Genomic DNA, 55,259 nt, shown 5'->3' with positions numbered 1-55,259 from the left:
AAGAAGACACCGGTCAAGCGTCGTTTGCCGCCGATGGCCTAAGTGCTTTTTCCGCATGTTCGGCGTAGATTGAGGTTTTTCCGGCGAAGGATTGGCGGTAATGAGAATTCAGGCAATGGTGCTGGCAGCGTTGACGCTTGCCGGTTGCGGGACCGTACAGACCGTGGTGCGCAGTGATCAGGCTGCGGTGGACAGCCTCAAGGAGCAGAAAAGTTATTGCGGGGCGGTGCCAAGGATTTACAGCGGCCTCGCCTACGACTTTTGCAGCCTGCATGCGCCTCTGGGCAAGGGCGTTGATGCCGACGATTACAAAAACGCCGCGATTCCCGTGGTGTTGATCGATGCCGTGGTGTCCGGGGCACTCGACACGCTGTTGCTGCCCTACACCGTCTACAAACAGCAGACTGACGGCAGCATCGTGATCAACTGAAAAAGCCTGCGCACGCCGCAACGTGCGCAGGCTTTTCGCTTCTTACTCCAGCAATTGCTGCAGGCTCGGGTCACGAATGACTTTCTGCAATGGCTTCGGCGTGGCGTTGTTGGTGGAATTGAGCATTTTCAGTTTCATGTCCGACGCTTTGCTGCACGCGTTCTTGCCGTCAGCGTAGATGCCGCTCATGTCGCATTTCCACTCGAAGTAATTCACCAGACCGCCGGACAACTGCAGGCTGTAGTCAGTGCTTTGAGTGCCCGGCGTGAAAGCATGGCCGGCCGGAATGTTCTGGAACCACTTCATCCATTCAGGCGACCCCGGCTTCGGCGCATTGGCCTGGAACGTTGGATTCATGATCGCCACTTGCGGCGTTTCGGCGGTTGCATGGCAGCTCAGGCAGGAACTGTTGGGGTTGTCCACCGGACCATTGAGGCGACCGTTCCAGCCCAGATGGGTGGGCGGCAACTCCTGGGTCTTGGCGTTGATCGCTGTCTGTTGCAACGCGGGGTTGATCTTGGTTTGCGTCGGTTGCGGGTTGGTGAAGTCGTTGCCGATTTCTTCCGGATCGTTGCCCCACATGATCCCTACCGGGACGAGGTTGTCCCAGCCAGGCTTGCCGGTTTTCGCGCCGTTGTACTGAAAGGTGCCGAAGATCCAGCCAGTGGCACTCATGCGCTGATCGCGCACGGCGATGTCCATCTGGATCAATGCGACATCTTTGATCTTGCGATTAGCCGACGTGAACGTTTCGGTGACGTAGCCCTTCCACAACACCGGGTTCACCAGGAACGGCACGGTGCTGCGATCGATATCGGCGAACAGGGCTTTGCAGACTACGGTGCCGTCGGGGAAGCTGTTGGGTGCCGATGTGTATTTCGGATCAGGGTTGTTCGGGTCTTTCCAGACCTCTCCGATGGTATAGGCGCCGATGTCGTTATAGATGCCCACCGCGTAAGTCTGGCCGGTGGCGGTCTGCGTGGCGGCGAGTTGCTTGACCTGGATCTGCGCCTCTTTGGTCAGGCCGTGAATCCCTTCGCGTCCCAGCGGGCCGTAGTGCTGCCACGGCATGTGATACCACTGACGTTTTTTATTGTTCTGCACGTACCAATCAGCCTCGACGTTGCCTTCGAGGCAATAGGTTTTGACTTCCTCCATGTACGCACGCCAAGTCTCAAAATTGTTATCTGGCTTGGTCGGTAGATTCTTGAAAAAACCGGGTAGCGGTACTTGCGGCGCTGTTGCCGGGTAATTCTGGCTCAACTCAAACAGTGGGCCAGAGTATTGGCTGGAAGGTGGTTGATAGCCGAAGTCAGGATAGACGCCGGCGAGGGTTGACGCGCTGAACAGCGCGGTGGTGACGGCCAGTACAGCCAGTTTTCCTTGGGGCTGGTTCATCGATGATCTCCTTGATTGGGACAACGCCTGCAATGGCAGGGCCTCCATTATTTTTCTGGTATCAGGGTCCCGGTCGTTCGCCGGGATACGGTCACGGTGCATAGAATTTGGCGTGGTTCACCTCCCGGTTTTCACTGGACGAACGAATACAGTCGCTCTCGGCCAAAAGGCCTGGCGATCAACAGCAAGGGAAGTGAATGCGAGGGACGCAGGGATTACACGAGGGGGGCTGGTTAACGACTCCTGTCGATCAGGCTACTGCTCTTCCTTGGTATTTAGGTGTAGGTGATTTCCAAAAAGACGCCACTATTTTCAGATCATTTTATAGGTAAAAGGCCACTACGCTTTTCAGCGAGCAACAAAAAACCCGCCGAAGCGGGTTTTTTGTTGAAACGACTAACGATCAGTCGTCGCGGCTCATGATGCCAAAGATCTGCAACAAGCTGATGAACAGGTTGTAGATCGATACATACAGGCTGATGGTCGCCATGATGTAGTTACGCTCACCGCCGTGGATGATGGCGCTGGTCTGGAACAGAATGCAGACCGATGAGAACAACACGAAACCTGCGCTGATCGCCAGTTGCAGACCGCTGACCTGAAAGAAGAAGCTCGCCAGCGTTGCACCCAGCAACACGAAGAAACCAGCGGTGATGAAACCACCGAGGAAGCTCATGTCCTTGCGGGTGATCAGCACGTAGGCCGACAGACCACCAAACACCAGCGCAGTCATCGCGAACGCGGAGCTGACCACTTCAGCGCCGCCCTGCATGCCCAGATAACGGTTGAGGATCGGGCCGAGCAGGAAACCCATGAAACCGGTCAACGCAAAAGCGGACACCAGGCCCCACGCGGAATCACGGAGTTTGTTGGTGAGGAAGAACAGCCCGTAGAAGCCGATCAGCACCACGAAAATGTTCGGGTAGCCAACGCGCATCTGCTGTGCGACAAAAGCCATGACGCCGCTGAATGCGAGGGTCAGAGCCAGTAGGCCGTAAGTGTTGCGCAGGACGCGGCTAACCTCTAGCTGCTCAGCCTGCACGCTGTTATTAACTGCGTAATCCTGTTCGCGCATGGCGACACTCCTGTTGGTTTGAAACGTTCAGTCGCAAAGATCATAACAGACGCTCTGTAACAAGCCATGCAGAGAGTTTGACAGTGTGTTTCATTCAGGTATTATGGCGCCCGCAACGCAACGGAGGTGTGGCCGAGTGGTTTAAGGCAACGGTCTTGAAAACCGTCGACTGTAACAGGTCCATGAGTTCGAATCCCATCGCCTCCGCCATATTTTGTACCGACAAAGCCCTGATTATTCAGGGCTTTGTCGTTTCTGGGATTCGGCAACTGAACCATCACCTTACTTCGGCTTGGCCCGATAAGTCGGCCGGTACTCGGTGTAATACACGGTGTTGTCTGGAATATCCTTGTTCACGAACGCCTGGGCGCCGATCGTCACGTTGTTGCCGATATTGATTTCACCGACGATGCAGACGTTTGCGCCGATTTCGACGTTGTCACCGAGGCGCACGTGACCTTGGGTATAGTCCTTGGAACCGATGGTGGTGTTCTGGCGAAGGCGAAGGTTTCGGCCGATGATGGCCCGATGGGTAATGACGATGCCGATGCGATGCGAGAAGCAGATACCCGGACCGATTTGTGCCGACAAACCAATGTCGATGTTGTGCTCGCGGATCAGTTTTCGATTTATCCGCTTTGCCCACTTCTTATAGTTCCAGAACCCGCGAGGCTTGTTGTGCAGGTACTGGGCAATCCTGAACCAGAAAACGTAGTGGTACCGTTCTTTGGCCAGAACCCTGTTGATCAGGGTGCTCAGTTTTACGCTGCCGTCTTCCTTGGTAGCAATTTCCTCCTTCAGGTAAGCGCACAGCTCCTTGAAATCCCTCATTTATCTTTCCGAAATATTGGCCGATTGTGACGGCGTTAATCATGAGGCGGATTATGTCAGGGCTGAAATGGTATCGATACAGATCGTTATGCTTGATCGCTATCTGGAGAAGTGGTGGGTTGGAAAGAGCATCGCCTTCAGTGCAAGCAAGTCAATTCAGGGAAGTGCACCGTTTAATCCATGAGCCGCGGCGGTAAACTCCTGGCTCAGACCGCCGGCCCATTCGTACCTCGTCAGATTGACTGCGTTCATAATTCTCGACCGGGCAGGCAACTGACTAATTCAAACTTTCTCCGGCGAATACTTTTTGCCTTGCAGGACAGCAACGAATGCCGAAAAAACCACCCGTCGCCCGAGAGGCCGCCACCGCTGCGGACATCGAGCGCGCCATCCAGGCCTTGAACAAAATGGCCGAACGTCTGTGGGGCGATGGTCGAGAAGCAGAAGCCAAAGCGCTTCTCGACGCGCTGGATGCCTTGAACCGGGCGCTCGACCGGATCCGCATCGGCGAGAGTCGCCGAGCGGTGACACTTCATTGAGTCTCACGGCTTGAGAATCAACACGGGCTCGCCCTTCTTCACAACATAAGTCGCCAACTCCGAGCCCTTGTCCGAGCCAATGTTTTTGGCGATATGCGCAACCCCTTCCGGAATGAACAGCGAGTCACCCGCCTTCAGCGTCACCGGTGCCCTGCCCTCCAGTTGATATTCGAAAGTGCCGCTGATCACGTATGCCACCTCGACGCCCGGATGCGCATGCCTTGGTGAGGCCACGCCGGACTCGAAATCGACCCGCGCCTGGATCACTTCGCGATCCGCAGCGCCGAGGTCCTGGCGAACCAGATCGGTGCGGCTAAGTCCTTGCTGCCAGCTCTTGGGTTGCGTGTCAGCGGCGTGTGCGATGCCGGTCAGGGAAGCGAGAATGGCGGTGGTTGCCAGAAAGAGTGGACGGCGCATGATGTAGCCCTCTTGTGCGTAGTGGTGGTGTGACCTCTACTGTGTGTGGGGCATGTAGCGTGGATGTGTCGTGAACCCGTTGTTTGTTATTGGCATGTGTATCCGGTGCGGATTGATACACGCTTAAACAAACCTTTCGCTGCTTTGGCACTGCGCCAACAGCCATGTCCTCAAGGCGACGATTTTCTTCGAGTTGGCGGTTTCATGGGGCGTCACCAGATAGAAGCCCAGATCATCCTTCAGGCGCAAAGCGAAAGGCGCCACCAATCGTCCGGCTCGCAGGTCATCGTCGACATAGGTCGAGCGCCCGATGCATACCCCCTGCCCGTCAACGGCTGCCTGCACCGCCATCATCGCCAGGTCGAAGGTCAGTCGCGACCCTTTGGCCAGTTTCGCTGGCTGATCCGCCGCGCTCAGCCAGGTGTTCCAGTCTGCGGCGGTCATGCCGCTGACTTGCAGCATCGTGTGGTTGGCCAGATCGGCCGGCGTCTGTAAGGCCTTCCCACCCTTGAGCAAGGCCGGACTGCACACCGGGAAGATTTCATCGGACATCAGCCAGTCCGCACGCAAGCCCTTCCAGTCACCGCGACCATAACGAATCGCCGCATCAATCCCGCCATGGCGAAAATCCACCAGATCGGTGGCGGCGCTGACCCGCACTTCGATATCAGGGAACGTCTGCTGAAAGGCCGGCAGGCGCGGCAACAACCATTTGGACGCGACCGACACTAATGTGCTGATGGTCAGCACTGTGTTGTCGCGTGTCGCGAACAACTGCTCCGTCGAATAGCGCAACTCATGAAACGCCGAGCGGATACCCGGCAAGTAAGCCTGCCCTGCCTCAGTCAGTGCCAGGCCGTCCTTGAGCCGCAAAAACAGCGACACATCAAGCTCCGCCTCCAGTCTGCGAATCTGATGGCTGATGGCGGTTTGCGTGACGTTCAGTTCTTGCGCAGCCTGAGTAAAGCTCATGTGCCGCGCGGCGGACTCGAAGGCTCTCAAGCCATTCAAGGAAGGTAATCTGGCGACCATATAGCGTTAAACACTCATGAGATTTTGTCATACGCTATCACTTGAAATGACCTTTGCGAAACGCTCAGTGACGATGGATTCTGGCGCCTTCTTTCAACAAGGATCTGCCATGAAACTGTATTTCGCGCTGATGACCTGCTCGCTGTCATCGCACATTGTGTTGCGGGAACTGGGCTTGCCGTTCGAGCTGATTCGCGTCAATAACCACAGCAAGCGCACTGCCGATGGACGCGACTTTCGCGAGATCAATCCCAAGGGATACGTGGCTGCCTTGTTGCTGGAAAACGGCGAGGTATTGACGGAGGGGCCGGCTATTCTTCAATACCTGGCCGATCAGGTTCCGCAGCATAAACTGGCGCCGGCCAATGGCACGTGGGAACGCTCGCGTTTGCAGGAGCATCTGAACTTCATCAGCAGCGAAATCCACGGCGCCAGCGCGCCGCTGTTCAACAATGAGATCCCGGAGTCGATCAAGGCGATCTTCAAACAAACACTGTTCAAGCGCCTGGACTTTCTCAGCCAGACACTCGCCCCCCAGGACTATCTGATGAGCACATTCAGCGTGGCCGACGCCTATTTGTTCACCGTCCTGCAGTGGCTGCCGACGTTCAATATCGACATTGAAAACTGGCCGGTACTGGCGACCTACGTAAAGCGCGTAGCCGAGCGCCCAAGCGTACGCTCGGCCATCGCGGCAGAACAAGCCACGCATCCGGTCTGATCCGTGCCGATACGCAAACGGGCGATGTCGCCAATGAATCTGTAAACTGGCGCGATTTACTCGCTCAGACAAGGGATCAACATGGCCAGCCAAGACATCACCTTCACCCCGGATCCGGACGCAGACTCGATTTCTTCCGACGTAGCGACCTTCGCTGGGATCATGGTGTCGACCCAGATCCCGACCCGTGCCGATGGCAGCCTGGAACTGGGTGGCATCACCGAGCAAAGTGAGTGCACATTGCAAGCGTTGAAAGTCGCCCTGGAACGCGCCGGCAGCTCGATGGATCGGGTCATGCACCTGACCATCTACCTGACCGACATGGCTGATCGCGCTGCGTTCAACGAGGTGTACAAACGCTTTTTCGCCAAGCCATGGCCGGTACGCGCCGCTGTGGGTGTGGCCTCGCTGGCAGTTGAAGGCATGCGTGTGGAAGTCACCGCAATGGCCGCCAAGGCCTGAGACTCACTGCACAACCCCTTGTGGGAGCGAGCTTGCTCGCGAAAGCGTCAGTTCAGTCTCCATTGATGTTGAATGTCCTGCCGCCTTCGCGAGCAAGCTCGCTCCCACAAGGGTCAAGGTGACAATGCCCTGTGCCATCGGGCAGCACAGGCGTGCCGGGCGCGCGTTTCACGGGTAGAATGCGCGCCTAACCGTGACAGCCTGACTAAAAAAACTATGTCCTTGCCCAAGCATCATCTGGAATTGCTCAGCCCTGCCCGCGATGTCGCCATCGCCCGTGAGGCGATCCTGCACGGCGCCGACGCCGTGTACATCGGCGGCCCGAGCTTCGGCGCGCGCCACAACGCCTGCAACGAAGTCGGCGAAATCGCCGAACTGGTGGAATTCGCCCGCAAGTATCACGCGCGCATCTTCACCACCATCAACACCATCCTGCACGACAACGAACTGGAACCGGCACGCAAGCTGATCCATCAGTTGTACGACGCCGGTGTCGACGCGCTGATCGTTCAGGATCTGGGCGTGATGGAGCTGGACATTCCGCCGATCGAGCTGCACGCCTCGACCCAGACCGACATTCGTACGCTGGAGCGGGCGAAGTTCCTCGATCAGGCCGGTTTCTCGCAGTTGGTCTTGGCCCGTGAGCTGAACCTGCAAGAGATTCGCGCCATCGCCGACGAAACCGACGCCGCCATCGAGTTCTTCATTCATGGCGCGTTGTGCGTGGCCTTCTCCGGCCAGTGCAACATCTCCCACGCGCAAACCGGGCGCAGCGCCAACCGTGGCGACTGCTCGCAGGCCTGCCGTTTGCCGTACACCCTCAAAGATGAAAAGGGTGGCGTGATCGCCTACGAAAAACACCTGCTGTCGATGAAAGACAACAACCAGAGCGCCAACATCCGCGCACTGGTTGAAGCCGGTGTGCGCTCGTTCAAGATCGAGGGTCGCTACAAGGACATGGGTTATGTGAAGAACATCACCGCCTATTACCGTCAGCGTCTCGACGACGTGCTCGAAGACCGCCCGGACCTGGCCCGCGCCTCCAGCGGCCGCACCGCGCACTTCTTCCTGCCTGACCCGGAAAAGACTTTCCACCGTGGCAGCACTGATTACTTCGTTACTGATCGCAAGATCGACATCGGCGCTTTCGACTCGCCGACCTTCACCGGTCTGCCAGTCGGCACCGTCGAGAAAGTCGGCAAACGCGACATGCAGGTTGTCACGCAAGAGCCGCTGTCCAACGGCGATGGCTTGAACGTGCTGGTCAAACGCGAAGTGGTCGGTTTCCGCGCCAACATCGCCGAAGCCAAAGGCGAGTTCGAAGAAGACGGCGAGAAGCGCTACCGCTATCGCGTCGAGCCGAACGAAATGCCCGAAGGCCTGTTCAAGCTGCGCCCGAATCATCCGTTGAATCGCAACCTCGATCACAACTGGCAGCAGGCGCTGCAAAAGACGTCTTCGGAGCGTCGCGTGGCCTTGAGCTGGGTCGCACGTCTGCGTGAAGAACAACTGGAAGTGACCGCCACCAGCGAAGAAGGCATCAGCGCCAGCGTCACCCTGCCCGGTCCGTTCGGTGTCGCCAACAAGCCTGAGCAGGCGCTGGAACAATTGCGCGATCTGCTCGGCCAGCTCGGCACCACGCAGTACCACGCCACCGACATCAAACTGGATGCGCCGCAGGCGTTCTTCATCCCCAACTCGCAGCTCAAAGCCCTGCGCCGCGAAGTGATCGAGAACCTGACCGCCGCCCGTGTCGCTGCGCACCCGCGTGGCGGCCGTAAAGCCGAAACCAGCCCGCCGCCGGTGTACCCGGATTCGCACCTGACCTTCCTCGCCAACGTCTACAACCAGAAGGCGCGCGACTTCTACCACCGTCACGGCGTGAAGCTGATCGACGCTGCGTACGAAGCACACGAAGAGCCGGGCGAAGTGCCGGTGATGATCACCAAGCACTGCCTGCGCTTCTCCTTCAACCTGTGCCCGAAACAGGCGAAAGGCGTGACCGGTGTGCGCACCAAAGTCGCGCCGATGCAGTTGATCCACGGCGATGAAGTGCTGACGCTGAAGTTCGATTGCAAGCCGTGCGAGATGCACATCATCGGCAAGATGAAAGGCCACATCCTCAACCTGCCGCAACCGGGCAGCGTGGTCGGCCACATCAGCCCCGAAGACCTGATGAAAACCATTCCGCGCGCACCGCACTGAGTGGACGGCGTGCGCGGTGCTTCGGCGCCGCGCACGTCTGCCCGCTTTGCCTGGCCAAATCGCAGGCATAAAAAAACGCCAACTTCTTGCGAAGTTGGCGTTTTTTCGAATATGGCAGGGGCGGCTGGATTCGAACCAACGCATGGCAGGATCAAAACCTGCTGCCTTACCGCTTGGCGACGCCCCTACTGCTCTTTCCAGCTACTTCGTTAGGTTCGCTGTGAGAACGGGGCGCAATTTACCAAGGTTTTTTCGCTTTGGGAAGCGCGAAGTGAAATATTTTTTGTTTTAAAACAGCGACTTATTATTTTGGCCTGAATCAGGCCCATGCTGAGTCGGTTTCGCGCCGTGTATCACACTGTGTACCAACCCCACCGCGACACATCGACTTTCAACAAAGCCGTTTTACGACACAGGCCAGATACGTCCCAACGCTCAAATGCACTCAAGGTTTCAAGGGCTCACCAAGACCCCTCGGCCAACGGTTCGCAAAGGAGACGTCATCATGAAAAAGGCACTGCACACCCGCAACACCGCGTTCGGTTTGTCGATTCTGGCTTTGTCGTTGTTCAGCGCTTTTGGCACTACTCAAGCGCAAACCAATGAGCCTGCGGCCGCCAGTTATTCCGCGCCCTCGCCTTTCGGTCCGCTCAAACATGTGAAGGCCGGCGTGCTCGACGTCGCCTACGCCGAAACCGGCCCTGCGAATGGCCCGGTGGTGATCCTGTTGCACGGCTGGCCCTACGACATTCACAGCTACGACGAAGTCGCGCCGCTGCTCGCAGCCAAGGGTTATCGGGTGTTGATGCCGTATGCACGCGGTTATGGCGATACGCAGTTCCTCTCCAAAGACACCTTGCGCAATGGCCAACCGGCGGCGCTGGCCAGTGATGTCATCGACTTCATGGATGCGCTGAAGATCAAGCAAGCGGTGCTCGGCGGTTATGACTGGGGCGCACGTTCGGCAGACATCGTTTCGGCGCTGTGGCCGGAACGTGTGAAAGCGCTGGTGTCGGTCAGTGGTTATCTGATCGGCAATCAGGCTGCCGGGCAGAACCCGCTGCCGCCCAAGGCTGAATTGCAGTGGTGGTATCAGTTCTACTTTGCGACTGACCGTGGCCGTGCCGGCTATGCGAAGAACACCCACGACTTCGCCAAACTGATCTGGCAAAACGCTTCGCCACAATGGAAGTTCGACGACGCCACGTTCGACCGCAGCGCCAAGGCGCTGGAGAACCCTGATCATGTCGACATCACCGTGTTCAACTACCGCTGGCGTCTGGGCCTGGTTCAGGGCGAAGCGAAATACGCAGCGCTGGAGCAGAAACTCGCTACCGCACCGTCGATCAGCGTGCCGACCATTACCCTTGAAGGCGATGCCAACGGTGCGCCGCACCCGGCGCCGGAAGATTACGCCAAGCGCTTTACCGGCAAGTATCAGTTCCGTTTGATCAACGGCGGGATTGGCCACAACTTGCCGCAGGAAGATCCGCAGGCGTTTGCCAAAGCCGTGATCGACGCCGATCACCTGTAGAAACAAAAAAGCAGTCAGCCGCAATGGCTGACTGCTTGATTATTAACGTGAGCGACTACTCGGTTGGCACAACCAGATCCAATGCCTTATTGACTGCCAATTCCCCCAACATGACCACTTGCGCAATACCCAACAGGGTATGGCGGTTCGATCCCTCCAGCACCCCGGCAAAATTGCCGAGCATGACCGTGGCGGACGCGAGGGAACCGCTGGCATTGCTCAGCAAGGACTCGGCGTCAGATTGCGGGTTAACCATGAACATCGTGCTGGGCGTATAGGGTGTGGCCATGATCGCGGCAGGCAACAGGTAATGGTCGAGCGCACGCTCTGCCGCTTCGTGAAGCTTTCTTGAATTGGGCGATGCGTACGGGGACACCAGGTCGGTGACCGGTGGTTCGGGTGGCTGAGACATCTGCTGAAACTCCAGACAAGAACCGCTTCAGGTCTTTTGATAGAAGGCGTGAAGCGCCGCGATTGCGGACGCTTCTGTGCAATGAGGGAGCGAGCCCCCTCACCCATCTGCATCGCGACTAGTGCGGCAAGCGCTGGTTATCCAGAACTCGGCCGACCACCAGTTCACTGAGCATGATCACCTGTTGCAGGATCAGCATCTTTTTGCGCTGTGAAGGGTCAATTGAATCGGCGAGATCGCGGGCCATGTCAGTGGCTGAGGACAAGGTTTCAGTGGCTTCGACGAGCAGGGTTTCGTTATCCACTGTGGGATCGATGAGGTAGATCTTGCCGGTCTTGCGGGTGGGGATTGAAGTCTTCAGCGCCGAGGGATTGAGGTAGAAGTTGATCGCGCGGTCGGCGGCCTCTTTGATGTTTAGAGGTTCGAGCGCGGCGTCGTAGGGGATTGGATCGGTTTCTGGCGGGTTTGGCGTAATTTTGAACATAGATGACACTCGCTTAGCAAAAAATAAGGAGCCATCACTCACGCTACCAAACGAGGTGGTGACCATTGCGCAGGTTGGTAGACCGGTCTAAGCGAGTAAACCCCGGCGCTCCCGAAGGAGCCCCACGCATGGCCACCATAAAAAACCGAGCCCCGAAAAGAGACTGCATATAGCGGCGCATAACGCTTAGAAAACGGGCTACCAAACCCGATCACTGTTTTGCAGTGACAGGGAAACGATACAGCCCGCCTCAAGGCGCGTAAGCCGGCGGATTCTGGCGTACGCGTAGGCAACGGCGCAAGGTGTTGTAGCCGTTATGGCGTAACAGTGCGTGTAAGTTAAACGCGTGTGGGTGATGGCGTTTAAAAGCCCCTCACCCTAGCCCTCTCCCAAAGGGAGAGGGAGCTGACCGGGGTGTTTGAGGAGGTACGCCGACGTGTGATTGCGCGGTGCACTCTCGTTGGGAAACGGCTGTTGTTATTTGACCAGTCGTTTTTCTTTGGAAGGTCTGTAGCCGAATACGAGCTGTAGCATTTGCTGAATGGCTTGGCTGGCCCGATTTCCACTAGCGCAGGAGTTTTCAGTGCGCGGGTTCTATCAGAGAGGACTTTCAGCGATCAGAGGACAAGCCGGCGTCTGGGCAGCCGCTAGTGGCGAACTGCAAAGTCGTCCTTGAGTACAAACTCCATTCCAATGCCCACGCCTTTGAGTACCTCGGTCACGCGGTCGATAAAGATTTCACCTTGCTCGGGCAGCGCATAGAGGCCGTTGATGCGAATCTTGGGATTCTTGCCCTCGGCTGGCGGATAGCTTTCCAGCAGTTCACCGCTCTCGATGAAGGCGATGTAGGTGTTGATTTTCTCTTGAAGCAACAGCAGGTGTTCACCCTGTTGGGCTTTGTCGCCCCATTCCAGGTGATCGGTGATGACGAGCACGACGTTGTCTGGCTCCCACTCGGGTACTGCGATGATGTCGACGACTTTTGTTTCGGTGATAGACATGCCCGATCTCTCAGTGGGGATTGTCAGCTCCGCTTTCTCTGGATGTGTTTATTAATCCGCTTTGAGCACGAATTCGAATCCTATGCCTACGTCCTTCAATGCCTCCGCAACGCGATCGATGAACAACTCGCCTTGCTCGGGTAACTCGTACTTGCCTTGAACACGAATGACAGGTGATTTTCCGAGTGCACCGGGTATCTCAGTGTAGATTTCACCGCTTTCGATGAAAGCGATGTAGTTATTGATTTTCTCTTGAAGCACCAACAAGTGCTCGCCTTGTTCAGCCTTGTCGCCCCATTCCAAATGGTCAGCAATACCGAGGATGATCTTGTTGCTGTCCCATTTTGGGATACCCCACATATCGATTGTTTTTGCGTCTGTTACGGACATTTCAGTTCCTTGGTTCCGTTATTTTTGCGGCGGGCGCAGAATTTCTACTCGGATTGGCGGGATTTGGGTGCCGCCGGGGAAGCCGGGGTTGCCCTTGCCCATGATGCGTCCGCCGCTCTGTTCGATTTCCGGGAATGCCCGCTTTTGATTGCGGGTCAGTGGTGCCGTTTCCGAGGCTTTGCATTCGACGCACGCGATATCGCCGTTTGCATCTCTACCTATCATATCGAGACGGGTCCGGGTGCCGCTCTCTGTTTTTATCGTTACTTGTTGGCCGGACTCTTCCATTTCTTCCGAAAAACCGCTGTACGCCTCTTCTTCGAAAGCCGCCCCTGCTGCCTTGTTCTTCTCTAGTTGCGTGCTGAGCACGATGTAGATGGATTCAAGGCCAGCGTCATCCGGGAACCAGATGATTGCGTCCTGAAACTCGGGAGGATGTGCTGGATTAACCAGAAGCGTGCCCGACTTTTCTGTCGGCGGATAGACCCATACTGGAGGTAATTGCGGCACGCCATCAAGTGCTGGAATACCCAGCACACCATCTGGGTTTGCTGCTGGCGTCCAGGTAAGGCCTATTCCATTGCCTATGTCGGCAATGTATTTTTCGCCGCTCTTTTCCGCTTTGATGACAGGGACATTTTCCCAGTCCTTTTTGCCGCCTGTGTAGAAACCGTAAGCGCTGACGGAACCGTTCGGCAAAGTCTTTACGTTGACGCGGACGCGCGTGCGGCCCGTTTCGAGCGTGGCGTACTGGTCGGTTTTGTAGAAGGCACTGTCGGGTGCAAGGTTTGTATTGGGCATTAATAGCGCAACGGTGCCGACGGCGGCACCTGCTGCCAATGCACCAGCACTTTCGAGCAAGCCTAGCGCGAGAGAGCCACCCAGTCGCTGAGCAATGGCGCTGCCGGTTGTGGAGCCGCCGACCAGTTGAAGAGATGTGCCTTCGGCGGTGATTGCCGCTCCTGTGGCCATAACAGCCCACAAACCGTAGTCCGCCAGTTTCTCTACCGGGACGAATCCAGCTTGGTTTGTGTGGTTGATTTCGCCGTCGGGCAAGTTGCAGCTTTTGGCGAAGACACATCCGAGCGGTGCTGGTTTTACGTCTGGTGTCGCCGGAAGGTCTTTGTATTGCGCCCAGTATTGGGCGTTGACGTCGACGGGTTCAACGCCGGTGTTGCGATAGCCCTTGGGAGGGTTGGGGACGTAGCCACTCAATCCTTGATTCCTTGTCCTGATCCTTTGAACGAGGCGCAGAGTGACAGGTGGTGTTTGGGGTGGCAATCAGTGGCACTTTGACGCCATTTTCAATGGCTCGGCATGACCCGTCTGCAAACCGGCAGGACTCCCGCTTGCAACGACTTGGGCATATGGCGCGCTTCGGTGATGTATAAGGTCTTCAAGAGCCCCTCACCCTAGCCCTCTCCCAGAGGGAGAGGGGACTGACCGTGGTGTTTGGGGGAGGTACGCCGACGTGGGATATCGGGTGGAACTCTGGTTATTAAAAACGGCTGTTGTTATTTGACCAGCCGTTTTTCTTTGGAGGGTCTGTAGCCGAAATATGAGCTGTAGCATTTGCTGAAATGGCTTGGGGAAACGAAGCCGCACGCTACGAGTACTTCCACTTGTGAAAGCTCGGTGTGTTGCAGCAAACGCCGTGCTTCGGTGATACGCAGTTCCAGGTAATAGCGCTGCGGCGTGGTGCCCAGTTGTTCCTTGAACAAGCGCTCCAACTGGCGACGTGACCGTCCGGCGTACACCGCCAGTTGCTCCAGCTCCAGCGGTTCCTCCAGATTGGCATCCATCAGCTTCACCACTTCACGCAACGGCGCACTGACGCAGATGTTTTCATCCGGTTTGATTCGCCGGTAGCGCGACTCCTCAAAAGCCAGAATATCTTCGATGCCCTCGACCAAGGCTTTGCCGTGCAAACCCTTGATCCAGTCCAGTGCCATGTGGAAAGCCCCGGACGGGCTTGAGGCCGTGAGGCGGTCGCGATCAATGACGTAGGGCTCACTGCTGACGTGGGTGGCTTTGGCGATCTCGGTCAGCGCCGGGCGGTGCTCCGGGTGGATTGCGCAGCGGTAGCCATCGAGCAGCCCGGCGCGGCCGAGAAACCACGAGCCATTCCATAACCCGGCGAGCGAGATGCCGCGCTCCGCTGCCGATCTGAGCAAGCCGATGAACTCATCACTCGCTCGCAGTTCGGTGCGATAACCACCACACACCACCAGCAAATCCAATTTCGCCAGCGCGGCAGAATCCAGACGTGCGTCAGGGCGGATGACCAGCCCCAGGTCACTGATGACTTCGCCGTCACCCAAACCAAACGTGCGCGAGGAAAACAACCCCGGACGCAACAGGTTGGTGGTGACAACGGTGTCCAGCGCTTGAGTAAACGCCGGTAGCGAAAAGTGTTCGAGCAGCAGAAAACCGGTGCGGGTCAGGCGCGTGTCATCCGCGCCTTGCTCATTCAGATAGCGGAGGTTTTTCCCCTTCATGCCTCCGCTGAATTGGCGTCGTTCGATCAAGTTGTGGTCCATCGGTTATGTTGTTATGCGCCGATAGTTGGCTTGATCCGCGTCAGAGTCAATCACGCCTGTGGTTGATGGCTGGTGACGCAGTGAATTCCGCCACCACCGGCGGCGATGGCATCGATGTTTAGCTGGACGATTTCGCGCTGCGGATACAGTTGAGAAAGCAGATCGAAAGCCTTTTTGTCCGCCGCTTTATCGCCGAATTCCGGGGCGATGATCGCGCCGTTGATCACGAAGTAATTGATGTAACCGGCGGCGAAGTCCGGGTTGTTTTTGTTGAACTTGCTTTGGCGCGGTTTCAGCGGCGGCGACATCGTGTGGATCTGCAATTTGCGGCCATCAGCATCGGTGGCGTTCTTGAGGATTTCCAGGTGCGCCAAAGTGACCTTGTGATCGTAGGATTCAGGGTCGGTGTCGAGGTTGGCGATGACCACACCGGGCTTGATAAAGCGTGCGTAGAAATCGACGTGAGCATCTGTGATGTCCTTGCCCTTGATGCCCGGCAGCCAGATGATTTTGCGCAGACCCAGGCGTTCCTTCAGTTCGGCTTCGACATCGGCCTTGCTCCAGTCCGGATTGCGGTTGCTGTTGATCCAGCTGCTCTCGGTCATGATCCCGGTGCCGTGACCGTCGACCTCGATGCCGCCGCCCTCGCCTACCAGATCGGTGCGGATGTAGGTGGCTTGCGCGTCGTCGGCGACCAGTGCGGCGATCTTCGAGTCTTTACTGTGCTGCTGTTTGCCACCCCAACCATTGAAGTTGAAGTCCACCGCACCCAGGCCACCCTTGTCGTCGATAACGAAATTGGCGCCGATGTCGCGCATCCAGATGTCGTCGAGCGCGGCGGTGACGTAAGTGATATTGCGCGTGCCGCAGAATTCTTCGGCGATGCTGCGCTCGTTCTTGCGGCAGAACACGGTGACTGGTTCAAACCGGGCGATGGCGCGGGCAATGCGGCCGAGCGCTTCCTGGACGTCTTCGGTGAAGTCTTCCCAAATCGCATCCTGCGCGCCGAAAGCGATGTAGGCGCGCTCATGTTTGTCGCCTTCGTCGGGCATGAACCAGCGGCCTTGCGCGGCAGCCAGGACTTTGCCCGGCGATAGGCCCAGGCCTGTCACCGCAGCGCTGACAGCGGCGACCACCGAGGCTTGTTTGATGAAATCGCGACGAGTCGTCATGTGAGTTCCCTGTCTTTCAGTGAAGGGCCGACGCGTACGCCGGCCATTGATCATTTGCCAGTGGCAGTCTTGAATTTGGTCCAGGTGCGCATGCGCGCGCGCATGTCGGCCTGAGGGATGTCCTTGCCCGGTATCAATCGAGCATAGGTCGCTTCGTCGAGGTAGATATCCGGGTTGTCGCGCATGCTTTCATCGACACTCGCCCGCGCCTTGGCGTTGGAAGTCGGGTAGCCGGTGAAATTGCTGATCGCGGCCATGTTCTGCGGGCGCATGACGAAGTTGATAAACGCGTAGGCGTATTCCGGGTGTTTCGCGTCGACCGGAATGGCCATGGTGTCCATCCACACGGTCGTGCCTTCGCGCGGCACGCGATACTGGAAGCGCGTGTGTTTGCCGGCGCTGTCCGAGGTGCGTTGCGCCTGAGTCATGTCACCGCTGTAGCCGAGGGACAGGCACAGGTTGCCATTGACCAGATCGGTCACCGGTTGCGACTGGAACTTGCGGATGTACGGCCGCAACTTCATCAACAACTCGCTGGCCGCTGCGAGATCCTCGGCTTTGCCGCTGCGCGGATCGCGACCGAGGTAATTGAGCACCACCGCCAAGGCTTCGTCTGGCGAGTCGATCATCGAAATCCCGCAATCGGCAAACTTTGCCGCCAACTCCGGTTTGAACAGCATGTCGAGGCTGTTGACCGGCGCGTCGGCCATGCGTTTTTTGATCTGCTCTTCGTTGTAGGTCAGGCCGATGGTGCCCCAGGTGTAGGGCACCGTGGCTTTGCTGGAGTGTTCGTAATGGCCGCGCAGTTTCTGCAAACCGGGTTCGATGTCGGCCAGTTCGCTCAGCTTCGCTTGATCCAGCGGCATCAGGCTGCCGGCGCGCATCAAGCGCTCGGCGACGGTGTCGCCGGGAAAGATCAGGTCATAACCGCTGCCGCCGGAGAGCATCTTGGCTTCCAGGGTTTCGCTGCCATCCATGACGTCGTAGATCACCTTGATCCCGGTTTCGGCGGTGAAGCGGCTCAGGGTGTCTTCGGCAAAATAATCCGCCCAGTTGTACAGCCGCAGGGTTTTGTCTTCGGCGTGCAGCGACGGAATCAAGCAGATCAGCGCCAGGCCGATCGCGCCGCGCAAGCGTTTGTGATGGGTAGCCATGTCAAACCCCTTGGGTGTTCCAGCGTGCATGAAGGTGGCGACCGTCCTGACTGAGCAGCGGCCCGTACATCTCCGGACGACGATCGCGATAGATGCCCCAGCTCAAACGCTCTTCGCGCATGGCCGTCATATCGAAGCGCTGCACCAGCACACCGCTGCTGTCGCGGTCAGCGCTGGCGAGCAATTGGCCTTTGTGGTCGCTGATGAACGACGAGCCGTAGAAGCTCATTTGCAGGTTCGAATCGGTGGTCGCGGTTTCTCGACCGACGCGATTCGACGCCACCACCGGCAGCAGATTGGCAGCGGCATGGCCGCGCATGGTCATCTGCCAGTGGTCGCGGGAATCCAGCGCCGCGCAGCCCGGTTCCGAGCCGATGGCGGTCGGATACAGCAGTACTTCGGCGCCCATCAACGCCAGGCAACGGGCAGTTTCCGGGAACCACTGATCCCAGCAGATGCCGACGCCAAGGCGGCCGAACGCGGTGTCCCAGACTTTGAAACCGGTGTCACCGGGGCTGAAATATTCCTTCTCCTGATAACCGATGGCGTTGGGGATATGGGTCTTGCGATACACACCCAACAGACGCCCGTCGGCATCGGCCACACTCAGCGAGTTGAAGTAGGCATTGCCGGCCTTCTCGAACCAGCTCAGCGGTAACACCACACCCAACTCGCGGGCCAGTGCGGCGAAGCGAGCGAGTACGCGGCTGTCGCGATACTCCTCGGCCAACGCCATGTGCTTATGGCTTTGTTCGATGCAGAAGTACGGGGTAGCGAACAGCTCCTGCAACAGGATCACTTGCGCGCCCTGCTGCGCTGCGTCACGGACGAGTTGCTCGGCGCGATCAAGGTTGCCGGGTAAATCCCAGGTGCACGGCATCTGGGTGCTGGCGATGGTCAGAATGCTCATGCGTTCAACCTCTCAGCGGCCAGGCCGGCTGTTGCTGGGTGATGCAATGCACCCCGCCACCGCCATGGGCCAAATGGTTGATCCGCACCGGCACCACTTCGCGGCCGGGGAAGGCTTGCTCCAGTACTTTGGCGGCGACGTTGTCAGCCTCGATGCCATACGCCGGCATGATGATCGCGCCGTTGGCGATGTAGAAATTGGTGTAGGACGCGCAGAATACTTCGGCTTCGGTGTCGACCGCGTCGGTGGCTTCGAACAGTTCGATCAGTTCGAATTTGCGTCCCTGCGCATCGGTAGCGAGCTCGAGTGCGCGGCGGTTTTCTCGGGCTACTTCGGCGTAGACCGACGACTTGTCGTGGGTGGCGTCAACCAGCAGCACACCCGGGCGGGCGAAGGCGCAGACACCGTCGACATGGCCATCGGTCATGTCGCCCGTGACGTAGTCCGGATCGCCCGGCAACCAGATGGTTTTTTTCACGCCGAGCAAACGGCTGAAGATTTCTTCCATTTCGGCTTTGCCAATGCCGGGGTTGCGATTGGGGTTGAGCAGCACCGATTCGGTGGTGATCAGCGTGCCTTCACCGTCGACATGAATCGCCCCGCCCTCGTTGCTCAGCGGCGTGCCGAAGCATTCCAGGCCGAGGTGATTGAGCGCGCGGCGCGCCAGACTTTCGTCCAGATCATGCGCCGACTTGCCGCCCCAGGCGTTGAAGCGCCAGCTCACACCGGCCAGCCCTTGCTGTGGATGGCAGACAAACGTCGGGCCGGAATCGCGGCACCAACTGTCATTCACGGCCAGCGCAATCAGCTCGACGTTCGGCCCGCACAAGGCTTTGGCGCTGGCGATGGCCGATGGGTCGACCACCAGTTTCACCGGTTCGAAACGGGCGATGGCGTTGGCGACGCGCGCAAAATCTTCCTGCACTTGCGCCAGGGTCACGCGCCAACCGGATTCCCACAACGTCTGGTTGTGCGGCCAGACCATCCACGTCGCGGCGTGAGTCACCCACTCTGCCGGCATCATCCAGGCGCTGTTTTTATTGTCGTTGTGCTGCATGATAAGCCTCGTTAGTTAAGCCGTTGTGTTCAATAGGCTTATGCTACGACCCATAAAAACGGCAAACAAACGATGGATTTTGCGGATAACTGATTAGAGGAGCTTATCGATATGCTTAAACACTGGCCGCCGCTCAGTTCTCTGCGTGGCTTCGAAGCCGCCGCCCGGCTCGGCAGTTTTCACAAGGCTGCCGAGGAGTTGAGCCTCACGCAGTCGGCGATCAGTCAGCAGATCCGCAGCCTTGAGGCCTATCTGGAACAGCCGCTGTTTTTCCGCAGCGGTCGCAGCGTGGCATTGACCGATGCCGGCCACGATTTGCTCAGCACCACGCAAGCGATGCTGCAGCAATTGGCGGTGGGGATTCGGCGTCTGGGCCAGTATCAGAAACCCAATCAACTGGTGCTCAACACCACGCCAGCGTTTGCCCGGCATTGGTTGTTGCCACGCTTGGCGGACTTTCGCGCGCAGCATCCCGAGGTCGATCTGTGGATTTACAGCACCGATGAAGTGCCGGACATGGCCACACAGACCATCGATCTGGCGGTGCGCGACGACATCAGCTCGCAGGCCGAATGCAGCTTCAAAGTGCTGCACGCCGATCGGCTCTTTCCAGCCTGTCACCCGAGGGTTTTAGCGTTGCCGGCGGCACAGCGCACCACGTTGCATGGCGAGCGGGAAATGGACTGGAGTCATTGGGCGGTCGAGGCCGGGATCGACGTCGGCCAGCAGGATCAGGGGCTGAATTTTTCCGATCCGGGATTGCTGCTCGACGCCGCGTGTGCGGGGCTTGGCATCGCGCTGGTGAGTCAATTGCTAAGCCGTCAGGCGCAGGCTGACGGCTTGTTGCAGGCGCTGGTCGAGGACACCATTCGCGGACCGAACTGGGCCTTGCTGACCCACCGTGACAGTGAACAGGATCCCATGGCGAAAAGCTTCATCGCGTGGTTAACCGACCATCTGAGCGCTGATCAGACCACCGAGAACACACCGGCGCCCAGTCTGCCTTCCAGACGACCGTGAAGCACATAGTGCTGATAGCCACTTTTCAATTGTCCGGTGGCAACGGCGTGCCTGACATCGTCGTTTAGCTGGAGGTACTGGGCTTCATCGAAACTTTCAGCACTGACTTCACCCGCACGCCCCAGCAGTTCGCTGTCCACAGCAAGCCCCTGGCTGCTGAGATTCTCGAAATCAAGAATGCGATTGACCGCATGGCGCTCCAGTACGCCGTGGTTGGGGAACATCGAGTACACATGCATGCCCTTGTTAGCGCAGCGGCTGCACATGTCGACGCAGTTTTTCTGCGTGGATTTACGCCTCATCAGTTCTGCAACCGGCATGTCGAGGTACTTGCCGACCTGATATTCGCTCTGATTGAAGATCGTGCAGCACAAAACCGTATTGCCATTGCAGTCGATCACCAGCCAGTTATCTTTGAGCGAGCAAGTTTGCTGGTGATGCTGCTGGGCGACATTGACCAGATCGTCGTAGGGCGGGAGTGCCAGTCTTTTCAGGGTTTCATAATCGGCATCGGTGACAGAAGGATCGCGGTCGATAATGGCCAGCGTCTTCTCCAGCGGCATCATGATCGAATAGCCGGTGGTGAAGTGAAAACCGAGGCGCTCACTGAACTCGCGCATCAGCGCTTCCTCTTCGATGTTATCGAGGTAGCGGTGATAGTAGACGTCGACACGCGTACTCAAACCCAATCGCTGTTTGATCTCGTGCAACGCAATCATGTTCTGTTTTACAACTTCAATATCCCCCCCTACATGGCCCTTTTTGTAGGTTTCCTGGTAAAAGCCGGAAAGCGAAATACGGAAGAAACCCGGCTCAGCCAACAAGGCCTTTTCCATGTTTTTGGCAAGGTTGAGGTTGGTGCTGACACCGCTGCTCATGCCGGCGGCATTGATGACTTCGATGAACTCGCCAATTTTTGGATGCACCAAAGGCTCAGTCCAGTTGTACAGAAAAATCGACGTGACGCCTTCAGTTCGCGCTTTCGCGACGATCTGTTTGAACATATCCAGCTGCATGGCTTTTTTGAAGTTGAGGTTTTCCGAATTGCCCATGGGGCAAGAGGGGCAGCTCAGATTGCAGGCGCCGACAATATCGATGTACATATTCATCTGAGTGTTGCTCCAAGGGTCGAAAGTTTTGCATCTCATCACTGCAAACTTTCGGATCGCCGGTTATGTTGGTTTTTTGACGGCATCACGGCGCATGGAAGCAATAAACGAACCACCTTGTTAATTAGCCATCAACGCCACCACCCAATCGATAAACACTCTTAACTTCAGGCTGACATGCCGGTTCGGCGGATACGCGACATAAAGCGGCATCGGGTCGAGCTGCCAATCCTTGAACAGCGGCACCAGCTCACCGCTGGCCACATGCGCAGCGGACATGTACGTGGGCAGCCACAGCACGCCCAGGCCCGCCAGACCTGCCGCGAGATAGGCATTACCATCATCGACCGCGAGCACGTGGCGCCCTTTGATGTGCAGGTTTTCACTGGCATTGCGCAAGGCATACGGCACCGGTTTGCCAGTACGTGCCCAGAGGAAACCGACCACGCGATGATGGCTGTCTTCCAGTTCCCGTGGATGCGCAGGTGTGCCCGCGCGTGCCAGGTATTGCGGCGCGGCAAACACGCCGAGCTCAAGATCGGCGACCTTGCGCGCCATCAACGACAGGTCCATGAGTTCACCGCCGCGCACCACGCAATCGACGTTCTCATCAATGATGTCGACGATGCGGTCGCTGACGCCCATGTCGATCTGGATATCCGGATAACGCGCGTGAAATTCAGGCAAGGCCGGCACCAGAATCAGCCGTGCCAGTGGGCTCGGTACGTCCACCCGTAGCCGGCCCGAGGGTGAAGACGCCGTGCCGGGCAGGCTGGTTTCGGCATCGTCGAGGTCGGCGAGCAAGCGGATCACCCGCTGGTAATACGCCGCGCCATCGGCGGTAACGTTGACCTTGCGCGTGGTGCGGTTGAGCAACTTGACCCGCAGCCGCGCCTCCAGTTGCTGAACCAGTTGGGTCACGGTGGTCTTGCTCATGTGCAAGGTTTCCGCCGCTTTGGTGAAACTCCCCGCCTCGACCACCCTGGCAAAGGCCTGCATTGCATCAAAACGGTCCAAGGTGCGCCCCCGATTGTTTGGTTTTTACAAACAGTGAACGCCAAGCTTGCGCGTTTATCGCCCGCCTGCAAATACCTACAGTGGCTCCATCAACTCAAATGAAGGAGACACTCCCATGACTCAGCGCGATGTTGTTTTCCCACCTGCACGCCGCACCCTTTACGAACGCCACCGCTACTCGCCAGCCATTCGCTCCAACGGTTTTCTGTTTGTCTCGGGACAAGTCGGCAGCACCGAGGACGGCACGCCAGAGCCGGACCTGAAAAACCAGGTGCGTCAGGCTTTCACTAACCTTAATGCGATCCTCCATGAGGCCGGTTGCACGTTCGACGACGTGGTCGACGTCACCGTGTTCATCGTTGATCCGCAGGCGAAGTTCGAGCCGATCTGGAATGTCGTGCTCACAGAGTTCTGGGGCGATGCGCCACATCCAACCGTGACCGCCGTCGGCGTGACCTGGCTGTATGGGTTTGATTTCGAGATCAAGGTGATTGCCAGACTGTCCGAATCCTGACAGGCATCAAACCTTTAGGAGCAGCGTGCCGCAGCTCCTGAAGGAACTGGGCGTAAAACCTCGTATAGCTCCAATGCTGGCCTTTGACGCCTCGAATGCGTATAACCTCGCCGTTTCGTCTACCCTGACTTTGCGCCCCGCGTTGATACTGCAGCGGCGGCCTATCGCCTTTTGACGCTTACGAAACGGAGAATTCCATGCTCAAACGAACACTGGCACTGACCGCCGGCCTGGCCCTGTCCTTTTCTGCATTCATGGCCCACGCGGCCGACGTTTTGCGCGTCAGCGCGATTCCCGATGAAGCGCCGACCGAATTGCTGCGCAAGTTCGAACCGTTGGGCGCGTATCTGGAACAGCAACTGGGCATGAAAGTGCAGTTCGTGCCGGTGGCCGACTACCCGGCGGTGGTTGAAGCGCTCGCAACCGATCGCCTCGACATGGCCTGGCTCGGCGGTTTTACCTTTGTGCAGGCGCGTTTGAAGACGGATGCAACGACGCCAGTCATTCCGCTGGTGCAACGTGAACAGGACGCGCAGTTCACCAGCAAATTCATCACCGCCGACCCGAATGTGCACAGCCTCGCCGACCTGAAAGGCAAGACCTTCGCTTTCGGTTCGGTGTCGTCGACTTCCGGCAGCCTGATGCCGCGTTACTTCATGCTGAAAAACGATGGCATCAAGCCTGAGGGCTATTTCAGCCGTGTCGCCTACTCCGGCGCCCACGACGCCACCGTGGCCTGGGTACAGGCCGGCAAGGTTGACGCCGGTGTGCTGAACGCCAGTGTCTGGCAGAAACTGGTGGATGCCGGCAAGGTCGACACCAACAAGGTCAAAGTCTTCGCCACCACCCCGACCTACTTCGATTACAACTGGACCGTGCGCGGCACCCTCGACCCGGCACTCGCGGCGAAGATCAAAAAAGCTTTCCTGGATCTGGACCCGGCCAACCCTGAGCAAAAGAAGATTCTTGATCTGCAAGCGGCCAGCCGCTTTATCGACACCAAGCCTGAGAACTACAAGGGCATCGAGGAAGCCGCCCGCGCTGCCGAATTGCTGAAATGATCTTGAGCCTCAAACAGGGCAGCCTGCGCCACGCCAATGGAGTCGACGCCCTGCGCGGTGTTGACTTGCAGATTGGCGTTGGTGAACAGGTCGCCATCATAGGCCCGTCCGGGGCTGGCAAATCGAGTTTGCTCAACCTGCTGGCTACCGCGTTGCGGCCCAGCAGCGGTGAAATTGAAGTGTTGGGTGAACGCGCCTGGCACTTGTCCGCCCGCCAACGCCAACGCCTGCGTGCGCGAATCGGTCTGGTGCATCAGGCACCGCCGTTGCCGCCGCGTCAACGCGTGGTCACAGCGGTGCTGGCCGGCAAGCTCGGCCAATGGAGTCTGGGTAAAAGTCTTCTTAACCTGTTGCATCCACTGGATGTGGCGGGTGCGCGTGCGGCGTTGGCGCGGCTGGATCTGGGCGACAAACTCTTCGCTCATTGTCAGCAACTATCTGGCGGCCAATTGCAGCGTGTCGGCATCGCACGCGTGTTGTATCAGGCGCCGGAGATTCTGCTGGCTGATGAACCGGTGTCAGCGATGGACCCGGTCATGGCCGGGCACACCTTGTCGATCCTCTCGCGCCACGCTCGCGAGCACAACGTGACGCTGGTAGCCAGTCTGCACGCGGTGGATCTTGCGCTGTCACATTTCCCACGGATCATCGGCCTGCGCGACGGGCAGATCCTGTTCGACAGTCCTTCCGGGCAAGTCAGCCATGAAATGCTCGACGCGCTGTACGCCAACGAAAAACTGCAATCGCCGACGGCTGCGGTGGCGCCTCTGACTGTGCAGATTCCACGATGCTGAAAGCCGATTCACGCGATCCCGCGGCGTGGCCACGGCTGCTGCTGACACTGTTGGCGATTGCCTTGTTGTGGCCGGGCATTCAGCTCAGCGAGCTGGATCTGGGCGTGTTGCTCCCCGACAGCCAGAATGAAATGGGCCGTTTTGTCGCGCAATTCTGGCCTCCTGCGCACGACGGGGAGTTTCTTCAGTTACTGTTGAAAGCCACCCTGCAAACCTTGGCCATCGCCACCGCCGGCATGGCTTTGGCGCTGTTGTTGGCGATACCGGCGGGCCTGATTGCCAGCCGCGCGCTGTCGCTGTCCGCCGCCTCGCGCGGTGGCGTGCCAAGCCGCCTGGGACGTCTGTTGCGCTGGCCGGTGCGCGCCTTGCTGATCTTTTTGCGCAGCGTGCCGGAAATTGTCTGGGCGCTGTTGTTTGTACGCGCTGTTGGACTTGGTCCGGCGGCAGGTGTGTTGGCGATCGCCATCACGTACAGCGGCATGCTCGGCAAGGTTTATGCGGAGATTTTCGAATCCACTGATCAGCGCCCGGCACACGCGTTGTTGCAGGCCGGCAGCGGCCGGTTGGCGGCGTTTGCTTACGGCACGTTGCCCAATGTTGCGGGGGAACTGCTCTCCTACACGGTTTATCGCTGGGAATGCGCGATCCGCGCGTCGGTGGTGATGGGATTTGTCGGCGCCGGAGGCTTGGGGCAGCAGATTGACCTGTCCATTCGCATGTTCGCCGGCGGTGAAGTCGCGAGTATTTTGCTGTGCTTTCTGATTCTGGTCCTGGCCGCCGATCAACTCAGCCGCTTGCTGCGCTGGAGGCTGACATGAATCGCCTGATCAACGTGCTGCTGATCGCTGGCATCGCGCTGGCAGTGATTGCCTCGTTCGCTTATCTGGGGCTGGACCTCGGCGAACTGGGCAGCGCCACCAGTCTCAAGCAGATGGGCGCGTATGTGCAGCGCTTTCTGAGCCCGGATCTGAGCGCGGATTACCTCAAGGCCATCTTCCACGGTTCGTTGGAAACGTTGGCGATGTCGGCGCTCGGCACGCTACTCGCGGCGGTGTTCGGCATCGTCCTTGCGTTGCCTGCCGCCGGACGTTTCGGCTGGCCGCTGCAAAGTGCCTCGCGCCTGCTGCTAAATGCCTTGCGGGCGATTCCGGAACTGGTCTGGGCGGCGCTGATGGTGCTCGCCGCCGGCCTCGGCCCGAACGCCGGCACCCTCGCCCTCGCCTTGCACACCACCGGCGTGCTCGGCCGCTTGTTCGCCGAGGCACTGGAAAACACCCCGCCGCAACCGGCCGAAGCCATTCGTTTGCAGGGTGGCAATCCGATTCTGGCCTTCTGCTACGGGACATTGCCGAACCTTGCGCCGCAGCTGCTGGCCTACATTCTGTACCGCTGGGAAAACAACATCCGCATGGCCAGTGTGCTGGGTTTTGTCGGCGCTGGCGGGCTTGGACAAATGCTCTATGTAAGCCTCAGCCTGTTTCAGGAAGCCCAGGCCAGCACGGTGATTCTGGCAATGCTGGTGCTGGTGTTTGTGGTCGACTGGTTGAGTGCGTGGAGTCGGCAGCGCTGGGTCAAGGCCTGATGCGCAGGCCGGCAAGTGGATATCTGGCAAAAGCTGATTATGCTCAAGGAAACCTTGCACACCTGCGAGGCGGTCAGACTGTGCAAGTTTCACGCGAGAGCAGTTGCGGCATTTGCCACAAGGCCAGAGTGCGATAAGCAGTAACGGGGGACTCCGGCCTACAACAATAAGCACGACGGAGAACACCCATGGCCACAATCGACACAGCATCCACCGGCAGTCCACCGCGCAGCGGCGGCATCACCAAGGAGGAGCGCAAGGTCATCTTCGCTTCGTCCCTGGGCACGGTTTTCGAGTGGTACGACTTTTACCTTTACGGTTCACTGGCGGCGATCATCGCCAAGCACTTCTTTGCCGGTGTCAACGAAACCACCGCGTTCATCTTTGCCCTGCTGGCTTTCGCGGCGGGGTTTGCGGTGCGGCCATTCGGGGCGATTGTGTTTGGCCGGCTCGGCGACATGATCGGGCGCAAACACACGTTCCTCATCACCATCGTGATCATGGGTGTGTCGACCGCGATTGTCGGTCTGCTTCCCGGCTACGCAACCATCGGCGTCGCCGCGCCGGTCATCCTGATCACCCTGCGCTTGCTGCAAGGCCTGGCGCTCGGCGGCGAGTATGGCGGCGCAGCAACCTACGTGGCCGAGCACGCGCCCCGCAACAGACGCGGGTTCTTCACCTCGTGGATTCAAACCACCGCGACCCTCGGTCTGTTTCTGTCGCTGTTGGTGATCCTCGCCTGTCGCACGGCGCTGGGCACTGAAGCCTTCGAAGCGTGGGGCTGGCGGATTCCGTTTCTGCTGTCGATCCTGCTGCTGATCGTCTCGGTGTATATCCGCTTGCAACTGAGCGAGTCGCCGGTATTCCAGAAGATGAAAGCCGAAGGCAAGGCGTCGAAAGCGCCGCTGACCGAATCCTTCGCGCGCTGGGACAACCTCAAAGTGGTGATCATGTCGCTGCTCGGCGGTACTGCCGGGCAAGCGGTGGTCTGGTACACCGGGCAGTTCTACGCGCTGTTCTTCCTGCTGCAGACGCTGAAGATCGACCCGCAGACCGCTAACTTGCTGATCGCCGGTTCGCTGCTGATCGGCACGCCGTTCTTCGTGATTTTCGGCAGCCTATCCGACCGCATCGGGCGCAAGCCGATCATCATGGTCGGCTGCATGCTGGCGGCGCTGACGTACTTCCCGATCTTCCACGCGCTGACCCAGTACGGCAATCCCGACGTGTTCATCGCTCAGGAGAAGAACCCGGTCAAAGTCATCGCCAACCCTGACCAGTGCTCGTTCCAGTTCGACCCGGTGGGAAAAGCCAAATTCACCAGTTCCTGCGACCTGGCGAAGACCCTGCTGGCAAAACGGGCGATCCCCTATGAGAACGTGATCGCCGAACCTGGCACCGTCGCGCAAGTGCGCATCGGCGACAAAGTCGTCGAGAGTTTCGAAGGCAGTGCGCTGCCGGCCGCCGACTTCAAGACCCGCAACGATGCCTTTACCGCGACCCTCGGCACAGCACTCAAGGAGGCCGGTTATCCGGAGAAAGCCGACCCGGCGAAAACCAACTACCCGATGGTCCTGCTCCTGCTCACCGTGCTGGTGATCTACGTAACCATGGTCTACGGCCCGATCGCGGCGTGGCTGGTCGAGCTGTTCCCGACCCGAATCCGCTACACCTCGATGTCGCTGCCCTATCACATCGGCAACGGCTGGTTCGGTGGTTTCCTGCCGACGGTGGCGTTTGCCATGGTTGCCGCGACCGGGGATATCTATTACGGCTTGTGGTATCCGATCGTGATTGCGGTGATGACGGCGATACTCGGCACGTTCTTCCTACCGGAAACCAAGGATCGCGACATTCTCAAGGACTGAACACCGTCAGCGCGCCCTCTCCACCGCGGGAGGGCGCCATTCGGCACCACCCGGCAAAAATATCGAACGCTGCCGCACTGCCTGCCTCCAATGTTTACACCACTGGAGGTCACCCACATGAACAACGACGATAAAACCCCGAACGCCCCACCAACCGACACGTCCGGCAAACCGGTGAATGTGGTCGAGCGCGATCTTGAAGACCGGGACGATGACACCAAAGCCGTGGATGAAGTCATCACGCCCTCGTCCACCCGAGTGAAGGAGCAGGACGCCGAGGCGCTGCAACGCAAGGTCGATGAGATCGAACGTAAAGTGGCTGATGGTAATTAGTGGCGTTCAAAGCGATCGCAGCAGTCTGCTGGATCTACCCCCTCACCCCAGCCCTCCCGAAACGTCGGACCGCCCCCAAGGGGGCGAGGGGAAAGGGAGCCGATTTGTGTGCTTTTCAAATCCTGAGTTCAACTCGATATTTCACGTCGGCGTAACTCGCATCAACACCCCGGTCAGTCCCCTCTCCTCCTGGGAGAGGGCTAGGGTGAGGGCTTCTTCGCCATATTGAGTTTCACGGCCGCCCGAATCAGCGCAATCAACGCTTTCTCATCAATCGGGTCACCCTCGTGGAAATCAATCGCCCGTCGCGTAGTGCCCTCCAGACTGGCATTGAACAACCCCGCCGGATCGTCCAGTGACGCCCCCTTGGCAAAGGTCATTTTCACCGCAGCCTTGTACGTCTCGCCGGTGCTGATAATTCCATTGTGCGACCACGTCGGCACACCCCGCCACTTCCATTCCTCAACCACTTCGGGATCAGCCCTATGCACGATCACGCGGATCTGCGCCAGCGTTTCACCGCGCCAGTCCCCCAGCTCGGCGATGCGTTGATCAATCAGAACGGAAGCGGATTCGGTGCCCTCGGCTTTTTTCATCGCAGGATTCTCGACGGACAGGAGACCCACAACTCTAGTCCGCGCCCTTCCCCCTCGCCAATTCAGCCCTCACCGCACATTCCGATACAACATCAACCGCGCACTTTCATGCAGCCCACGCGTCAACTCCACCAACCGCTGAAATTCCTCCGGGTTCTGCTCAGCAACACTGTCCAGCGGCGTCGCAGAACGCAGATCATGCAATGTCGGCGCGCTGCCGTCGTGTTGCATTTGCAGCAGATGATGCTGGGTCACGCCGCCAATCAACGGGAACGTGCCTTCACGCAACACCAGCGGCACCACGCGCTCACCTTCCGGCGCCGGCTGCTGAATATCGCGGCCCATCGCGCCGTTGCTGAACGGGATGCCAGCCATGCCTGCCACCGTCGGCAGCAAATCCACCAACCCCACCGCTTCATCGATCACCTTGGGTTTGAGCATGCCCGGCGCATGGATCAGCATCGGCACATGGTTGCTTTCCAGCCCCAATTGTTCGAAGGCTGGCGGCATGTGCGGGATCTGGCTGATGCGGGTGTTGTGGTCGCCGAAGAACACGAAAATCGTGTTGTCGTAGTAGCCGCCGGCCTTGGCCAGCTCCATCAGCTTGCCGATGTTGAAATCCAGCAGGCGTACGGCGTTGTATTGCTCGACGCTGCGTGAGCCGGCGGCTTGCACCTGCGCCAGCGACAGATGACTGATCTGGAAACCGTCGTTGTCCTTGGGAATGGTGAACGGCCGGTGGTTGCCCGAGGTTTGCACATAAGCAAAGAACGGACGGTCCTTGGGCAGATCGCGCAGGATGCGGTCGCTTTCCTTGAACAGATCCAGGTCAGAAATGCCCCAGACATCCACCAACGGCGAACGCCAGTCGCTCTCCTGATACAGCTTTACGCCCTCGATGCTTTGCTGGATCAGCGCATTGATATTCGCCCAGCCGGCATTGCCGCCGATCATGTAGAGCTTTTGATAGTCGGTGAACGCGTTGATCAGTGTGTGCTGACGGGTGATCAACGGATGACGGGTAGCGGTCTCCTGGCGGGTCACGTCCGGGATCCCGGTGATGCTGGCCCAGACGGTTTTGGCGGTCCCGGTGACCGGCACGTAGAAGTGTCGGAAGAACCAGCTCTCGGTGGCTAGTCGATCGAGGTTCGGCGTCGGGTTCAACGGGTTGCCATAGGCGCCCACCGCGCTGGTGCCCAACGATTCGAGCATGACGAACATCACGTTTGGCGCGCCGGCGACCCGGTACGGTTGTACCGTTTGCTGTCGCTCGAATGTCAGGGTTTGCGCGTCCGCTTGTTCCACGCCCAGATAACGCGCAATCAGCGGGTAATGCTGGCGCACCTGCGACTCATCGAACTGCGCCTGCCCGGCCTTGAGCGTGTCATAGAGGAACAGCACCGGGTTGAGACCCACGGCGGCAATCTGCGCATTGCCGGAGAAAAACGCGTCGCTCCAGCGCAACGGCACCGGGTTTTCCAGGTTGAGATTTTCGACACGACCGAGCAACGCCAGCAACACGGCGACCAAGCCGAAAACGCTGCCGACGACCAGCGAGGTACGGCGGATGGCGCGAGGTTCCCGCGCCAGTGTCGCCCGTTCCAGACGCACGAATCCGTAGAACCACACGCCCAGCACCGCCAGCCAGCCGAGGGCAATCCATAGCACTGGATAGCTTTCCCGGACCATTTGCTGCGAGATCTGCGCATCCTCCAGATAACGCAGCACCGTGGCGTTGATGCGCACGCCGAGGTAGGCGTAATGGCCGAAGTCGATGATGTAAACCAGGCCGACCACGCCCAGCACCAGCAACCAATAACCCCGCGCCATACAGCGCAGCAACGGCACGCGTGTCAGGTTCCAGCGTGGCAGCCATGCCAGAACGGCCAGCGGCAACATCAGCAACACGGCCAGACGCAGGTCGAAACGCAGACCAATGCCGAGGGTTTCGCGCAGTTGCGGGTCGTTGGCAAATGCGCTGATGTCGAGACCGGAAAAACCCAGCACGAACACCAGCCGCAGCAGGGCCAACAGTAAAAACGCCAAACCTGCCGCGCCAACGCCGTAGCGCAGGCGCCGCGATTGCAACCAACCCATCGTAAAACCTCAGTGTGGTGATCAGATTGAAGACGTCGGCACGACCGGAACCGGCCGCAGCAGGCGCCAGACTTCCCGCACGCACAGCGCGGCACCGGCCGCCAGGCAGTAACCCACCAGCAGCGGATCGATCAGATAATCCCAATAGTTTTCCGAGGCCTTGAGGCGCAGCGCGAAGGCCAGCGTGCCAAGCGCCAGCATCGCCACGCCCAAGCCGTTGCGCAGCCACAACAGGGCCATTGTGCTCAGCCCGATCAGCACAATCATCGGCCGTGGGTTAAAGCCCCAGCGGTACGGATCGACGTAAGTCAGGCCCATCGTTGCCGGATACAGAATCAGCGCCAACACGGTAAACAGCACCAGCACCTGAGCGCGCCTGACCGTTGGCAACGGCTGAACCACGCCCAGGCGCAGCAGACAGACCCAGCCCAGCAACACCAGCGTGGTGATCGCCAGATCATCGGTGAAGCTGCGCACATAGGCCGCCAGCGGCAGATCGTTGACCGGGATAAAACCGGCCAGCGCCAACAGCGGCAACAGCCACGGGCGCCATGGCCGGGTGAAGTGAAATGCACTCAGCAGAACAAAACCGAGCAGGACAAAACTCAAATGGGCTTGCCAAAGAAACATCACAGACGCTCCGCCAGCCAGGCATCGTTGAAACTGACATGTTTGATGAAGGTGTTATTCCACGAATACACCAGGTGATAGAGACCGTCCGAACCCCGGCTGAAATACGGGTATTCGTACTCGAAATCACAGCCGCGCGGTTTGCACACGCGGTAGTCGAGATTGCTCAGAAAGCGCTGTTCCAAGGGCAAGCGGCGGGCACCGCTGGAGGATCGGAAACCCTCGCCGATAATGGCCTTGTACGCCTCTGGCGAGAACGGCTGACCGAGCGGATCCGGTGACTGATCGAGTTCAATCACACTGCGCCAGTCGTTGAGATTGGCATCGGTGCCGTACAGGCTCAATTTGAAACGCCCGTCGCGCAAATCGTTGAGCGCGACCAGCAAACCGTCGTCAGCCGTGCCTACCGCTGCCAGCGAGGAGTTGGGGTTGGCCGGCTCCAGCGGATACGGTTCGCTCCAGGTCTGGCCGGCATCGTCGGTGCGGCTGGCCAACACGCGATGATGGGTGTCACCGGCATAACGCAGCATCGCCACGGCCCGGCGGCCATCCAGCGGCACGATGGTCGGCTGCAACGAGTGCTTGCCGCGACTGATGCGGAATTTGTCGATCACGGCACCGTCGGCGCTCAGGTACAGGTACTCGGCGAATTTGCCCATGAACTCGTGATACACCGGCAAGCCGATCGAGCCGTCGGCATGGAACACCGGCGCCGCGCGTACCAGTGTGCTGATGTTGAAAAACGGCGAGGTGATCAACTGGCGCGGCGTCGACCATTCACGGCCCATGTCGGCAGAGACCATCACGTTGATCGCACTGGTGGCCCAACCGCCTACGGACACCGAGACGTAGAACATCCACAAGCGCCCGTCCGGCGCGAGCGCGATCACCGGGTTACCGAGCTTGCGGATATAGCGCTGGGTGCCGTCGCGGGTTTGCTCGCGGGTCGCCAGCACCTGTTCGGCGCCCCACTCCGCCGTTTTTGCATCAAAGCGCGCGGTGCGGATCTGCACGTCGGCAGCGCCTTCGCGCGAGCCGGCAAACCACACGGCCATCAGGTCCCCGCCAGGCAGCGCGGTGACCGAAGAGGAATGCACAAAATCATCCAGCTGCGAGGAAACGAAACGGCTGCTGTACATCGGCTCTGACGCTTGCAGTGCGCCATCGACCGGCGCTGTCGACAACGCAAAGGGCGCCAGCACATGGGGTGGATGACTGCGCCACGCGGCCAGAAAGATCAGGCACACCGCGAGGCTGCCGAGAATGAACGTTAAGCGAAAGGACAACGCACGCATAGTGGACTCGCGGCAAGGACAGGAGGGTTAACAATGGGCAGACGTCCTTGTCAGCGCGTCGAATCGTCCGGCAATCGGCGACGGCGCCCGGTGAGCATCGACAACGGCAAGTTGTCGCGAACCTGAAAGCTTTCAAACACGGCAGCAGCGATGTGAATGCACACCAGCACCAGCAGACTGTCAGCCGCCGTTTCGTGGACCGACAACGGCCAATCGGCACCCCACAAGGCGTCGACTTCTGCCATCGCCCAGCCACTGAGACCCACGGTGAACAACGCCAGCAACATCAGGATCATCACCAGCGCGCCGATCGGCGAATGGCCGAGGCGATGTTCGGGCCGCCCGGCGAGCAGCGAGCGCGCATGGGCCAGCAGGCGCGTCGGGGTCGGCCAGAAGTCCGTCCAACGCGCACTGCGCGGCCCGATAAATCCCCACACCGTGCGTACCAGCAACCAGCCCATGGCGTAATAGCCGAGCCAGACATGCCAGTCGTCACCCGCTTCATTGAAGAAGTAATTGGCGACGAAGACGCCCGCAATCGATAGATGAAACAACCGCACTACGGGATCCCACAGGCGCAGGGACGCGCTCGGCATCAGCCCTTGATCTCGGTCTTGACCGCTTTACCGCTGACCGGGTCGTGGTAGATCTCGACCTTGCGCTTGTCTTTGTCGAACCCGTAGATCTCGTAGCAGTTGCCGTCAGTAATCTTGAACTTGCTGATCTCGTAACCCTGGGCTTTCAGTTGTTCCTGAAAGGCCTTCTGGTCTTGCCATTGCGACCGTTCGGCGGTGGTGCATTGCGGGCCGGCGACGGCCAACGGGCTGGCGACGATCAAAGACAACAGCAGCAGTTTGCGCATGGAATCACTCTCGCTGGATGAGAAAGACCTCACTGTGCAAAAGCAACCTTAGTGAAAGCTTAGTTGGCAACGAACCGTTACATCTTTCCCGTCGGATGGCCTGCCAAGACGCTCGGCGCGGCGGCATGATGCCGACCACCCAACCCGTTCCGCCAACAGAGAACCGCCATGCGCCTGCTTCTGGTCGAAGATGATCGTGCCCTCGGACAAGGCATTCGCGTTGCCCTGAGCAACGAAGGTTATACCCTCGACTGGTTGCAGGACGGGGTCAGTGCCCTGCACGCCCTGCGCAGTGAAAGCTTCGATCTGCTGCTGCTTGACCTCGGCCTGCCACGGCTCGACGGTCTGGCCTTGCTGCAACAACTGCGCAGCGAACAACAGGACTTGCCGGTGCTGATCCTCACCGCCCGCGATGGCACCGCCGAGCGCATCGCCGGCCTCGATGCCGGCGCCGACGACTACCTGATCAAACCGTTCGATGTCGATGAGTTGAAGGCGCGCATCCGCGCGTTGCTGCGGCGCAGTCAGGGCCGCGCGCAACCGGTGCTCGAACATGCCGGCGTGTGCCTCGATCCGCTCAGCCAGCAAGTCACTTGGCTTGGCAATGAGGTGGTGATGACGCCGATGGAGTATCAGTTACTGCATCAACTGATGGCCCGGCCCGGCAAAGTCGTCACCCGCGAGCGCCTGTCCGGCGCACTGTACGGCTGGCAGGAACGGGTCGAGAGCAACACCCTCGAAGTGCTGATTCACAACCTGCGCAAAAAGCTTGCGAGCGAGTTGATCCGCACTGTGCGCGGGGTGGGTTACGTGATGGCGGTCAAACCATGATCTCGATACGTGCGCGAATTCTGGTGCCGGTATTGATCCTGGTATTGATGGGCGATCTGCTGATCAGTTGGCTGGTGCTGCGCGACAGCCATCACGAAATCGAAGAGGTCTACGACGCACAACTGGCGCAAAGCGCACGCCTGCTGCAAGGTGTGCTGGCGCAACGCGCACCGGGCGACAACAACTGGCAGCGGCTGCATCAGGCCTTCGATGAAGCGATGAGCCGGGTCGGTGATGGCGAGGCGGCGCACCCCTACGAAACCCGTTTGACGTTTCAGGTCTGGCGCAGCGATGGGCAATTGCTGATGCGCTCGGCCGAAGCGCCGGAACTCCCGGCGCCGCCGACCACTTTCGGTTCTCACGACCTGATGGAAAACGGCCGTGACTGGTGCGCGTTTCTGCTCAAGGATTCGCAGCAAGGGCTGTTGATCTGGGTCGGTGAACGCGATGACATTCGGCAGGATCTGATCGAGCGAATCGTTGGCCACACGTTATGGCCGAGTGTGATCGGCGTGCCAGTGCTGACGATGCTGATCTGGCTGGCCATCGGCTGGGGCCTGCAACCGTTGCGAGCCATGGCGCAGACCATTCGCGGGCGCAACACTGACACCCTCAAACCGCTGAATCTGCGCCCCCTGCCCCACGACCTCGAACCGATGCAAACCGCGCTCAATCGCCTGTTGCAGCAGATCGACAACCTGCTGGCGCGCGAGCGACGCTTCATCGCCGACGCCGCCCACGAGTTGCGCACGCCGCTGGCGATTCTGCGCATCCATGCGCAAAACGCGCAGCTCGCCAGTACCGCGCAACAGCGTGAGGAGGCGCTGGAGTTTCTGGTCAGTGCGGTGGATCGTGCCACTCGCATCGCCAGCCAGTTGCTGACCATGGCGCGCATTGAGCCGCGCCTGGCCAACCCGGAAAAAAGCCCGGTGGAGCTGACTGCGCTGGTGCGTGAAGAACTCGCCGAACTGGCGCCGCTGGCGCTGGAGAAAGACGTCGACCTGATTCTCGACAGCGACCACCACTGCCCCGTCGACACCGACCCGGTCGCACTCGCCATCGCCTTGCAGAACCTGGTCACCAACGCCTTGAACTTCGCCCCGCCCGGCAGCGAAGTGCGCGTACAGGTCCAACCGCAGGCATCCGGCGCGGTGTACATCAGTGTCGAAGACGCTGGGCCCGGTATCAACGAAGAGGATTACGCACGACTGTTCGAGCGTTTCTACAGCCACGGTCACGCCAATGGCGCCGGACTGGGACTGGCGATTGTGCAAATGATCGTCAGCAAGATCGACAGCACCTTGCAGCTGTACAACCTGCCCCGGGGCGGTTTGTGCGCAGAGTTGCGCATCAACGAGCGGCCGGCGTGACTTGTCAAACCTGATTACCGATGCCGTGGTTTTGACGAAATTTTCATGTTTGCCCACATAAGATCCGCAGCCTCGTTGGGGAGTAGCCTGTTTCCGAGCCTTTCGGAAGCGTTCGTATCAACATTCTCGGCAACATGCCGTGGTGCGAACACCTTTTGGTTGGTGAGACCGACGACACATCCATGCCTAAAGTCGGGCGTGTGGTTGTGTCGTTGACTCATAGCCCGACTGGAAGTGTGCCCCCGTGAATCCTGTTTCCCTCATATTCCTCGCTTTGGCCATGTCCACGGATGCGTTCGCCGCCGCCATCGGCAAAGGCTCCAGCCTGCACAAACCGCGCCTCACCGAAGCCCTGCGCACCGGCCTGATCTTCGGCGTGATCGAAGCCATCACGCCCATCATCGGCTGGCTGATCGGCCAGGCGGCCACCCGCTGGGTCGCCGAATGGGACCACTGGATCGCCTTCACCCTGCTGGTGATTCTTGGCCTGCACATGATCTATAACGGCCTTAAACACGAAGAAGAGGAAGAAGAAAAGCCGGGGTCGCACTCCTTCCTGATTCTTGCCGTCACCGCGTTTGCCACCAGCATTGATGCCCTCGCCGTGGGCGTCGGCCTGGCGTTTGTCGACGTCAATATCTGGGTCGCAGCAGCAGCGATCGGTCTGGCGACCATGACCATGGTGACCCTTGGCGTGATGCTTGGCCGAGTGCTCGGCGCGGTGGTCGGCAAGCGTGCGGAAATCGTCGGTGGCGTGGTGCTGATGATTGTTGGTGCGACGATTCTGTATGAGCACTTGTCCGTCTGATTCAAGCGGAGGTCAGCGTCGCCAGCGCCAAGGCATTGCCCTGCGCGGCGCCGCTGGCGGTGTTGTCGAAAATGCACCAGGTCGTGGCCCCCGCTGCGGCCGCTGATTGCAGGGCTTGTGCAAGGTTTTGCAGATAAGTGGAATCGTAGGCGCTGTGGTAAATGCGCGGTGAGCCGTGCAGTCGCCAGTATTTCGTTTCTGTCCAGCCGATCGGCGCAGCATCGGTGCTGATGCGTGAGGGATCGACTGCCGCTTGGGCAATCTGATGCGTCATCAGCATTGGCTCGGCACTGACCCACGATTCATGTCTTGGCTCAAGCACCACAGAACCGGAAAACCGCTGACGCAATTTCGTGAAAAAGGCTTCGGCGACGCTTTCGTCGAACGCCAGTGACGGCGGCAACTGCACCAGCAAACAGCCCAGGCGCTCACCCAGACCTGCGCACTCGGCGAGGAATTTATCCAGCGCTGGTTCACAACCCACCAAGCGCAATTCATGGCTGATGTGTTTGGGCATTTTCACCGAAAAGCGAAAGGCTTCCGGCACGCCATCCGCCCAGCGTTCATAGGTTTGCCGACGATGCGGACGGTAGAACGAGCCGTTGATTTCCACGCCGTTGAGACGCCCGGCGTAGCGCTGCAAGTGCGTGCCATCTGCCGGAAATGCCGGCCAGTGTTCGCGCCCCAGACTCCAGCCTGCACAACCCACGAAAATCATCAGTGCACCTTCCGCTCATTGATCGTTCCCAAGCGCAGCAAAGGAATGCCTCTAGGGACGCTCTGCGTCCAGTGACGCAGAGCGTCACGGACTGCGTTCCTTTGCTGCGCGCGGGAACGATCAACCTGTGCGTTAACCGGTTATTTTTTGCCGGGCAATACCGCGCCGAGCACCTGCTTCGCGGTTTGCATGATCACCCCGCCTTCATCCGGGTCACCCTTGAGCAAGGTCGTGGCGAATTTCTTCGCCTGCTCAAGCTTGATGTGCGGCGGCAACGGCGGCACGTTCGGGTCGGTCTTGAACTCGATCAGCACCGGCACCTCCGAGGCCAGCGCCTGTTCCCAGGCAGCGGCGACGTCTTCTTCGCGATCAACGAAAATACCCTTCAGGCCAATGGAAATGGCGAACAAGTGATAAGGCACATCGGGAATGCTTTGCGAAGCTTCGAACTTCGGATCGCCCTCCATCACCCGCTGCTCCCACGTCACCTGATTGAGGTCCTCGTTGTTGAACACCGCGCAGATCCATTTCGGGCTCGCCCACTGGCGCCAGTACTTGGCGACGGTAATCAGTTCGGCCATGTTGTTCATCTGCATCGCACCGTCGCCCACCAGTGCGATCACTGCACGCTCGGGGTGAGCAAATTTGGCGGCAATCGCGTAAGGCACAGCGGCGCCCATGGACGCGAGTCCACCGGACAACGAGCACTGCATGCCACGGCGGATTTTCAGGTCACGAGCAAACCAGTTGGCGCAGGAGCCGGAGTCGCTGGTGATGATTGCGTTATCGGGCAGGCGCGGCGACAACTCGTACACCACCCTTTGCGGGTTGACCGGATCGGCTTTGGCCATCGCGCGTTTTTCAAGGGTTTTCTCCCAGCTACCGCGCCAGCCTTCGACTTTCTTGCGCCACTTGTTTGAGGTTTTCTGCTCCAGCAGTGGCAACAGCGCCGCGAGGGTTTCTGCCGAATCACCGACCAGATTGACCTCCATCGGATAGCGCAGGCTGAGCATGTCGGGCTGCAAATCGATTTGCACGCCACGGGCCTGACCTTCTTTTGGCAGAAACTCCGAGTACGGGAAACCCGAACCGATCATCAGCAAGGTGTCGCATTCGCTCATCAATTTGTAGCTCGGCTCGGTGCCGAGCAGGCCGATGCTGCCGGTGACCCAAGGCAGATCGTCCGGCAACACGGCTTTGCCCAACAGGGCCTTGGCGACGCCGGCGCCGAGTTTTTCGGCGATAGCGATAACTTGCTCGGTTGCCTGCAATGCCCCCGCTCCGACCAGAATGGCAACCTTCTCGCCGGCATTCAAAACCTCGGCGGCCCGTTGCAGATCCACGTCATAAGGCAGCACTCTGGGTTTCGTGTAACCGACCCCGGAATGCGCGGTGCCATGTTCGCGAGCCGGTGCTTCGTATTTCAGCTCCTGCAGATCGTTGGGCAGGATCAGCGCGGTTACCCTGCGCTCGCCCACTGCGGTGCGCACGGCTCGATCGAGCAGGTGCCGCACCTGCGAAGGCGCCGAGGCCTGTTGCACAAATGCCCCGGCGACGTCCTTGAACATCGATACCAGATCAAGCTCTTGCTGGTAGTGACTGCCCAGCGCCGTGCGCGCCTGCTGACCGACAATGGCCAGCACCGGCATGTGATCCATGCGCGCATCGTAGAGGCCGGTGATCAGGTGCGAAGCGCCGGGGCCAGACGTGGCGATGCACACCCCCAATTCCCCCGTGAACTTGGCATGCGCCGAGGCCATGAACGCAGCCATTTCTTCATGCCGCGCCTGGACGAATTCGATCTTGCCCTTGGCCCGACTGAGCGCGCCGAACACGCCGTTGATGCCGTCCCCCGGATAGCCAAAAATCCGCGTAACGCCCCACTCGCTGAGCCGTTCAACCAGAAAATCTCCCACTGTCATCGTCATCTCGATCCTCGTCTTTCTCCGCTGCATGGAGCTGTCCCGGCAGAACATCTGCCGGAAGGTGTAAGGGTCTGGACAGTTGGGTGGTTGGCGAAGTTTCGATTGATTGCTCGACGAGTTTTTCTGAGGCAAGTGCGCGTTGTGGCTGTCCACCCTTTAGCCGTTGAATAAGCGGCGCGGCCATTCGCGAGCAGGCTCGCTCCAACAAGGGGATTGCGGTCTGAATGTGGGAGCGAGCCTGCTCGCGACGGCGCCGGAACAGTCAATACGCCAGAACAGGAGAACAGCATGCCCACGCCCGTACAAACCCTGCAGCTGGAACGCAACGACTGGGTCCCGAACAACCCGCGTCTGCCGGCGTTGATCTACCCACAAGCGATTGAACTCAAGGGCAGCGATCCCGCCGCCCTGTTCGAACAAACCTTCCGCGCCAACGGCTGGCCGCCGCAATGGCGCTACGGGGTCTATGACTTCCATCACTACCACACCGAAGGCCATGAAGTGCTAGGTGTTGCGGCTGGCCATGCGCAATTGATGCTGGGCGGACCCGACGGACATGTTGTGCCGATCAGCGCTGGTGATGTGTTGCTGTTGCCCGCTGGCACCGGCCATTGCAACCTGAGTTGCAGCGCCGACTTTCTGGTGGTCGGCGCCTATCCACCGGGCCAGCACGCCGATATCTGTCGCGAGGCCCCCAGTCGCGAGCAACTGGAAAAAATCGCGAAGTTGCCATTCCCGCAAAGCGATCCTGTGCAGGGGGCGCAAGGCGCTGTAGGGCAATACTGGCGCGAATAATCCTCAACGATGCGGATGCACCGTCCACGCCACCAGTTTGATCACGATCGGCCGCACGATGAGGATGCACAGGAACGCCGCAGGCATCGCCAGCTTGTAGGCGTGCAACGCATTATTCAGGTAATCGTTATCAATGCCGGAGTTGGCGGCGGTAATCACCAGCGACATCAAAAACGCCATGATCGTCGCCATGTACAGCGCAAACACATACGGCGTGGCACGTGGCGATAGCTTGCGACGGCTGATGACCAGGGCTTCGGAGCTTGTCGGTTGATTCATATGGCTTTTCCATCCATTGACGGGGAGACCGCACGTTAGCAACGCCGATCCGCCAAAACTAGACGCTCAACCGCAGGTACTTTATAAAGCAGAACTTACGAATCAACCCTCAACGGGCCATGGATGAATCTGTTAGCGGCGATTGCCAGTTTTATCAAAGTGGTCGAAGCCGGCTCGATTGTCGGCGCCGCCAAGACGCTGGGCGTCAGTGCGGCGGCGGTGAGCCAGACGATCAATCGGCTGGAAGCACACCTCGGCGTACGTCTGCTGCAACGCACCACACGCAGCATGGCACTCACCGAAAACGGTGCGGTGTATTACGAGAAAGTCCGCCGGATTGCAGCGGATCTGGAGTCCGCGCAGAGCTCCATCATTAGCGATGAAACCGAGTTGCAGGGCCGTCTGAGCATCGCCTCGACATCCGCGTTCGGCCGCCATGTACTGGCGTCACTGATCGCTGGTTTCGCCGCACAACAACCGCGCCTGCTCATCGAACTCTCGACCACCAATGGCAAGATCAATCACATCCAGGACGGCATCGATCTGAGCCTGCGGATCAAGCCACAACTGGAGGACGGCATCGTCGCGCGCAAGATCGTTTCGCTGCCCTTCATCATGTGCGCTGCGCCGGCTTATCTGCAGCGCGCCGGGTGGCCGCAATCGCCTGATGATTTGCAGAACCACGCCTGCCTGGCGTTTCGTTATCCACTGGACGGGCGTTTTCTGCGCTGGAGTTTTGTCCGCGACGGTCAGCATTTCGACGCCAATATCAATGCCACCGCCATCAGCGATGATATCGATGCTCTGGCGCAAATGGCGGTCCACGGCGCCGGGATCACAAGGCTGGCAGAGTTTGTGGCTGCACCTTATCTGGCGAGCGGGCAACTGGTGTCGCTGCTTGAACACAGCGTCGTCCAGCCGATGGACATCTACGCCTGCGTGCAGGAGCGCGCGGCAATGACGCCGAAGGTCAAAGCCTTTCTGGATTATCTGACCGCGCATCTGGCCGCGCGCTGGCCGCTGGAAAATGTTTAAGACGCAGGGCTCAAAGAGGCTCGCCGAAGTGCGCGAAATCGGGCAAAGTCCACCACGCCCGTCCGGCCCATCACGGAAGATAACAACAATGAAAAAGTCTTTTGGCGCTCTGCTATTGATCTGCTTCAGCAGCTACGTATTCGCTGACACCCGCCCCGTCGGTTTCCAGTACGCCACGCTGGCGGATCCGAACAATGAGCGCCCGGTGGAAATGGTCGTCTGGTACCCGAGTGCGACCAACGATGCGAAGCCTCAATTGTTCGGCGACAACCCGGTATTCGTCGGCGCTCCTGCGGTGCTCGATGCCCCCGCCGCCAGCGGCGCGCATCCATTGGTGGTGCTTTCCCACGGCAACGGCGGAAGCTGGATCAACCAGACCTGGCTGGCCAGTGCGCTGGCCCATCAGGGTTACATCGTCGCAGCGGTCAACCACCCCGGCACCACCAGTCGCGATCGCAGCCCGCAAGCCGCGGCGCTGTTGTGGCAACGTCCCGTCGACCTGAGCCGCGCCATCGATGCGGTGACGGCGCAACCGGAAAAATTCGGCGCGGTGGCCAAGGATCGCATTGCCATCGTCGGCCATTCTCTCGGCGGCTGGACCGTGCTCGAAGCCGGCGGCGCACGCTTCGACCCCGAGCGTTTTGCCGAAGACTGCAAAGTCCATCCGCAACTGTCCAGTTGCACGGCGTACCAGCAGATGAACACAGCGAGCACCGCGCAATCGAAAGCCCGGTTGGCCGCCGATTGGCGTGACAAGCGCGTCACTGCCGTGGTTTCACTGGATCTGGGCCTGTCGCGCGGGATGACCGACGCCAGCCTCGCGGCCTACCCCGTACCGATCCTCGTCATCGCTGCCGGCGTGCCGTCGAAAGAACTGCCCGCTGAACTGGAATCCGTCGACCTCGCCAAACGCCTGCCAAAAACCTCATCGCGTTTCGTCGAGATCGGCGACGCCAGTCACTTCAGTTTCATGGCAATCTGCAAACCTGGCGCCATGCCCATGCTCGACGAAGATGTGCCGGGCGACAGCATTATCTGCACCGATGGCGAGGGTGGCCGCCCACGCGCAGAGATCCAGCAACAGGTGATTTCCCTGATCACCGGGTTTCTGGCGCCGCCACCTGACCGCTTGAAACCAGCCATCACTTACCAGGATCCCCGATAACAATGCTGACGCCCTCCCCTCAGACCTTCCGGGGCAGCTGCCTGTGCGGAGCGGTGAAATACCAGATTCGCTCACGGCCCAAAGCACTTTCGCACTGCCATTGCAGCCAATGCCGCAAAAGCCACGGCGCGGCGTTCGCCAGCTATGGCAGCGTGCTGCGCCAGAATCTGGAATTGCTGGAGGGCGCCGAACAGCTCAAGGCCTATCAGTCTTCGCAATCGGTACAACGGCAGTTTTGCCTGAACTGCGGCTCGTCGCTGTTCTGGGCAAACAATCAAGGCCAATACAGCGGCTGGATCTCCGTAGCGCTGGGTACGCTGGACACAACGTTCACCACCGAAAAACAGCAACACGTCGAAGTGACATCGAAGGCGCCATGGTTTGAAATCAAGGATCAATGGCCACAGCGCTGAGCCTGAAAGATTCATTCATCAGACGTTGCTTCACCCTTTGGAGATCAGATGAAACGCTCAAAAATAGCGGCCTTCTCTGCGCTGGTAACGGCCGCAATAACCGTCATTGCGCTGCAGATGTTGCTGTACGACGCCGAAATAACCATGGCTCAGGCATCCATGGGCAGCGTGCCTGTTCAATTGACCGCAGAAATCCTGATCACCATCTCCACTCATCTGTTCGTCGTCCTGATGGTGCCAATGCTCTTGATCGCCTACAGGAAGTACCTCGCCGGCTATGCGGTGCTTGCCCTGGCCCTCGCTGCCTACACCCAGGTGACCACAGGGCTGGGTGTGATCGGGCCGATGATCGCAGTGATCGCCGTCTCGATCCTTAGTTTTTATGGCCTCAGGAAAGCCAGCGAATGGGTTCGCTACCTGCGCGCGAAATGACTGATGCGACCGATCAATCGCGGTGCAAATCACCGTCGACCTGACTCAGCCATGTCCTGAAGGCTGTGCTGTTGGCGCAGTTCTCGAACGGCCGTGGTGATTTGGCCAGTCTCAGTGCAGCGGGCAATTGCAAGCACAGAAATCCATCGCGCTCTGGAACAGGAAGCGGGTTCTGTGGTGTCCTGTCTATTCTCAGCAGGTATTTTTCCACTCGCCAACGATGAGGCCCCTTACATGAGCAAAACGCCGTACGTTCCGCCCCAGGTCTGGAAAAACGAAGCCCCGTCCGGTGGCCAGTTCGCCAGTATCAATCGGCCGATTGCCGGTCCTACCCATGACAAGACGCTGCCGGTCGGCAAGCATCCTTTGCAGCTGTATTCACTGGCCACGCCCAACGGCGTCAAAGTGACGATTCTGCTCGAAGAGCTGTTGGCGTTGGGTCACAACGGTGCCGAGTACGATGCGTGGCTGATCCGCATTGGCGAAGGCGATCAGTTCTCCAGCGGGTTTGTCGAGATCAATCCGAATTCGAAAATCCCGGCGCTGCTGGACCGAAGCGTTGAACCACCGATTCGTGTGTTCGAGTCGGGTTCGATCCTGCTGTATCTGGCGGAAAAATTTGGCGCCTTCCTGCCGAAAGACCCGGCCGGCCGTGCCGAAACGTTGAACTGGCTGTTCTGGCAGATGGGCTCGGCGCCGTATCTGGGCGGCGGTTTCGGGCATTTCTATGCCTACGCACCGGAAAAAATGGAGTACCCGATCAACCGCTTCACCATGGAAGCCAAGCGCCAACTGGATGTGCTTGATCGGCGCTTGGCCGAAAGTGCTTATCTGGCCGGCGACAGTTACACCATTGCCGACATCGCGGTCTGGCCGTGGTACGGGCAATTGGTGCGCAACAATGTCTACTCGGCGGCCGAGTTTTTGGCGGCTCACGAATACACCCATGTGCAGCGCTGGGCAGAGGACATCGCTCAACGACCGGCGGTGATTCGCGGGCAACGGGTCAACCGTACGTGGGGCGATGAGGCAACTCAAGTGCCCGAGCGGCACGACGCCAGCGATCTGAACTGACAACGCTTTTCGCCACATGCATCCACTGAGCAAGACCGTCAGCAGCGCCGATCACAGACCTTTGTGAGCGGTCTGCTGCACCTCATTCGCCCCCCAAAAAACCACGACCCTGCGCCAACCCGCGACGCAGAGCGGTCGCACAAGTGTGAAAAATTCATTAACTAACTGAGCCGTACGGCTTTCTTCACCCGGAATGATCTGACAGACTAATGCGAATAATTCCTACACGCACTCGCACTAGATTCGTTTTCGTATCATTTGGGGAAGCAAATTGATGTCGTTTCACACCATTCACCGTCGCTCGAACCTTTCACCGAACCTTCTCGCGCTCGCCGTCTGCATGGCCAGCATCGCACCGGCGCTGGCCGATGAGATAACGCCCGCCACGCCTGTCAAAGCCGCCCCGGCCACGCTGGAACTGGACGCCACCGAAATCGACGCCACCCAGATGAGCAGCACTACCGAAGACACTCAGTCCTACACCACCGGCCCGATGCGCACGGCAACCAAGCTGTCGCTGACCATGCGCGAAACGCCTCAGGCGGTGACGGTGATTACCCGTCAACGGATGGACGACCAGAACATGACCAGCATCAACGACGTGGTGAAAGGCACGCCGGGGTTGTTCCTCAGCCAGGCCAGCGGCCCGGGTCGGCAGACGTACAGCTCGCGCGGTTTCGACATCGACACCATCATGTACGACGGCCTGCCGAGTTCGTACTCGCCGTTCTCGATGGCAGTGCAACCCAATCTGGCGATGTTCGACCGCGTCGAAATCGTCCGTGGTGCGACCGGTCTGGTCACCGGTGCCGGCAATCCTTCGGCGGCGATCAACCTGGTGCGCAAACGCCCGACTGCCGATCAACGCGTGACCCTCACCGGCGCCGCCGGCAGTTGGGATGACTACCGTGGCGAAATCGACGCGTCCAGCCCGTTGAACGAAAGCGGCACCTTGCGCGGCCGCGTGGTCAGCTCCTATCAGGGCGCCGACAGCTTCCGCGACAAGGAAGAGAACGACCATGGCTTGTTCTACGCCATCGGTGAAGCCGACCTGAGCGACAGCACCACCGCGACCCTCGGTTTCTCGCGGCAGAATGAACAGACCAACTATTTCTGGGGCGGCTTGCCGATCGGCACCAACGGCCATCACCTCGACCTGCCTCGCTCCACCTATCCGGGCACCGATTGGGAAAACCGCAAGCTGCAAATCGACACGGTGTTCGGTGAAGTGGAACATCGTTTCGACAACGACTGGAAACTGCACGTCGCCGGCTCGACCTCGACACTCGACGGCGAGTTCTCCGGGACTTACCTGTCGCGCTACGCCGGCCCGCTGGAAACCACGGCCTATCAATCCCATCACACCGACAAACAGCGCTCGCTCGACGTATTCGCCAGTGGCCCATTCGAAGCGTTCGGCCGCAGCCATGAACTGGTCGTCGGCGCCAGCAACCGCGTGTATGACGCGACCACCAAGGAATACGACCCGTACACCACCGCCTGGCCGATTGGCGCGCCAAAACCCGACTTCGTGCGGGACGGCAAAACCCGCACCGTCACCACCCAGGACGCCGTGTACCTGACCACCCGCCTGAGCCTGGCCGACCCGCTGACGCTGATCCTCGGCGGCCGTCTCGACTGGTATGACTACGATGACCGCACCGCCGATGGCGACTACAAGGTCACCAAGAACCTCACCCGCTATGCTGGGCTGATCTACAAGCTCGACGACCACTACTCGGTGTACGCCAGCTATACCGACATCTTCACCCCGCAGACCCAGAAGGACCTCGGCGGTAAAGTGCTCGAGCCGATCGTCGGTGAAAACTACGAAGTCGGCATCAAGGGCGAGTACTTCGACGGCGCCCTCAACGCCAGTCTGGCGGTGTTCCAGATGGACCAGACCGGCCGCGCCACCCTGGCGGACAATCAGTTCGGTTGCCCGGTCCTGACCTGCTACGGGTCATCGGGCAAAGTACGCAGCCAAGGCGTCGACATGGAACTGCAAGGCGCCCTGACGGACAACTGGCAGGTCGGCGCCGGCTACACCTACACCCGTGCGCACTACATCAAGGACGAAAACCCTGCCAACAACAATCAGCGTTTCGAAACAGACACGCCAGAGCATCTGTTCAAGGTCTCCACCGTGTACCGCTTCCAGGGTCCGCTGCAACACCTGCGCGTGGGGGGTAACGTTTACTGGCAGAGCCGGATGTACAACGATGTCGCCCTGGCCAATAACGGCAGCTATCGCCTCGAACAGGGTGGCTACGCGGTGACCGACCTGATGGCTGGGTACGAAGTCAACAAACACCTGGATCTGCAGGTCAACGCGAACAATATCTTTGATCGCGTCTACTACTCCGCCATCGGCTCCAATGTCACCTGGGGTTCCAACGACAACTACGGCAACCCGCGCAGTTATATGCTGACGGCCAAGTACAAGTTCTGAGTCGCACCGGCAATAAAACACAAGGGCGCCCGGGAAATCCGTGGCGCCCTTGTTCTTTCTTGATTACCGCATTAGTCATGCCTGGCAATAACAGATAGTCTCTGAGCGAACTCTTCAAGAAGCATCGTCCATGACCAATCCGGTATTCACCCCCGACATCGACGCCATCCGCAGCATTGATGCAGTGCCGGTCATCCTGAGCATGGTCAAGCACCTCACCGGCATGCGTTTCGCTGCAGTTGCCCGCGTCACTGACCGAAACTGGGTGGCCTGCGCCGTCGATGATTCGATTGATTTCGGGCTCAAACCCGGTGGCGAACTGGTGCTTGAGTCGACCATTTGCCATGAGATCCGCCAGCATCAGCAGCCGGTGATTTTCGGTCACGCCAGCGCGCATCCGATCTTTTCCCTGCACCACACACCGAAAACCTATGGACTGGAGAGTTACATTTCCATCCCCATCGTCAAAGCCAATGGCGACTTCTTCGGCACCCTCTGCGCCATCGACTCCGTGCCCGCCAACCTGGACGAACCGGCCATCGCCAAGACGCTCACCCTCTTCGCCCAACTGATTGCCATGAGCCTCGATACGCAAAGTCATCTTGAGGCAACCAAGGTCGAACTGAGCAACGCCAATGAGCTGGGGCGCCTGCGCGAGCAGTTCATTGCGGTGTTGGGCCACGACCTGCGCACACCGCTGAGCGCCATTCGCATGAGCGCTGACCTGCTGGAAAGCAAAACCGAAGAAAAGCGCTCACTCAATCTGATTTCGGCGATCCGCAACAGCTCGGTGCGCATGGGCGTGCTGATCGAAAACATCCTCGACTTTGCCCGTGGACGCCTGGGCGGCGGGATTCCCGTGCAGCGTAGGCTGGTCGACGACTTGCAACACACGCTGCAACTGACCCTTGCCGAGGTGCAAGCGTCGCATCCGCAGGCAACGTTCATCGCGGAGCTGGAGGTGCCGGCGGGCGTCTATTGCGATGCATTGCGCATCAGCCAATTGCTCTCCAACCTGCTGGGGAACGCTGTTACCCACGGTTCGAACGCCACGCCGATCATTTTCAAGGCTTACGCCGAGCGCGACGAAATTGTCCTCTCGCTGACCAATCAGGGCACGCCGATTCCCGAACACCTGATGCCATTGCTGTTCGAACCGTTCTCCCGCGCCGAAGCCGGGCAACGTTGCGAAGGCTTGGGGCTGGGGCTTTATATCGCCTCGCAGATCGCCACGGCACACAACGGCACCTTGAGCGTGTCCTCAAACAGCGAGTCGGGCACCTGCTTTGTGGCGAGATTCCCGGCCCGGTTCAAATGGGTTTAGACCGTCTGCCGACGCATCGTCAGAATCGCCGCGCCAAAACCGATGAACGTTGAACCGACCACACGACTGACCCAACGCGACAAGGCCGGCCGGGTCAGCACGCCCTTGGCGCGGGAGGCCAACGCGGCGTACACGCTCAGTGACGACACCGACAGCGCCATGAAAATCGAAGTCAGGATCAGAAATTGCGGCAGCAGCGCAGCACCCTGATCGATGAACTGCGGAAACAACGCAGTAAAAAACATCGTCGCCTTGGGGTTGGTCACCGCCGTCAGGAACGCCGACTTGTACAGCTTGCCGCGAGTCGGCCGCACCTTGCTCGCCTCCCCTTCGACACCCTCCGGCAGCATCGGGCCCTTTTTGAACAGCTGCTTGACGCCGAGGTAGAACAGATACCCGGCACCGATGATCTTCACTGCGTTAAACAGAATTTCCGAACTGGCCAGCAACGCCCCCAACCCCAACATCGCCGCCGCCGACAGACAGAACAGACCACTGGCATTACCCAGCGACGACCAGATCGTGCTGCGCTGCCCGTGAGCCAGACTATTGTTGATCGCCATCAAAGTCGCCGGCCCCGGGCTGGCAATGGCAATTGCGGCGACCAGAGTGAAGGTCAATATCGAGTGAGAATCCATTTTCGCTGCTCGCAAGAGTGAAGATGCCGCATGTTACAGCAACCTGCCGGATAACCCAGATCAAAAGCCCCTCACCCTAGCCCTCTCCCGGAGGGAGAGGGGACTGACCGAGGTGATTGTGAGAGGTACGCCGACGTGAAATACCGAGCTGAATTCAAGCTCAGCAGCAGATCCAATCAAAAGCCCCTCACCCTAGCCCTCTCCCAGAGGTAGAGGGGACTGACCGAGGTGATTGTGAGAGGTACGCCGACGTGAAATACCGAGTCGAACTGAGGCATTGAAAAGCCCACAAATCGGCTCCCTCTCCCTCGGGAGAGGGCTGGGGTGAGGGGCAAATCCAGCACAAACCCAAAGCCGGCCGCACGCTCTTCCACCACTCAACAGGATGAGCGTTAGCTCGGCTGCAGCTGTTGATCTTGCCGTGCTGGCCCCTTCGGCAGGCTGAGTGGAGGGATATATACCGTAACGAAGGAACCCGAGCCACGGCGAGGGCCGAACGCCGGGGCCCAGACCTTTGGTTCCTTTGGGGCGTTTGCCAAAGGGACTCGCTGTAAGAGCGAAACCGCCAGGCGCACCACCCGAAGCAACGGATATACCCCCAAAACCCCAGGAACATGGTCGGCCCAAAGGCCGCCAAGCCCAAACAAAAAAAAACCCCGCAACCACACAAGGGCGCGAGGCAAAAAATTGGTTGGTTGCGGCCAACCAAAGGAGCTCAGTCAAATACGTACAAAAGCCAAAATCAGATGCAATCCTGCGCAGCCCGCTCAAAACTCGAAGGCAACAGATTCGAAGCCAACAAATGCCGCTCGTAGATAAACACCTTGCCGCCATTCCCGGCTTTATAAGCCTCAAGCACGTTGTCAGCCGAAACCTTGCTCGGCACCACAATCCGGTAACTGCGCTGAGTCTGCGAAACCGTCGGGTGCAACGCGCTACCCTGCAACTTCGGCACAACACAATCAGCGTACTGCGCAGGCGTCTTGCTGGTCTGCAACGTCAGGCTCGGATTATTCGGCGCCGAAGCGCAACCGGCGAGCAGCAAAGAGGCAACGGCCAGAGCAGGCACAAAGAAAAGACGCATCGGTGTCATCCTGAAAATAAAGGTTCGGTTCAACCGGCAACGGTTCAGCCTCACGGAGCCGCCGTCGCCATTTATGTTTTAAGTGTTCAGCTCGACGCCACCAGCGCCTTGAGCGACACATCGAATTGCTTCAAGGCGTTGAGTTGCAGGTCACGCTGTTTATCGATCTGCGCAGCGATGGCCGGTGCCGCCTGGTTATGCACCCAGACCGATGGCAACTGTTTCTCGACAGCACCTTCAGCCTTGCCGATGTATTGCAGGTCGGCGTCATAGAAGCGTGCAGTGAAACGTGCTTCGACGAGGCTGTTTTGCTGCGTCAGCAAGCGATTGAAGGTGTCGAGTTTCACCACCACGTCCGGATGCGCCTGCACCAGCGCATCGAGGTTGTCGTAAACGGTCACCGACAAGAACTGTTGTTGCAGCGAACTCACCAGCCAGTCGATGGCCAGTTCCGGATCGGAACTGCTGACGAAGGCTTCACGAATTCGCGAGTCGAGCGCATCTTTCGCGCCGTTGACCGCCATGTCGTGGTAACGCTCAAGGTATTGCAGATTGTCCAGGGTGTTCTCGCTGAGCAACACGCCGACGGTTTGCGAATGCTGCAATGTCGCGCTGCTGCCGGTGAGAGTCTGGAAGTGACACGACCCGGCATCGGCTGCGAACGTCGGTGCAGTGAAGAGTGCTCCGCCCGTCAGCAGGGCGACCAAAGCCAGTCGAGTCAATGTGTTCATCGCGCAAATTCCTTGAGTGCGTGTTCGATGAAGGCGATTTTCCGCCGTTTACCGACAAAGCAGAACTTGCGTTTCTTGATGGTCACTATTACTTCTAGCAATAGTTGCGCGATGTGCAGACTGATACACACTCAACTACAACGAGAAAAACATGAAATGAGGAGTTCGCCTTGAGAACGTTTGACCTGATCCGTGACGCCGTTCTGCCCGATTTTCGCGAGCGTGTGGCCGAGTATCTGGTTCAGTACGAAAGTGTATTGCTGGACAAGGACACCACCAACCCACAGCTCATCACAGACACCGCCAATCAGTTGCGCGGCTACCTGCGCGGCCTGAACACCACCCGCGTGCTGGGCATGGCCTACTGGGAAGAACTCGATCGCCGCGTCGTCGACACCTGGCTCGCGCCCACGCCATGACCGACTAGACTTGCCGGGCTGCTGTCCCCGTCAGTCGAACCGGAGGTGCCCCATGAGCAACACCGAACCCACTACTTTCAACGGTTGGGCCGCCACTGCGGCCGGTGCACCACTGGAGCGTTACAGCTTTGATCCCGGCACGTTGGGCGAAGAAGACGTAGAAATCGCCGTGGAATACTGCGGGGTCTGCCACTCCGACCAATCGCTGATCGACAACGACTGGGGCATCAGCCGCTATCCGTTTGTGCCGGGGCACGAAGCCGTCGGCAAAATCGTGCGCATGGGCCCGCAGGTGCGCGGCCTGAAGATGGGTCAGCGAGTAGGCATCGGCTGGTACAAGGGCAGCTGCATGCACTGCTCGTCGTGCATCTCCGGCTCGCAACAACTGTGCGGCACTGCGCAACCAACGATCATTGGCAGCAACGGCGGTTTTGCCGACCGCCTGCGCTCGCATTGGGCCTGGGCGATTCCGGTGCCGGACAATCTCGATCCGGCGATGGTCGGGCCATTGTTTTGCGCCGGTTCCACGGTGTTCAATCCGCTGCTGCAATTTGGCGTCAAACCCACTGACCGCGTCGGCGTGGTCGGGATTGGCGGCCTAGGCCATTTGGCTTTGCGTTTTCTCAACGCTTGGGGCTGCGAAGTCACCGCGTTTACCTCATCACTGAACAAGCAGGACGAAGCCAAACGCCTCGGCGCGCACAACGTCGTGGCTTCGACCGACAGCAACGCGCTGAATGCGATTGCCGGTACGCTGGACTTCCTGCTGGTCAGCGCCAACGCCGACCTCGACTGGACCGCCATGCTCGCCACGCTGCGCGCCAACGGCCGCCTGCACTTCGTCGGCATCGTGCCCAGCGCGATTCCGGTGCACGTGTTCAATCTGATTCCCCAACAGAAATCCCTTTCCGCCTCCCCGGTGGGTTCGCCGGCGACCATGGCAACCATGCTCGAGTTTTGCGCGCGGCATCAGATTCTGCCGCAGGTCGAGATGTTTCCCATGAGCAAGGTCAACGAGGCCGTCGACCATTTACGCAGCGGCAAGGCGCGCTATCGCGTAGTGCTCGACGCCAGTCAATAACGGATCGGCGCGGCGGTAGATGCCTGCCGCGCCCTCCCCGCTGCCAGCGGTCTGCGCGGCAACACGACCTCTGCGAAAAAACCGCCCGAACGCTTACAATCGCCGGTCTCACTGCCAATCAGACAGGCGCATCAAGAAATGCCGCTCGACCCACCTACGATGTTGACCATTTCCATTGCCCTCGCAGCCGCCGCCGCGCTGTATCTGGCGATCGAATGGCGCAGCATTCGTGAGCCTTCGCTGCTGTTCTGGAGCGCCGGTTTCGCCACCATCACCGTCGGTTCCACCCTGGCCCTGCTGCGCAGTAGCGGCTTTTTATTGATCGGCATCTGGTTCGCCAACGGCTTGTTGGTAACCGCGCATTTCCTGTTCCTGCTCGGCGTGGCACGCTTTACCCAGATACGGTTGTCGCCGGCCTGGTACCTGATCTTCGTCACCTGGCTGGTCATGCTGTTGCTGCCGGACGGGCCGCTGTGGTCCAAGGTCATGCTGGCGGCCAATTCGTTGCTGGTGGCGCTGGCGACCCTCAAGGCCAGCTCACTGCTGCGTCCCCACGGCAAGTCGTTGAGCGTCGGCGCGGTGCAGCTGCGCTATGTGCTGCTCGGTCACGGGATTTTCTACGTGGCCAAAGCCCTGACGGTGGTGATCCCCGGCACGCTGATCGATCTGGCGGCGTTTCGTGGCGTGATCATCCAGATTTCTCTGGTCGAGGGTGCGATGGCGATCATGTTGATCGCCCTGTCGATGACCGGCACCGAGCGCTATCGCCGGGAAAAACAGATCGCCCGCCTCGCCGAGCGTGATCCGCTGACCGCCCTGTACAACCGCCGCGCCCTGGAAAAACGCGCACCGCGCCTGCTTGAACAGGTGTCGACGGAGCATCCCGGCGCCCTGCTGCTGATCGACATCGACAACTTCAAACTGGTCAACGACCAGTACGGCCACACCGCCGGGGATCGTTTGCTGATCGCACTTAGCGAGATGATCCGCTCGGTGCTGCCGCGCAATGCGCTGACGGCGCGTCTGGGCGGTGACGAGTTTGTCATCCTGCTCAACAGCACATCAGGCGAGCGCGTCATGGAACTGGGCAATACATTGCGCGAGCAGTTTCTGAGCACCACCTCACAGACATTCCCCACTACCGCGGCCGTGACCCTGAGCATCGGCGCCAGCCTGTTCGACAAAGCGCCCGCCAATCTGACGGCACTGATCGAACAAGGCGACGCCGCCCTCTACGAATCGAAACGCGGCGGACGCAATCGCTTGCGCCTGACCGGCCTCACCACGCCAGGATAATAAAAACCATGTCCAGCCTCGATATTCCCCTGCAAGACCTCGCCGCGCCAGAAGGCGTTTGCTACGGCTGCGGCGGCCGTAATCCGCACGGCCTGCACGTCAAAAGCCACTGGCACGAAGACGGCGTGCACGTGATCGCCGAACACCTGCCGGACGCCAAGTATTGCGGCTGGCCGGATCTGGTCTACGGCGGTTTGATCGCGATGCTGGTCGACTGCCATTCCAACTGGACAGTCATGGCCTACCACTACCGCGCAGAGAACCGCGAACCCGGCAGCCTGCCGCGTATTGACTGTGTCACCGGTAACCTTGGGATCAAGTTCATCAAGCCGACACCGATGGGCGTGCCGCTGGTTTTGCGGGCGAAAGTCGAGGGTGAGGTTGGGCGCAAGACACGAGTGATTTGTGAGGTGTATGCGGGGGATGTGCTGACGGCGGTGGGTGATTCGGTGTTTGTGCGAGTCGATACCGGTCAATTGGCGGATGCGGCGCATGGGCGGGAAAGCCAAAGCCCCTCACCCTAGCCCTCTCCCAGAGGGAGAGGGGACTGACCGAGGTGTCTGGTTGAAATACGCCGACCTGAGATATCGAGTCGACTCTGGTTTTGAAAAGCCCACAAATCGGCTCCCTCTCTTCAGGGAGAAGGGACTGACCGAGGTGTCTGGTTGAAATACGCCGACCTGAGATATCGAACCGAACTCTGGTTTTGAAAAGCCCACAAATCGGCTCCCTCTCTTCAGGGAGAAGGGACTGACCGAGGTGTCTGGTTGAAATACGCCGACCTGAGATATCGAACCGAACTCTGGTTTTGAAAAGCCCACAAATCGGCTCCCTCTCTTCAGGGAGA

At 59.3% G+C, this 55,259-nt stretch carries 59 protein-coding genes, 2 tRNA genes and 1 riboswitch (1 of these 62 running past the window's edge); of the genes, 31 read left to right on the top strand and 30 right to left on the bottom strand.

From position 1 onward, the window contains the following. Together GTU76_RS12895 and GTU76_RS12890 are read left to right on the top strand one after the other, a co-directional pair. A protein-coding gene (locus GTU76_RS12895) for an Lrp/AsnC family transcriptional regulator (RefSeq protein WP_016983425.1) crosses the window boundary here: on the top strand, positions 1–42 show its final stretch. 396 nt of this gene lie to the left of the window's left edge; 42 of the gene's 438 nt are visible here — the last part of the coding sequence; its start codon lies off the left edge, out of view; the stop codon is at positions 40–42. A 58-nt stretch (positions 43–100) separates the two neighbouring features. Next, positions 101–430 carry a YceK/YidQ family lipoprotein gene (locus GTU76_RS12890; protein ID WP_026000473.1) on the top strand — a complete coding sequence of 110 codons (330 nt, stop codon included), beginning with the start codon at positions 101–103 and terminating at the stop codon, positions 428–430. Positions 431–472: 42 nt separating this feature from the next. On the opposite strand, the gene GTU76_RS12885 is transcribed toward GTU76_RS12890, so the two are convergent. Beyond that, positions 473–1,828, bottom strand: coding sequence for a hypothetical protein (locus GTU76_RS12885; protein ID WP_016983427.1), 1,356 nt, complete (start codon positions 1,826–1,828; stop codon positions 473–475). Positions 1,829–2,231: 403 nt separating this feature from the next. After that, complete coding sequence (locus GTU76_RS12880) at positions 2,232–2,903, bottom strand: Bax inhibitor-1/YccA family protein (protein ID WP_007915443.1); 672 nt, start codon at positions 2,901–2,903, stop codon at positions 2,232–2,234. A gap of 122 nt (positions 2,904–3,025) precedes the next feature. Between GTU76_RS12880 and GTU76_RS12875 the strand changes: the two genes are divergently transcribed. Beyond that, positions 3,026–3,113, top strand: a tRNA-Ser gene (locus tag GTU76_RS12875). Positions 3,114–3,185: 72 nt separating this feature from the next. On the opposite strand, the gene GTU76_RS12870 is transcribed toward GTU76_RS12875, so the two are convergent. Continuing rightward, positions 3,186–3,734, bottom strand: a complete 549-nt coding sequence (locus tag GTU76_RS12870) for a serine acetyltransferase (protein WP_016983429.1) — start codon at positions 3,732–3,734, stop codon at positions 3,186–3,188. Positions 3,735–4,063: 329 nt separating this feature from the next. On the opposite strand from GTU76_RS12870, the gene GTU76_RS12865 reads away from it, so the two are divergent. Continuing rightward, positions 4,064–4,273: a hypothetical protein gene (locus GTU76_RS12865; RefSeq protein WP_016983430.1), complete on the top strand. Its 210-nt coding sequence runs from the start codon at positions 4,064–4,066 to the stop codon at positions 4,271–4,273. A 3-nt stretch (positions 4,274–4,276) separates the two neighbouring features. Here GTU76_RS12865 and GTU76_RS12860 read toward each other — a convergent pair whose 3' ends face one another. Together GTU76_RS12860 and GTU76_RS12855 are read right to left on the bottom strand one after the other, a co-directional pair. Beyond that, positions 4,277–4,690 (bottom strand): cupin domain-containing protein, encoded by a 414-nt coding sequence (locus GTU76_RS12860; protein WP_180698753.1) that lies wholly within the window; start codon positions 4,688–4,690, stop codon positions 4,277–4,279. 123 nt (positions 4,691–4,813) lie between these two features. Then, positions 4,814–5,722 (bottom strand): transcriptional regulator GcvA, encoded by a 909-nt coding sequence (locus GTU76_RS12855; RefSeq protein ID WP_180698752.1) that lies wholly within the window; start codon positions 5,720–5,722, stop codon positions 4,814–4,816. A 109-nt stretch (positions 5,723–5,831) separates the two neighbouring features. Here GTU76_RS12855 and gstA point away from each other — a divergent pair, with 109 nt between their 5' ends. The 3 genes from gstA to GTU76_RS12840 all read left to right on the top strand — a co-directional run bounded on the left by gstA (position 5,832) and on the right by GTU76_RS12840 (position 9,110). After that, positions 5,832–6,443 (top strand): glutathione transferase GstA, encoded by a 612-nt coding sequence (gstA, locus tag GTU76_RS12850; protein ID WP_180698751.1) that lies wholly within the window; start codon positions 5,832–5,834, stop codon positions 6,441–6,443. 81 nt (positions 6,444–6,524) lie between these two features. Next, positions 6,525–6,905: a RidA family protein gene (locus GTU76_RS12845; RefSeq protein WP_180698750.1), complete on the top strand. Its 381-nt coding sequence runs from the start codon at positions 6,525–6,527 to the stop codon at positions 6,903–6,905. 216 nt (positions 6,906–7,121) lie between these two features. After that, complete coding sequence (locus GTU76_RS12840) at positions 7,122–9,110, top strand: peptidase U32 family protein (protein ID WP_175554201.1); 1,989 nt, start codon at positions 7,122–7,124, stop codon at positions 9,108–9,110. 112 nt (positions 9,111–9,222) lie between these two features. Here the strand turns inward: GTU76_RS12840 and GTU76_RS12835 are convergent. Next, positions 9,223–9,297 (bottom strand) — tRNA-Gln (locus tag GTU76_RS12835). Between the two features lie 318 nt (positions 9,298–9,615). On the opposite strand from GTU76_RS12835, the gene GTU76_RS12830 reads away from it, so the two are divergent. Continuing rightward, positions 9,616–10,644 (top strand): alpha/beta fold hydrolase, encoded by a 1,029-nt coding sequence (locus tag GTU76_RS12830; protein WP_016983841.1) that lies wholly within the window; start codon positions 9,616–9,618, stop codon positions 10,642–10,644. A gap of 55 nt (positions 10,645–10,699) precedes the next feature. Here the strand turns inward: GTU76_RS12830 and GTU76_RS12825 are convergent, their stop codons facing one another. The 10 genes from GTU76_RS12825 to GTU76_RS12780 all read right to left on the bottom strand — a co-directional run bounded on the left by GTU76_RS12825 (position 10,700) and on the right by GTU76_RS12780 (position 19,764). Then, positions 10,700–11,056 carry a DUF6124 family protein gene (locus GTU76_RS12825; RefSeq protein ID WP_007919067.1) on the bottom strand — a complete coding sequence of 119 codons (357 nt, stop codon included), beginning with the start codon at positions 11,054–11,056 and terminating at the stop codon, positions 10,700–10,702. A 118-nt stretch (positions 11,057–11,174) separates the two neighbouring features. Further along, positions 11,175–11,540, bottom strand: coding sequence for a DUF6124 family protein (locus GTU76_RS12820; RefSeq protein ID WP_180698749.1), 366 nt, complete (start codon positions 11,538–11,540; stop codon positions 11,175–11,177). 647 nt (positions 11,541–12,187) lie between these two features. Beyond that, positions 12,188–12,541, bottom strand: a complete 354-nt coding sequence (locus GTU76_RS12815; RefSeq protein ID WP_180698748.1) for a DUF6572 domain-containing protein — start codon at positions 12,539–12,541, stop codon at positions 12,188–12,190. 51 nt (positions 12,542–12,592) lie between these two features. After that, positions 12,593–12,931: a DUF6572 domain-containing protein gene (locus tag GTU76_RS12810; RefSeq protein ID WP_180698747.1), complete on the bottom strand. Its 339-nt coding sequence runs from the start codon at positions 12,929–12,931 to the stop codon at positions 12,593–12,595. Positions 12,932–12,949: 18 nt separating this feature from the next. Next, entirely contained in the window at positions 12,950–14,146 is a 1,197-nt protein-coding gene (locus GTU76_RS12805; protein ID WP_180698746.1) for an S-type pyocin domain-containing protein, read from the bottom strand. 299 nt (positions 14,147–14,445) lie between these two features. Beyond that, positions 14,446–15,471: a GlxA family transcriptional regulator gene (locus GTU76_RS12800; RefSeq protein WP_175554195.1), complete on the bottom strand. Its 1,026-nt coding sequence runs from the start codon at positions 15,469–15,471 to the stop codon at positions 14,446–14,448. A gap of 50 nt (positions 15,472–15,521) precedes the next feature. Continuing rightward, positions 15,522–16,643 (bottom strand): agmatine deiminase family protein, encoded by a 1,122-nt coding sequence (locus GTU76_RS12795; RefSeq protein WP_180698745.1) that lies wholly within the window; start codon positions 16,641–16,643, stop codon positions 15,522–15,524. Positions 16,644–16,693: 50 nt separating this feature from the next. After that, entirely contained in the window at positions 16,694–17,797 is a 1,104-nt protein-coding gene (locus GTU76_RS12790; RefSeq protein ID WP_180698744.1) for an extracellular solute-binding protein, read from the bottom strand. Between the two features lies 1 nt (position 17,798). Further along, entirely contained in the window at positions 17,799–18,707 is a 909-nt protein-coding gene (gene aguB, locus GTU76_RS12785; RefSeq protein ID WP_016987351.1) for an N-carbamoylputrescine amidase, read from the bottom strand. Between the two features lie 4 nt (positions 18,708–18,711). Continuing rightward, positions 18,712–19,764 (bottom strand): agmatine deiminase family protein, encoded by a 1,053-nt coding sequence (locus GTU76_RS12780; RefSeq protein ID WP_180698743.1) that lies wholly within the window; start codon positions 19,762–19,764, stop codon positions 18,712–18,714. Between the two features lie 111 nt (positions 19,765–19,875). Here GTU76_RS12780 and GTU76_RS12775 point away from each other — a divergent pair, with 111 nt between their 5' ends. Next, positions 19,876–20,784: a LysR substrate-binding domain-containing protein gene (locus GTU76_RS12775; RefSeq protein ID WP_180698742.1), complete on the top strand. Its 909-nt coding sequence runs from the start codon at positions 19,876–19,878 to the stop codon at positions 20,782–20,784. On the opposite strand, the gene GTU76_RS12770 is transcribed toward GTU76_RS12775, so the two are convergent. Both GTU76_RS12770 and GTU76_RS12765 read right to left on the bottom strand, forming a co-directional pair. After that, complete coding sequence (locus tag GTU76_RS12770; RefSeq protein WP_180698741.1) at positions 20,733–21,893, bottom strand: radical SAM/SPASM domain-containing protein; 1,161 nt, start codon at positions 21,891–21,893, stop codon at positions 20,733–20,735. The two genes, GTU76_RS12775 and GTU76_RS12770, sit on opposite strands and share 52 nt — an antisense overlap. A 120-nt stretch (positions 21,894–22,013) precedes the next feature. After that, complete coding sequence (locus GTU76_RS12765; RefSeq protein WP_180698740.1) at positions 22,014–22,910, bottom strand: LysR family transcriptional regulator; 897 nt, start codon at positions 22,908–22,910, stop codon at positions 22,014–22,016. A gap of 115 nt (positions 22,911–23,025) precedes the next feature. Here GTU76_RS12765 and GTU76_RS12760 point away from each other — a divergent pair, with 115 nt between their 5' ends. From GTU76_RS12760 to GTU76_RS12730, 7 genes are all read left to right on the top strand, one after another. Continuing rightward, positions 23,026–23,424: a RidA family protein gene (locus GTU76_RS12760; RefSeq protein WP_175554187.1), complete on the top strand. Its 399-nt coding sequence runs from the start codon at positions 23,026–23,028 to the stop codon at positions 23,422–23,424. A 197-nt stretch (positions 23,425–23,621) separates the two neighbouring features. Then, on the top strand, positions 23,622–24,485 hold the full coding sequence (locus tag GTU76_RS12755) for a putative selenate ABC transporter substrate-binding protein (RefSeq protein WP_175554186.1): 864 nt from the start codon (positions 23,622–23,624) through the stop codon (positions 24,483–24,485). Continuing rightward, on the top strand, positions 24,482–25,279 hold the full coding sequence (locus GTU76_RS12750) for a phosphonate ABC transporter ATP-binding protein (RefSeq protein ID WP_175554185.1): 798 nt from the start codon (positions 24,482–24,484) through the stop codon (positions 25,277–25,279). Before GTU76_RS12755 ends, GTU76_RS12750 begins: the two co-directional genes overlap by 4 nt. Next, entirely contained in the window at positions 25,273–26,097 is an 825-nt protein-coding gene (locus GTU76_RS12745; protein ID WP_175554184.1) for a PhnE/PtxC family ABC transporter permease, read from the top strand. The genes GTU76_RS12750 and GTU76_RS12745 overlap by 7 nt, the downstream gene beginning before the upstream one ends. Then, complete coding sequence (gene phnE, locus GTU76_RS12740) at positions 26,094–26,861, top strand: phosphonate ABC transporter, permease protein PhnE (protein ID WP_016984491.1); 768 nt, start codon at positions 26,094–26,096, stop codon at positions 26,859–26,861. Before GTU76_RS12745 ends, phnE begins: the two co-directional genes overlap by 4 nt. A gap of 188 nt (positions 26,862–27,049) precedes the next feature. Beyond that, positions 27,050–28,729: an MFS transporter gene (locus tag GTU76_RS12735; RefSeq protein WP_116255585.1), complete on the top strand. Its 1,680-nt coding sequence runs from the start codon at positions 27,050–27,052 to the stop codon at positions 28,727–28,729. Between the two features lie 117 nt (positions 28,730–28,846). Beyond that, positions 28,847–29,062, top strand: a complete 216-nt coding sequence (locus GTU76_RS12730; RefSeq protein WP_016984489.1) for a hypothetical protein — start codon at positions 28,847–28,849, stop codon at positions 29,060–29,062. Positions 29,063–29,262: 200 nt separating this feature from the next. Here the strand turns inward: GTU76_RS12730 and GTU76_RS12725 are convergent, their stop codons facing one another. From GTU76_RS12725 to GTU76_RS12700, 6 genes are all read right to left on the bottom strand, one after another. Beyond that, a complete protein-coding gene (locus tag GTU76_RS12725; protein WP_180698739.1) occupies positions 29,263–29,658 on the bottom strand; it encodes a DUF1801 domain-containing protein in 396 nt (131 codons plus the stop codon). A 69-nt stretch (positions 29,659–29,727) separates the two neighbouring features. Then, positions 29,728–31,755, bottom strand: coding sequence for an LTA synthase family protein (locus GTU76_RS12720; protein ID WP_180698738.1), 2,028 nt, complete (start codon positions 31,753–31,755; stop codon positions 29,728–29,730). Positions 31,756–31,776: 21 nt separating this feature from the next. Beyond that, positions 31,777–32,388 (bottom strand): hypothetical protein, encoded by a 612-nt coding sequence (locus GTU76_RS12715; protein WP_180698737.1) that lies wholly within the window; start codon positions 32,386–32,388, stop codon positions 31,777–31,779. Further along, the gene (locus tag GTU76_RS12710) at positions 32,385–33,680 is read right to left on the bottom strand and encodes a sialidase family protein (protein WP_016984485.1); all 1,296 of its coding nucleotides are present in this window, start codon (positions 33,678–33,680) and stop codon (positions 32,385–32,387) included. The genes GTU76_RS12715 and GTU76_RS12710 overlap by 4 nt, the downstream gene beginning before the upstream one ends. A gap of 50 nt (positions 33,681–33,730) precedes the next feature. Next, positions 33,731–34,276 carry a cytochrome b/b6 domain-containing protein gene (locus tag GTU76_RS12705; RefSeq protein WP_180698736.1) on the bottom strand — a complete coding sequence of 182 codons (546 nt, stop codon included), beginning with the start codon at positions 34,274–34,276 and terminating at the stop codon, positions 33,731–33,733. After that, entirely contained in the window at positions 34,276–34,542 is a 267-nt protein-coding gene (locus tag GTU76_RS12700; protein ID WP_016984483.1) for a PepSY domain-containing protein, read from the bottom strand. Before GTU76_RS12700 ends, GTU76_RS12705 begins: the two co-directional genes overlap by 1 nt. 168 nt (positions 34,543–34,710) lie before the next feature. Between GTU76_RS12700 and GTU76_RS12695 the strand changes: the two genes are divergently transcribed. The 3 genes from GTU76_RS12695 to mntP all read left to right on the top strand — a co-directional run bounded on the left by GTU76_RS12695 (position 34,711) and on the right by mntP (position 37,551). Next, on the top strand, positions 34,711–35,373 hold the full coding sequence (locus GTU76_RS12695; protein ID WP_016984482.1) for a response regulator: 663 nt from the start codon (positions 34,711–34,713) through the stop codon (positions 35,371–35,373). After that, positions 35,370–36,743 (top strand): ATP-binding protein, encoded by a 1,374-nt coding sequence (locus GTU76_RS12690; protein ID WP_016984481.1) that lies wholly within the window; start codon positions 35,370–35,372, stop codon positions 36,741–36,743. The genes GTU76_RS12695 and GTU76_RS12690 overlap by 4 nt, the downstream gene beginning before the upstream one ends. A 64-nt stretch (positions 36,744–36,807) precedes the next feature. After that, positions 36,808–36,979: riboswitch (yybP-ykoY riboswitch) on the top strand. Positions 36,980–36,987: 8 nt separating this feature from the next. Further along, positions 36,988–37,551: a manganese efflux pump MntP gene (gene mntP, locus GTU76_RS12685; RefSeq protein WP_180698735.1), complete on the top strand. Its 564-nt coding sequence runs from the start codon at positions 36,988–36,990 to the stop codon at positions 37,549–37,551. A gap of 1 nt (position 37,552) precedes the next feature. Here mntP and GTU76_RS12680 read toward each other — a convergent pair whose 3' ends face one another. Together GTU76_RS12680 and GTU76_RS12675 are read right to left on the bottom strand one after the other, a co-directional pair. Continuing rightward, positions 37,553–38,269, bottom strand: a complete 717-nt coding sequence (locus tag GTU76_RS12680; RefSeq protein WP_180698734.1) for a DUF72 domain-containing protein — start codon at positions 38,267–38,269, stop codon at positions 37,553–37,555. A 140-nt stretch (positions 38,270–38,409) separates the two neighbouring features. After that, positions 38,410–40,197 (bottom strand): thiamine pyrophosphate-requiring protein, encoded by a 1,788-nt coding sequence (locus GTU76_RS12675; protein WP_180698733.1) that lies wholly within the window; start codon positions 40,195–40,197, stop codon positions 38,410–38,412. A 285-nt stretch (positions 40,198–40,482) separates the two neighbouring features. Here GTU76_RS12675 and GTU76_RS12670 point away from each other — a divergent pair, with 285 nt between their 5' ends. Beyond that, positions 40,483–40,989, top strand: a complete 507-nt coding sequence (locus GTU76_RS12670; protein WP_175554173.1) for a cupin — start codon at positions 40,483–40,485, stop codon at positions 40,987–40,989. A gap of 3 nt (positions 40,990–40,992) precedes the next feature. On the opposite strand, the gene GTU76_RS12665 is transcribed toward GTU76_RS12670, so the two are convergent. Further along, positions 40,993–41,268 (bottom strand): DUF2798 domain-containing protein, encoded by a 276-nt coding sequence (locus GTU76_RS12665; RefSeq protein WP_175554172.1) that lies wholly within the window; start codon positions 41,266–41,268, stop codon positions 40,993–40,995. Between the two features lie 123 nt (positions 41,269–41,391). Between GTU76_RS12665 and GTU76_RS12660 the strand changes: the two genes are divergently transcribed. The 7 genes from GTU76_RS12660 (at position 41,392) to GTU76_RS12630 (ending at position 49,163) form a co-directional block, all read left to right on the top strand. Beyond that, positions 41,392–42,303: a LysR family transcriptional regulator gene (locus GTU76_RS12660; protein ID WP_180698732.1), complete on the top strand. Its 912-nt coding sequence runs from the start codon at positions 41,392–41,394 to the stop codon at positions 42,301–42,303. Between the two features lie 88 nt (positions 42,304–42,391). Continuing rightward, complete coding sequence (locus GTU76_RS12655; RefSeq protein ID WP_175554170.1) at positions 42,392–43,468, top strand: alpha/beta hydrolase family protein; 1,077 nt, start codon at positions 42,392–42,394, stop codon at positions 43,466–43,468. 2 nt (positions 43,469–43,470) lie between these two features. Next, on the top strand, positions 43,471–43,881 hold the full coding sequence (locus GTU76_RS12650; RefSeq protein ID WP_016984473.1) for a GFA family protein: 411 nt from the start codon (positions 43,471–43,473) through the stop codon (positions 43,879–43,881). 48 nt (positions 43,882–43,929) lie between these two features. Continuing rightward, complete coding sequence (locus GTU76_RS12645; RefSeq protein WP_180698731.1) at positions 43,930–44,313, top strand: hypothetical protein; 384 nt, start codon at positions 43,930–43,932, stop codon at positions 44,311–44,313. A 234-nt stretch (positions 44,314–44,547) separates the two neighbouring features. Then, the gene (yghU, locus tag GTU76_RS12640; protein WP_180698730.1) at positions 44,548–45,387 is read left to right on the top strand and encodes a glutathione-dependent disulfide-bond oxidoreductase; all 840 of its coding nucleotides are present in this window, start codon (positions 44,548–44,550) and stop codon (positions 45,385–45,387) included. A 274-nt stretch (positions 45,388–45,661) separates the two neighbouring features. Then, the gene (locus GTU76_RS12635; RefSeq protein WP_180698729.1) at positions 45,662–47,839 is read left to right on the top strand and encodes a TonB-dependent siderophore receptor; all 2,178 of its coding nucleotides are present in this window, start codon (positions 45,662–45,664) and stop codon (positions 47,837–47,839) included. A gap of 130 nt (positions 47,840–47,969) precedes the next feature. Continuing rightward, a complete protein-coding gene (locus GTU76_RS12630; RefSeq protein WP_180698728.1) occupies positions 47,970–49,163 on the top strand; it encodes a GAF domain-containing sensor histidine kinase in 1,194 nt (397 codons plus the stop codon). Here the strand turns inward: GTU76_RS12630 and GTU76_RS12625 are convergent. The 3 genes from GTU76_RS12625 to GTU76_RS12615 form a co-directional block, all read right to left on the bottom strand. Further along, positions 49,160–49,801 carry a LysE family translocator gene (locus GTU76_RS12625; protein ID WP_016984467.1) on the bottom strand — a complete coding sequence of 214 codons (642 nt, stop codon included), beginning with the start codon at positions 49,799–49,801 and terminating at the stop codon, positions 49,160–49,162. The genes GTU76_RS12630 and GTU76_RS12625 overlap by 4 nt on opposite strands. A 742-nt stretch (positions 49,802–50,543) precedes the next feature. Next, positions 50,544–50,885 carry a hypothetical protein gene (locus GTU76_RS12620; protein ID WP_016983042.1) on the bottom strand — a complete coding sequence of 114 codons (342 nt, stop codon included), beginning with the start codon at positions 50,883–50,885 and terminating at the stop codon, positions 50,544–50,546. 86 nt (positions 50,886–50,971) lie between these two features. Then, positions 50,972–51,616, bottom strand: a complete 645-nt coding sequence (locus tag GTU76_RS12615; RefSeq protein ID WP_175554164.1) for an ATPase — start codon at positions 51,614–51,616, stop codon at positions 50,972–50,974. Positions 51,617–51,786: 170 nt separating this feature from the next. Between GTU76_RS12615 and GTU76_RS12610 the strand changes: the two genes are divergently transcribed. The 4 genes from GTU76_RS12610 to GTU76_RS12595 all read left to right on the top strand — a co-directional run bounded on the left by GTU76_RS12610 (position 51,787) and on the right by GTU76_RS12595 (position 54,936). After that, complete coding sequence (locus GTU76_RS12610; protein ID WP_016983039.1) at positions 51,787–52,035, top strand: hypothetical protein; 249 nt, start codon at positions 51,787–51,789, stop codon at positions 52,033–52,035. A gap of 52 nt (positions 52,036–52,087) precedes the next feature. Then, positions 52,088–53,116: an NADPH-dependent aldehyde reductase Ahr gene (gene ahr / locus GTU76_RS12605; RefSeq protein ID WP_016983038.1), complete on the top strand. Its 1,029-nt coding sequence runs from the start codon at positions 52,088–52,090 to the stop codon at positions 53,114–53,116. A 138-nt stretch (positions 53,117–53,254) separates the two neighbouring features. Next, on the top strand, positions 53,255–54,412 hold the full coding sequence (locus GTU76_RS12600; RefSeq protein WP_175554162.1) for a GGDEF domain-containing protein: 1,158 nt from the start codon (positions 53,255–53,257) through the stop codon (positions 54,410–54,412). 8 nt (positions 54,413–54,420) lie between these two features. Further along, positions 54,421–54,936 (top strand): PaaI family thioesterase, encoded by a 516-nt coding sequence (locus tag GTU76_RS12595; protein WP_016983036.1) that lies wholly within the window; start codon positions 54,421–54,423, stop codon positions 54,934–54,936. The last annotated feature ends 323 nt before the right edge of the window (positions 54,937–55,259 follow it).

Origin of the sequence: Pseudomonas crudilactis, from assembly GCF_013433315.1 — a bacterium.
Classification (GTDB): Bacteria; Pseudomonadota; Gammaproteobacteria; order Pseudomonadales; family Pseudomonadaceae; genus Aquipseudomonas; species Aquipseudomonas crudilactis.
Note: the sequence above shows the minus strand (reverse complement) of the source record. Positions and strands in the feature narration are given on the sequence as shown.

Excerpts from the sequence above, each read along its gene's own strand:
- GTU76_RS12890 (WP_026000473.1), top strand. The coding sequence starts at position 101 with ATGAGAATTCAGGCAATGGTGCTGGCAGCGTTGACGCTTGCCGGTTGC.
- GTU76_RS12885 (WP_016983427.1), bottom strand. The coding sequence starts at position 1,828 with ATGAACCAGCCCCAAGGAAAACTGGCTGTACTGGCCGTCACCACCGCG.
- GTU76_RS12880 (WP_007915443.1), bottom strand. The coding sequence starts at position 2,903 with ATGCGCGAACAGGATTACGCAGTTAATAACAGCGTGCAGGCTGAGCAG.
- GTU76_RS12870 (WP_016983429.1), bottom strand. The coding sequence starts at position 3,734 with ATGAGGGATTTCAAGGAGCTGTGCGCTTACCTGAAGGAGGAAATTGCT.
- GTU76_RS12865 (WP_016983430.1), top strand. The coding sequence starts at position 4,064 with ATGCCGAAAAAACCACCCGTCGCCCGAGAGGCCGCCACCGCTGCGGAC.
- GTU76_RS12860 (WP_180698753.1), bottom strand. The coding sequence starts at position 4,690 with ATGCGCCGTCCACTCTTTCTGGCAACCACCGCCATTCTCGCTTCCCTG.
- GTU76_RS12855 (WP_180698752.1), bottom strand. The coding sequence starts at position 5,722 with ATGGTCGCCAGATTACCTTCCTTGAATGGCTTGAGAGCCTTCGAGTCC.
- gstA (WP_180698751.1), top strand. The coding sequence starts at position 5,832 with ATGAAACTGTATTTCGCGCTGATGACCTGCTCGCTGTCATCGCACATT.
- GTU76_RS12845 (WP_180698750.1), top strand. The coding sequence starts at position 6,525 with ATGGCCAGCCAAGACATCACCTTCACCCCGGATCCGGACGCAGACTCG.
- GTU76_RS12840 (WP_175554201.1), top strand. The coding sequence starts at position 7,122 with ATGTCCTTGCCCAAGCATCATCTGGAATTGCTCAGCCCTGCCCGCGAT.
- GTU76_RS12830 (WP_016983841.1), top strand. The coding sequence starts at position 9,616 with ATGAAAAAGGCACTGCACACCCGCAACACCGCGTTCGGTTTGTCGATT.
- GTU76_RS12825 (WP_007919067.1), bottom strand. The coding sequence starts at position 11,056 with ATGTCTCAGCCACCCGAACCACCGGTCACCGACCTGGTGTCCCCGTAC.
- GTU76_RS12820 (WP_180698749.1), bottom strand. The coding sequence starts at position 11,540 with ATGTTCAAAATTACGCCAAACCCGCCAGAAACCGATCCAATCCCCTAC.
- GTU76_RS12815 (WP_180698748.1), bottom strand. The coding sequence starts at position 12,541 with ATGTCTATCACCGAAACAAAAGTCGTCGACATCATCGCAGTACCCGAG.
- GTU76_RS12810 (WP_180698747.1), bottom strand. The coding sequence starts at position 12,931 with ATGTCCGTAACAGACGCAAAAACAATCGATATGTGGGGTATCCCAAAA.
- GTU76_RS12800 (WP_175554195.1), bottom strand. The coding sequence starts at position 15,471 with ATGGACCACAACTTGATCGAACGACGCCAATTCAGCGGAGGCATGAAG.
- GTU76_RS12795 (WP_180698745.1), bottom strand. The coding sequence starts at position 16,643 with ATGACGACTCGTCGCGATTTCATCAAACAAGCCTCGGTGGTCGCCGCT.
- GTU76_RS12790 (WP_180698744.1), bottom strand. The coding sequence starts at position 17,797 with ATGGCTACCCATCACAAACGCTTGCGCGGCGCGATCGGCCTGGCGCTG.
- aguB (WP_016987351.1), bottom strand. The coding sequence starts at position 18,707 with ATGAGCATTCTGACCATCGCCAGCACCCAGATGCCGTGCACCTGGGAT.
- GTU76_RS12780 (WP_180698743.1), bottom strand. The coding sequence starts at position 19,764 with ATGCAGCACAACGACAATAAAAACAGCGCCTGGATGATGCCGGCAGAG.
- GTU76_RS12775 (WP_180698742.1), top strand. The coding sequence starts at position 19,876 with ATGCTTAAACACTGGCCGCCGCTCAGTTCTCTGCGTGGCTTCGAAGCC.
- GTU76_RS12770 (WP_180698741.1), bottom strand. The coding sequence starts at position 21,893 with ATGAATATGTACATCGATATTGTCGGCGCCTGCAATCTGAGCTGCCCC.
- GTU76_RS12760 (WP_175554187.1), top strand. The coding sequence starts at position 23,026 with ATGACTCAGCGCGATGTTGTTTTCCCACCTGCACGCCGCACCCTTTAC.
- GTU76_RS12755 (WP_175554186.1), top strand. The coding sequence starts at position 23,622 with ATGCTCAAACGAACACTGGCACTGACCGCCGGCCTGGCCCTGTCCTTT.
- GTU76_RS12750 (WP_175554185.1), top strand. The coding sequence starts at position 24,482 with ATGATCTTGAGCCTCAAACAGGGCAGCCTGCGCCACGCCAATGGAGTC.
- GTU76_RS12745 (WP_175554184.1), top strand. The coding sequence starts at position 25,273 with ATGCTGAAAGCCGATTCACGCGATCCCGCGGCGTGGCCACGGCTGCTG.
- phnE (WP_016984491.1), top strand. The coding sequence starts at position 26,094 with ATGAATCGCCTGATCAACGTGCTGCTGATCGCTGGCATCGCGCTGGCA.
- GTU76_RS12735 (WP_116255585.1), top strand. The coding sequence starts at position 27,050 with ATGGCCACAATCGACACAGCATCCACCGGCAGTCCACCGCGCAGCGGC.
- GTU76_RS12730 (WP_016984489.1), top strand. The coding sequence starts at position 28,847 with ATGAACAACGACGATAAAACCCCGAACGCCCCACCAACCGACACGTCC.
- GTU76_RS12725 (WP_180698739.1), bottom strand. The coding sequence starts at position 29,658 with ATGAAAAAAGCCGAGGGCACCGAATCCGCTTCCGTTCTGATTGATCAA.
- GTU76_RS12720 (WP_180698738.1), bottom strand. The coding sequence starts at position 31,755 with ATGGGTTGGTTGCAATCGCGGCGCCTGCGCTACGGCGTTGGCGCGGCA.
- GTU76_RS12710 (WP_016984485.1), bottom strand. The coding sequence starts at position 33,680 with ATGCGTGCGTTGTCCTTTCGCTTAACGTTCATTCTCGGCAGCCTCGCG.
- GTU76_RS12705 (WP_180698736.1), bottom strand. The coding sequence starts at position 34,276 with ATGCCGAGCGCGTCCCTGCGCCTGTGGGATCCCGTAGTGCGGTTGTTT.
- GTU76_RS12700 (WP_016984483.1), bottom strand. The coding sequence starts at position 34,542 with ATGCGCAAACTGCTGCTGTTGTCTTTGATCGTCGCCAGCCCGTTGGCC.
- GTU76_RS12695 (WP_016984482.1), top strand. The coding sequence starts at position 34,711 with ATGCGCCTGCTTCTGGTCGAAGATGATCGTGCCCTCGGACAAGGCATT.
- GTU76_RS12690 (WP_016984481.1), top strand. The coding sequence starts at position 35,370 with ATGATCTCGATACGTGCGCGAATTCTGGTGCCGGTATTGATCCTGGTA.
- GTU76_RS12680 (WP_180698734.1), bottom strand. The coding sequence starts at position 38,269 with ATGATTTTCGTGGGTTGTGCAGGCTGGAGTCTGGGGCGCGAACACTGG.
- GTU76_RS12675 (WP_180698733.1), bottom strand. The coding sequence starts at position 40,197 with ATGACGATGACAGTGGGAGATTTTCTGGTTGAACGGCTCAGCGAGTGG.
- GTU76_RS12670 (WP_175554173.1), top strand. The coding sequence starts at position 40,483 with ATGCCCACGCCCGTACAAACCCTGCAGCTGGAACGCAACGACTGGGTC.
- GTU76_RS12665 (WP_175554172.1), bottom strand. The coding sequence starts at position 41,268 with ATGAATCAACCGACAAGCTCCGAAGCCCTGGTCATCAGCCGTCGCAAG.
- GTU76_RS12660 (WP_180698732.1), top strand. The coding sequence starts at position 41,392 with ATGAATCTGTTAGCGGCGATTGCCAGTTTTATCAAAGTGGTCGAAGCC.
- GTU76_RS12655 (WP_175554170.1), top strand. The coding sequence starts at position 42,392 with ATGAAAAAGTCTTTTGGCGCTCTGCTATTGATCTGCTTCAGCAGCTAC.
- GTU76_RS12650 (WP_016984473.1), top strand. The coding sequence starts at position 43,471 with ATGCTGACGCCCTCCCCTCAGACCTTCCGGGGCAGCTGCCTGTGCGGA.
- GTU76_RS12645 (WP_180698731.1), top strand. The coding sequence starts at position 43,930 with ATGAAACGCTCAAAAATAGCGGCCTTCTCTGCGCTGGTAACGGCCGCA.
- yghU (WP_180698730.1), top strand. The coding sequence starts at position 44,548 with ATGAGCAAAACGCCGTACGTTCCGCCCCAGGTCTGGAAAAACGAAGCC.
- GTU76_RS12635 (WP_180698729.1), top strand. The coding sequence starts at position 45,662 with ATGTCGTTTCACACCATTCACCGTCGCTCGAACCTTTCACCGAACCTT.
- GTU76_RS12630 (WP_180698728.1), top strand. The coding sequence starts at position 47,970 with ATGACCAATCCGGTATTCACCCCCGACATCGACGCCATCCGCAGCATT.
- GTU76_RS12625 (WP_016984467.1), bottom strand. The coding sequence starts at position 49,801 with ATGGATTCTCACTCGATATTGACCTTCACTCTGGTCGCCGCAATTGCC.
- GTU76_RS12620 (WP_016983042.1), bottom strand. The coding sequence starts at position 50,885 with ATGCGTCTTTTCTTTGTGCCTGCTCTGGCCGTTGCCTCTTTGCTGCTC.
- GTU76_RS12615 (WP_175554164.1), bottom strand. The coding sequence starts at position 51,616 with ATGAACACATTGACTCGACTGGCTTTGGTCGCCCTGCTGACGGGCGGA.
- ahr (WP_016983038.1), top strand. The coding sequence starts at position 52,088 with ATGAGCAACACCGAACCCACTACTTTCAACGGTTGGGCCGCCACTGCG.
- GTU76_RS12600 (WP_175554162.1), top strand. The coding sequence starts at position 53,255 with ATGCCGCTCGACCCACCTACGATGTTGACCATTTCCATTGCCCTCGCA.
- GTU76_RS12595 (WP_016983036.1), top strand. The coding sequence starts at position 54,421 with ATGTCCAGCCTCGATATTCCCCTGCAAGACCTCGCCGCGCCAGAAGGC.